The 57,671-nt window shown below is 45.3% G+C and carries 53 protein-coding genes (1 of these 53 running past the window's edge); 8 read left to right on the forward strand and 45 right to left on the reverse strand.

Annotated features, from left to right (window positions below):
• Positions 1–25: 25 nt before the first annotated feature.
• The 4 genes from EH243_RS18570 to EH243_RS16830 form a co-directional block, all read right to left on the reverse strand.
• Positions 26–283, reverse strand: coding sequence for a hypothetical protein (locus EH243_RS18570; RefSeq protein ID WP_164549149.1), 258 nt, complete (start codon positions 281–283; stop codon positions 26–28).
• A gap of 348 nt (positions 284–631) precedes the next feature.
• Positions 632–1,582 (reverse strand): hypothetical protein, encoded by a 951-nt coding sequence (locus tag EH243_RS16820; RefSeq protein WP_126159820.1) that lies wholly within the window; start codon positions 1,580–1,582, stop codon positions 632–634.
• 152 nt (positions 1,583–1,734) lie between these two features.
• Positions 1,735–2,841 carry a hypothetical protein gene (locus tag EH243_RS16825; protein ID WP_206441649.1) on the reverse strand — a complete coding sequence of 369 codons (1,107 nt, stop codon included), beginning with the start codon at positions 2,839–2,841 and terminating at the stop codon, positions 1,735–1,737.
• Between the two features lie 67 nt (positions 2,842–2,908).
• Entirely contained in the window at positions 2,909–4,201 is a 1,293-nt protein-coding gene (locus EH243_RS16830; RefSeq protein WP_126159822.1) for an AAA family ATPase, read from the reverse strand.
• Positions 4,202–4,662: 461 nt separating this feature from the next.
• Here EH243_RS16830 and EH243_RS16835 point away from each other — a divergent pair, with 461 nt between their 5' ends.
• Positions 4,663–4,866, forward strand: a complete 204-nt coding sequence (locus EH243_RS16835; protein WP_126159823.1) for a hypothetical protein — start codon at positions 4,663–4,665, stop codon at positions 4,864–4,866.
• Positions 4,867–4,951: 85 nt separating this feature from the next.
• On the opposite strand, the gene EH243_RS16840 is transcribed toward EH243_RS16835, so the two are convergent.
• The 8 genes from EH243_RS16840 to mtnK all read right to left on the reverse strand — a co-directional run bounded on the left by EH243_RS16840 (position 4,952) and on the right by mtnK (position 13,990).
• Positions 4,952–5,605, reverse strand: coding sequence for a response regulator transcription factor (locus tag EH243_RS16840; RefSeq protein ID WP_126159824.1), 654 nt, complete (start codon positions 5,603–5,605; stop codon positions 4,952–4,954).
• Positions 5,606–5,622: 17 nt separating this feature from the next.
• Positions 5,623–6,981, reverse strand: a complete 1,359-nt coding sequence (locus EH243_RS16845; RefSeq protein ID WP_126159825.1) for a cache domain-containing protein — start codon at positions 6,979–6,981, stop codon at positions 5,623–5,625.
• A gap of 63 nt (positions 6,982–7,044) precedes the next feature.
• The gene (locus tag EH243_RS16850) at positions 7,045–8,334 is read right to left on the reverse strand and encodes a TRAP transporter large permease (RefSeq protein WP_126159826.1); all 1,290 of its coding nucleotides are present in this window, start codon (positions 8,332–8,334) and stop codon (positions 7,045–7,047) included.
• Positions 8,335–8,346: 12 nt separating this feature from the next.
• On the reverse strand, positions 8,347–8,883 hold the full coding sequence (locus tag EH243_RS16855; RefSeq protein ID WP_126159827.1) for a TRAP transporter small permease subunit: 537 nt from the start codon (positions 8,881–8,883) through the stop codon (positions 8,347–8,349).
• Between the two features lie 86 nt (positions 8,884–8,969).
• Entirely contained in the window at positions 8,970–10,046 is a 1,077-nt protein-coding gene (locus EH243_RS16860; RefSeq protein WP_126159828.1) for a TRAP transporter substrate-binding protein, read from the reverse strand.
• Between the two features lie 496 nt (positions 10,047–10,542).
• Positions 10,543–11,106: a primase 1D-like protein gene (locus EH243_RS16865; RefSeq protein ID WP_206441650.1), complete on the reverse strand. Its 564-nt coding sequence runs from the start codon at positions 11,104–11,106 to the stop codon at positions 10,543–10,545.
• Positions 11,103–12,503, reverse strand: coding sequence for a dGTPase (gene dgt, locus EH243_RS16870; RefSeq protein ID WP_126159829.1), 1,401 nt, complete (start codon positions 12,501–12,503; stop codon positions 11,103–11,105). The genes EH243_RS16865 and dgt overlap by 4 nt, the downstream gene beginning before the upstream one ends.
• 281 nt (positions 12,504–12,784) lie before the next feature.
• The gene (gene mtnK, locus EH243_RS16875; protein ID WP_126159830.1) at positions 12,785–13,990 is read right to left on the reverse strand and encodes an S-methyl-5-thioribose kinase; all 1,206 of its coding nucleotides are present in this window, start codon (positions 13,988–13,990) and stop codon (positions 12,785–12,787) included.
• A 179-nt stretch (positions 13,991–14,169) separates the two neighbouring features.
• Here mtnK and mtnA point away from each other — a divergent pair, with 179 nt between their 5' ends.
• A complete protein-coding gene (gene mtnA / locus EH243_RS16880; RefSeq protein WP_126159831.1) occupies positions 14,170–15,189 on the forward strand; it encodes an S-methyl-5-thioribose-1-phosphate isomerase in 1,020 nt (339 codons plus the stop codon).
• 109 nt (positions 15,190–15,298) lie between these two features.
• Here mtnA and EH243_RS16885 read toward each other — a convergent pair whose 3' ends face one another.
• The 10 genes from EH243_RS16885 to EH243_RS16930 form a co-directional block, all read right to left on the reverse strand.
• Positions 15,299–16,597, reverse strand: a complete 1,299-nt coding sequence (locus EH243_RS16885; RefSeq protein ID WP_126159832.1) for an amidase — start codon at positions 16,595–16,597, stop codon at positions 15,299–15,301.
• 127 nt (positions 16,598–16,724) lie between these two features.
• On the reverse strand, positions 16,725–17,216 hold the full coding sequence (locus tag EH243_RS16890) for a flavin reductase family protein (protein ID WP_126159833.1): 492 nt from the start codon (positions 17,214–17,216) through the stop codon (positions 16,725–16,727).
• Positions 17,217–17,354: 138 nt separating this feature from the next.
• A complete protein-coding gene (locus tag EH243_RS16895; RefSeq protein ID WP_126159834.1) occupies positions 17,355–18,311 on the reverse strand; it encodes a PDR/VanB family oxidoreductase in 957 nt (318 codons plus the stop codon).
• Positions 18,312–18,329: 18 nt separating this feature from the next.
• On the reverse strand, positions 18,330–18,812 hold the full coding sequence (locus EH243_RS16900; protein WP_126159835.1) for an aromatic-ring-hydroxylating dioxygenase subunit beta: 483 nt from the start codon (positions 18,810–18,812) through the stop codon (positions 18,330–18,332).
• Between the two features lie 3 nt (positions 18,813–18,815).
• Positions 18,816–20,102, reverse strand: a complete 1,287-nt coding sequence (locus tag EH243_RS16905; RefSeq protein ID WP_126159836.1) for an aromatic ring-hydroxylating oxygenase subunit alpha — start codon at positions 20,100–20,102, stop codon at positions 18,816–18,818.
• 37 nt (positions 20,103–20,139) lie between these two features.
• The gene (locus tag EH243_RS16910; RefSeq protein ID WP_126159837.1) at positions 20,140–20,667 is read right to left on the reverse strand and encodes a nuclear transport factor 2 family protein; all 528 of its coding nucleotides are present in this window, start codon (positions 20,665–20,667) and stop codon (positions 20,140–20,142) included.
• Positions 20,668–20,730: 63 nt separating this feature from the next.
• Positions 20,731–22,041, reverse strand: coding sequence for a TRAP transporter large permease (locus EH243_RS16915; RefSeq protein WP_126159838.1), 1,311 nt, complete (start codon positions 22,039–22,041; stop codon positions 20,731–20,733).
• Between the two features lie 2 nt (positions 22,042–22,043).
• Positions 22,044–22,529: a TRAP transporter small permease gene (locus EH243_RS18910; protein WP_126159839.1), complete on the reverse strand. Its 486-nt coding sequence runs from the start codon at positions 22,527–22,529 to the stop codon at positions 22,044–22,046.
• A 43-nt stretch (positions 22,530–22,572) separates the two neighbouring features.
• Positions 22,573–23,535 (reverse strand): TRAP transporter substrate-binding protein DctP, encoded by a 963-nt coding sequence (gene dctP, locus EH243_RS16925; protein WP_164549151.1) that lies wholly within the window; start codon positions 23,533–23,535, stop codon positions 22,573–22,575.
• Positions 23,536–23,599: 64 nt separating this feature from the next.
• Positions 23,600–24,766: an acyl-CoA dehydrogenase family protein gene (locus EH243_RS16930; protein ID WP_126159841.1), complete on the reverse strand. Its 1,167-nt coding sequence runs from the start codon at positions 24,764–24,766 to the stop codon at positions 23,600–23,602.
• A 675-nt stretch (positions 24,767–25,441) separates the two neighbouring features.
• On the opposite strand from EH243_RS16930, the gene EH243_RS16935 reads away from it, so the two are divergent.
• On the forward strand, positions 25,442–26,353 hold the full coding sequence (locus EH243_RS16935) for a LysR family transcriptional regulator (RefSeq protein ID WP_126159842.1): 912 nt from the start codon (positions 25,442–25,444) through the stop codon (positions 26,351–26,353).
• 79 nt (positions 26,354–26,432) lie between these two features.
• Complete coding sequence (locus EH243_RS16940) at positions 26,433–27,098, forward strand: hypothetical protein (protein ID WP_126159843.1); 666 nt, start codon at positions 26,433–26,435, stop codon at positions 27,096–27,098.
• A gap of 137 nt (positions 27,099–27,235) precedes the next feature.
• Here EH243_RS16940 and EH243_RS16945 read toward each other — a convergent pair whose 3' ends face one another.
• The 18 genes from EH243_RS16945 to EH243_RS17030 all read right to left on the reverse strand — a co-directional run bounded on the left by EH243_RS16945 (position 27,236) and on the right by EH243_RS17030 (position 44,887).
• The gene (locus tag EH243_RS16945; RefSeq protein ID WP_126159844.1) at positions 27,236–27,781 is read right to left on the reverse strand and encodes a 1,2-dihydroxy-3-keto-5-methylthiopentene dioxygenase; all 546 of its coding nucleotides are present in this window, start codon (positions 27,779–27,781) and stop codon (positions 27,236–27,238) included.
• Between the two features lie 20 nt (positions 27,782–27,801).
• A complete protein-coding gene (gene mtnC / locus EH243_RS16950; RefSeq protein ID WP_126159845.1) occupies positions 27,802–28,482 on the reverse strand; it encodes an acireductone synthase in 681 nt (226 codons plus the stop codon).
• A gap of 13 nt (positions 28,483–28,495) precedes the next feature.
• Positions 28,496–29,107: a methylthioribulose 1-phosphate dehydratase gene (locus tag EH243_RS16955; protein WP_126159846.1), complete on the reverse strand. Its 612-nt coding sequence runs from the start codon at positions 29,105–29,107 to the stop codon at positions 28,496–28,498.
• Between the two features lie 246 nt (positions 29,108–29,353).
• Entirely contained in the window at positions 29,354–30,277 is a 924-nt protein-coding gene (locus EH243_RS16960; RefSeq protein WP_164549152.1) for a LysR family transcriptional regulator, read from the reverse strand.
• A gap of 196 nt (positions 30,278–30,473) precedes the next feature.
• Complete coding sequence (locus EH243_RS16965) at positions 30,474–31,964, reverse strand: CoA-acylating methylmalonate-semialdehyde dehydrogenase (protein ID WP_126159847.1); 1,491 nt, start codon at positions 31,962–31,964, stop codon at positions 30,474–30,476.
• Positions 31,965–32,049: 85 nt separating this feature from the next.
• Entirely contained in the window at positions 32,050–33,459 is a 1,410-nt protein-coding gene (locus EH243_RS16970) for an NAD(P)/FAD-dependent oxidoreductase (protein WP_126159848.1), read from the reverse strand.
• A 209-nt stretch (positions 33,460–33,668) separates the two neighbouring features.
• A complete protein-coding gene (locus tag EH243_RS16975; RefSeq protein WP_164549153.1) occupies positions 33,669–34,034 on the reverse strand; it encodes a cupin domain-containing protein in 366 nt (121 codons plus the stop codon).
• Between the two features lie 240 nt (positions 34,035–34,274).
• Positions 34,275–35,564 carry a TRAP transporter large permease gene (locus EH243_RS16980; RefSeq protein WP_126159850.1) on the reverse strand — a complete coding sequence of 430 codons (1,290 nt, stop codon included), beginning with the start codon at positions 35,562–35,564 and terminating at the stop codon, positions 34,275–34,277.
• 83 nt (positions 35,565–35,647) lie between these two features.
• Positions 35,648–36,196: a TRAP transporter small permease gene (locus EH243_RS16985; RefSeq protein ID WP_126159851.1), complete on the reverse strand. Its 549-nt coding sequence runs from the start codon at positions 36,194–36,196 to the stop codon at positions 35,648–35,650.
• A 133-nt stretch (positions 36,197–36,329) separates the two neighbouring features.
• Positions 36,330–37,358: a TRAP transporter substrate-binding protein DctP gene (gene dctP, locus EH243_RS16990; RefSeq protein ID WP_126159852.1), complete on the reverse strand. Its 1,029-nt coding sequence runs from the start codon at positions 37,356–37,358 to the stop codon at positions 36,330–36,332.
• Positions 37,359–38,234: 876 nt separating this feature from the next.
• Positions 38,235–38,780: a DUF3299 domain-containing protein gene (locus tag EH243_RS16995; RefSeq protein WP_126159853.1), complete on the reverse strand. Its 546-nt coding sequence runs from the start codon at positions 38,778–38,780 to the stop codon at positions 38,235–38,237.
• 4 nt (positions 38,781–38,784) lie between these two features.
• On the reverse strand, positions 38,785–40,044 hold the full coding sequence (locus EH243_RS17000; protein WP_126159854.1) for an ABC transporter permease: 1,260 nt from the start codon (positions 40,042–40,044) through the stop codon (positions 38,785–38,787).
• Complete coding sequence (locus EH243_RS17005; protein WP_126159855.1) at positions 40,041–40,736, reverse strand: ABC transporter ATP-binding protein; 696 nt, start codon at positions 40,734–40,736, stop codon at positions 40,041–40,043. Before EH243_RS17005 ends, EH243_RS17000 begins: the two co-directional genes overlap by 4 nt.
• 19 nt (positions 40,737–40,755) lie before the next feature.
• Positions 40,756–41,439, reverse strand: coding sequence for a DUF2796 domain-containing protein (locus tag EH243_RS17010; protein ID WP_126159856.1), 684 nt, complete (start codon positions 41,437–41,439; stop codon positions 40,756–40,758).
• A gap of 132 nt (positions 41,440–41,571) precedes the next feature.
• Positions 41,572–42,588, reverse strand: a complete 1,017-nt coding sequence (locus tag EH243_RS17015; protein ID WP_338142352.1) for a type I asparaginase — start codon at positions 42,586–42,588, stop codon at positions 41,572–41,574.
• 52 nt (positions 42,589–42,640) lie between these two features.
• Entirely contained in the window at positions 42,641–43,675 is a 1,035-nt protein-coding gene (gene pyrC, locus EH243_RS17020; RefSeq protein WP_126159857.1) for a dihydroorotase, read from the reverse strand.
• Between the two features lie 118 nt (positions 43,676–43,793).
• Positions 43,794–44,069: a GIY-YIG nuclease family protein gene (locus EH243_RS17025; RefSeq protein ID WP_126159858.1), complete on the reverse strand. Its 276-nt coding sequence runs from the start codon at positions 44,067–44,069 to the stop codon at positions 43,794–43,796.
• A complete protein-coding gene (locus tag EH243_RS17030; protein ID WP_164549154.1) occupies positions 44,069–44,887 on the reverse strand; it encodes an alpha/beta fold hydrolase in 819 nt (272 codons plus the stop codon). The genes EH243_RS17025 and EH243_RS17030 overlap by 1 nt, the downstream gene beginning before the upstream one ends.
• Before the next feature lie 460 nt (positions 44,888–45,347).
• On the opposite strand from EH243_RS17030, the gene EH243_RS17035 reads away from it, so the two are divergent.
• On the forward strand, positions 45,348–45,776 hold the full coding sequence (locus tag EH243_RS17035) for a hypothetical protein (RefSeq protein WP_126159860.1): 429 nt from the start codon (positions 45,348–45,350) through the stop codon (positions 45,774–45,776).
• 167 nt (positions 45,777–45,943) lie between these two features.
• On the opposite strand, the gene acuI is transcribed toward EH243_RS17035, so the two are convergent.
• On the reverse strand, positions 45,944–46,927 hold the full coding sequence (gene acuI, locus EH243_RS17040; protein WP_126159861.1) for an acrylyl-CoA reductase (NADPH): 984 nt from the start codon (positions 46,925–46,927) through the stop codon (positions 45,944–45,946).
• Between the two features lie 330 nt (positions 46,928–47,257).
• Here acuI and EH243_RS17045 point away from each other — a divergent pair, with 330 nt between their 5' ends.
• Positions 47,258–48,298, forward strand: a complete 1,041-nt coding sequence (locus EH243_RS17045) for an NADP-dependent oxidoreductase (RefSeq protein WP_126159862.1) — start codon at positions 47,258–47,260, stop codon at positions 48,296–48,298.
• Between the two features lie 282 nt (positions 48,299–48,580).
• On the opposite strand, the gene EH243_RS17050 is transcribed toward EH243_RS17045, so the two are convergent.
• The 4 genes from EH243_RS17050 to EH243_RS17065 form a co-directional block, all read right to left on the reverse strand.
• Entirely contained in the window at positions 48,581–50,953 is a 2,373-nt protein-coding gene (locus EH243_RS17050; RefSeq protein ID WP_478212950.1) for an efflux RND transporter permease subunit, read from the reverse strand.
• On the reverse strand, positions 50,950–52,119 hold the full coding sequence (locus EH243_RS17055) for a WD40/YVTN/BNR-like repeat-containing protein (RefSeq protein WP_126159863.1): 1,170 nt from the start codon (positions 52,117–52,119) through the stop codon (positions 50,950–50,952). The genes EH243_RS17050 and EH243_RS17055 overlap by 4 nt, the downstream gene beginning before the upstream one ends.
• A gap of 113 nt (positions 52,120–52,232) precedes the next feature.
• Positions 52,233–53,618, reverse strand: a complete 1,386-nt coding sequence (locus EH243_RS17060; RefSeq protein WP_126159864.1) for a DUF1329 domain-containing protein — start codon at positions 53,616–53,618, stop codon at positions 52,233–52,235.
• 68 nt (positions 53,619–53,686) lie between these two features.
• Complete coding sequence (locus EH243_RS17065) at positions 53,687–55,261, reverse strand: DUF1302 domain-containing protein (RefSeq protein WP_126159865.1); 1,575 nt, start codon at positions 55,259–55,261, stop codon at positions 53,687–53,689.
• Positions 55,262–55,592: 331 nt separating this feature from the next.
• Here EH243_RS17065 and EH243_RS17070 point away from each other — a divergent pair, with 331 nt between their 5' ends.
• On the forward strand, positions 55,593–56,840 hold the full coding sequence (locus EH243_RS17070) for an acyl-CoA dehydrogenase family protein (protein WP_206441651.1): 1,248 nt from the start codon (positions 55,593–55,595) through the stop codon (positions 56,838–56,840).
• Positions 56,841–56,889: 49 nt separating this feature from the next.
• A protein-coding gene (locus tag EH243_RS17075; RefSeq protein WP_126159867.1) for a thiolase family protein crosses the window boundary here: on the forward strand, positions 56,890–57,671 show its 5' portion. The gene runs 454 nt beyond the window's last position; 782 of the gene's 1,236 nt are visible here — the first part of the coding sequence; the start codon lies at positions 56,890–56,892; its stop codon lies off the right edge, out of view.

Here is a 57,671-nt window from a genome sequence, read left to right on the forward strand (position 1 = left end):
GCGACGAGCAGAGAAAAGATTGAATTTAAGACCAAGAAAGTGCCTTGGATTTAGGCAGCCAGAAGCCGTCTTTCGGGAGCTGCTTCAGGTTGCATAGTTGTGTCGCACTTCGGTGTTGAATTCGCGCCTGCTTTACCACTGTCTTTGTAACGACAACCTTCTTGGTATAAGTAACTTCATTTTGTTTTTTATGGTGGCTGTTGTTACCCGCTGTTGCCACGCCTGCAAAAGTTAAAGCCAAAACCGAAAGAGCTGTTACTAAAGTTAATTTTACGTTTTTCATTTTATTTACCCTTGATTAAATTTATTGATTTAAATTCGTTTGTTGCTTTTGTTCAAACGTTGAAAGTATTTTACACGAGATAAATGCAAACTTGGGTAAAGAGGAAGTAAAGAATTATTGAGATCAGAGTAACGTTATTTCTAATTTATTATATTTTTCAATAACTTGAAAATTTAATTTTACTCTAACCCCAATTATTATTCTAAAAAAACTCTTTTAAAACCGCTCTTTTCGTGTGCGTTAACGCCTTGCTGAGCGGATTGGATGAGCTGGCTGCTTTTTTTCGTTTTTTTTTGAAAAAAAGAAGGCTGCTTACCCAAGTCCGACTTGAGCAATTTGTTATGTGATTTATTTAACTCGATACCTTAATAAGACAAGGTTATCTAACACAACATTGTTTGACCAAATAAATGAAGCGCCAGCACCGGAGAACTGTTCTTGGAAGTTCATATAAGCTTTCTTATTATCGACTCCAATTTCAGACTCCGTAAACTCAACTGCGCTTGGCCAAGATAAGTAGCTGTCGTCTGATTTCCAATTTACCGGTATATCCCAATGTAATGAGTAGGTATCAATGTATTTATCCGCACCATTGGTATCGCATTCTGTTGTTAAACGCTGCTCTCTAACCTCTTTAGCACAATTCAGATCATAAATAGGGGAGGTGTAAAAAGTTTGAGCTGACCAACTAGAATCTGTTGTCGTACCATCAGAGAAACTTGCTATAAAACCACCGTCTCCCGGGTGAAAACGTTTACCACGATTATCTTCACTACCCAAGCCAGAATTTTCTTCCCAATCAACAACTTTGATTGCAATATCATATGGCTTTTTAACTTTAAATTTCACGACATTGGAATTAAAAGGAGTAAAAGGTATAGGATCCACGGCTATTAACTTACCGTTTATAAATAATTCAAAGTAATTATCTGCAAATATGTACCCTGTAATAACTTCTCCATCGTTATCTACTTCTATGATAGGTACGGACGACAAGTTAACCTCAGACAAAGACTTTGGGGTTACCTTCGAGCATTCATTATAAAGGTCTGTGGCAAAACTCTTTTGTTCATACTGAACCTTTGCAGGAACAATATATTCAATATTATCATATTTTTTAATGCCGACTGGAGACGGACGTGAACGCCCTTCTTTACAGGTAAATAACGTTGAAACGTTGATTTCAGCCTCACCTTTAATTACATGAGCAGTCCCAGCATAATCATTAGAACTAGCTGATGGCGAAAAACTTAACATAGTAAATAACGATAGTACCGAAAATTTAATTTTAATATTCATAAATATTCCCTTATGAAATAGTAGTTATGCATATATAAAAGAGCCAAAGCATAGGCACATAACGCCGTTTTAAGCGGCAAGTAATAGCTTGCTAAAATGTGGAACGAAGTGAAACTCAGCAAGCTGTTACGTGTCCGACTTGAAAACCCTTGTTATATGGGTGTATCACTAACTTTTTCCAAATAGGAGCATATCTCTTTTTCTATATGCTCAACGGAAGAATCAATGTTACTGAGAAGATTTTCATTGCTGTTATATCCACTATTTTTTCTGAATTTAGTTATCTGTTCAGCAAACTGATCAACGTGTTTCCAATACTTTAAATTTGATAGCTCTTCTTCTCTAGTAACAGCAAGAAGCTTCATATTTGAACCTTCATAATATACCCAGTGAATGTCATAACATATATTAAACAATTTGTGGTCATTGGTACCAACCCAATTATCAATTTTAAATTTTTTGCCAAGTACATCCAAAGTAACACCAAGATCTTCAGCAAAGTTTGAACCACTGAGCCAGTGTATATCCATCGCAGCATCAAAAGCTAACCATCGGCACTTAGCAATAGTCTTACCTGTTTTCGTAAAATTGTTTTTAATATCTCTTCTACGATTTTGAATTGGTTCAGGTAATTTGTTTATCTCATGCGCTGAAAGACCCCAAAAAGCATATTTAGCGATTTCCATATCAAACGCATTCAAAATATCAATTAGGCTAATCATACTATGGATATATATTTCAAATTGTTCTGCTGGTGACTTACCAGAGTGGTTTAATTTTATGTTTTGAATTTGTAACATAGCGACATACGACATTCCATATGTACATCTAGCTTCATCAGATAGTTCTTTAAAGTCAATTTTTCGTTCAGCAGAAAGCTCATCGAAAGATCGATGTGTAGCCTCCGAGTCATCTTTATGACCTGGCCAAAATTTATCACAAAATCTTTGATAAGCCCTCATAGAATTAGCAACGTGCTTGTCTGGCATTTCATTTACACCAATAGCAGTCAAACTAATAAGGGGAGATTTTTGCAAAATATGAACTAAAGGAAGCAGTCCAACTCTTTCTGCATCTCCTATAGATGGGTTTTCAGGCAACTGTTCCATTCTTTGTATGGAGCAATTGTCTAAATTAATTTGAACAACTTTTCCCTGTTTAAAACATTCAAAAGCGTACTCAGGAGTTAGTTCTCTATGACCTTCATCAACCCCTCTACAAGGTTTAATAAATTGTATATCTCTATTTTTAGTCATCATAAAACTCGATTATTGAAAACCACATAACGCCGCGTTCACCGGCTTGTCCGGTGCAACGCTTTGTTAACTATATGGCTCTTAGGTTTACGTAAAGCCTAAACACCGGATTGATAAATTCATAGATTCCCTGCCCCTCCGGGATTCGACGGAGTACGGGCCCGAACTTTCTATCTAATAGTCTTGGAAGGTTCTGATCAAGGTAATCAACTTCAAATTCTGCAGCGTCTTTCCGTACATTTTTGAGTAATATCCTCCCTACATCTTCATGAAATAGAGTCATCTCTTCAGGTTGCTCTGCTAGCAGATGCAATAACATTTGACGAGCCTCCGAATTTCCAATTGCTCGCTGATATGAACTTTCAAGTGTGGGGAATGCGACTCCGCTTTTTATGTCTTCAAGCACTCGATTGTATACGTGCCGATCAATAACGGTAAGCCCAAGTTGGGACGCTTTACTCACACAGGACTTACCAATCATTTGTATAAAATACGGATAACCTTGCGATGCTTTTACAATATCATTTTTAACGTCGTCATCTATCCCAAGGTCACCTTCAAATAATTCTTCAGCTTTATTTAGTACATTAACCGCTTCTTGATCCGGCATTGTTTTTACATGTATCGCACCTTGCTCTAGTAGGCGTTCTACCGATGCATGGTCTTCTATCAGATCCGTGAGATCTTGACCTATACCGCAAACACCGAATTTAATGTCTTTTGAACTTAGCGATTTAATGAGAGAGCCAAGTCCGTTTTTGTTTTGTAAGACATCAAATTCATCCAGTAGAATCAATAATCCATCACGTTTCATCTTGCCTTTGACTTGATGCTGAACGACTGAAGAAACAAAATTTCGAAATGTTTGAACCGTATCTCCCTCAACGACCCGAGCATACTTTGATGATTCAATACCCTTGGCGCCCCAGTTTATAACTTTTAAATCCGCTCCTCCAGAAACCTCTTTTGTTCTGGTAAATTCCACAATTTCTTTTCCATCTTGGGGTACAAGCCTTAACAATCCATCCTCATCATTTTGATCGTTACAAAGCCTAGATACCAAAGCCTCTCCAGATTCTATTATGGCGTCACAAGTATAAAATACGGTTAGATATGTCCTTGGTTTATCTGGAATTTCATGATGCAAACCTGCGTTTGTAGCTAGCGTATAGTCACCCAGCGCCATCTGCTGAACCTGCCTTAACAATGACGACTTACCTACACCACGCTTTCCATAAATTGCAATTAAGCTATTTGGAGAATGTAGCGCCTGCATGCAAGATCTAATCAGATCAATTCGACCAACAAATCTATTTGGGTCAGTAATAACATCGGAAGTAAAACCTTTTTCTGGATCAATCATTTTGATGCCCGACCTTGAAAATTAGAGATAGTTAACAGCTTATTCGTGTGCGTGCCTGATATACTGGCGAGAACTCACCGAGCTTCTGCTTGTAACCAACTGATTTCATTCTGAAACCTTCCATAGTTTGACTATTCCCTTCCAGAAAAGCGTGCGCGCACACTATTTCTATGACGTGTGGCATATAAACTTGCAAACCAAATCAATAACCTATTGATTTTATTGATGATTAAAATATCACCAACCGAATAAACAGGCAAGCACGAAAACTAAGTGCGTCCTCTTTTCTTGAAATGGATGTAATCATCCAAAAAGGGTAAAGTATGTATCCTAGATGTCCTGAATATCAGGCATATGTGACTAAGTATGCGAAGGCAAGGGCCGCCAGAGAGGAAAAAAGGATCTATGGTATTCATCCTGAATATCCGTCTGAATGACCAGACCTTCGTAGGCTAGTCAAAATGACGGACTACGATACGGGTACTCCTTTTACCCATTTAGTTGAACTATATCCTAGTAACCCTGTTGATTGCTACAACGTTTGGCTAAACGGCAAACGCTGGAAAACACGAATGGGTTGGAGCAACGTTCTTGAAGGTTTAAAAAAAGCTTTACCACGTCGTATCAAATCACTGATGGCATGTACGCTGCTGGCACAAAGCTGACATTTCGCTACAACAAAAAAAGAGCCGTCGACTCAACATCGACGGCTCTTTCCTAATGGCTTACCCAAGCAGCATGAAATAGCCCTCAATCGATCAACTGGTGTTCGATCGCATAACGCACCAAACCCGCTGCTGTATGTATATCGAGCTTATTCTTAATATTTTGCCGGTGGGTTTCCGCCGTTCTCACCGAGATAGCTAACTGCCGAGCCACCTCTTTATTACTCGCCCCACCGGCCAGTAAACTCAGCACTTCTGTTTCTCTGCAGGTCAGTGCATCCTGCTGCGGGGCGGTATCATTCTGTAATGTTAAATCGGGCTGACTAAACAGCGACTGAGACACACCGGCGCTGAAGTAAGTGGCGCCGCTATAAACCGTTTTAATCGCATTGACCAGTTCGCTCGCGGAAACATCCTTCAGCACATAACCGGCGGCCCCGCACTGAATCAGTTTGAGAATATATTCACGGCTTTCATGCATGGTCAAAATAAGCACCCGCACATTCGGCTGTTCAGCGCGTAACCGCTCTGTCGCCTCAAAACCATTCATCACCGGCATGGAGATATCCATCAACACCACATCCGGTTTCAATTCAGCTACAAGGGGCAACGCCTCGGCACCATTACTCGCCGCACCGACAACCTCCAATGAAGGTTCATTCTCTAATCGAGCAATGATGCCTTCCTGTACGAGTGCATGATCATCCACCAACACCACTCGAATCTTTTTTTCTGTCATCAGTTGCACCTGTTCATCTATATCAGAGAGAACCCTGCGCGGATACGTGTTCCGCCACCCAGCTTAGTTCGCACGCTAAACTGGCCACTCAACAGCTCCGAACGCTCTCGCATGTTGAGTAGACCAATCCCCTCACCGGTGTTATTGGATACATCAAACCCTTGGCCATCATCACGAATCTCAATCCAGATTAAGTTTTCCTCCTGCCAGATGCGAAAACTCACATTCGCCGCCTGCGCATGCCGATCAATATTCATCAACGCCTCCTGACCGATACGGTAGAGGGTAATCTCAATATCATCGGGTAAGCGTTGTTGCGGTAGTTCTAAACGCAGCTGTGAAGTGATCCCCGTACGTTCAGAAAACTCTTCAACCATCCCCTTAATCGCCGGTTCTAAACCAAGATCATCCAGTTGAATCGGACGCAGGTCATGGGAGATACGCCGAACCTCCTGAATCGCTTGGTTTAATACTTCACTGCCACGCTCTAATTCGGCTCGCGCCTTAACCTCGCCCGGAGGTAACTTATCGCTTGCCAGTTCCAAACGAAATTTAACCGATACCATCAACTGATTAATACCATCATGCAGTTCGCGGGCAAAATTACGCCGCTGACTCACCTGAAACTGCACATAACGATGAGCGACTTCGCGCAACCGTGCATCAGCCAATTGCGAGGTATGCACATTCAGCCCTAACGCTAATAGCGCAATAATCACCACCGTGGCTGCCAAAATGGCCACCACCGTCAAAAAGGTATTGCGAATATTATGGGTGACTTTAAGACGGGTGATCGCCACTTCTTTGGCGATATCATCAATATATAGCCCAGTGCCCATCATCCAGTTTAATTTTGGAATCTGAATCACATAACTCAGCTTATCTTCGAAATCACCTTTAGAGGGTTTACGCCAGATATAACGATGAAATCCACCGCCCTCCTGCGCGACCTTTAAGAGGTTACGAATCACGTAATCGCCGTTCGTATCCTGTAGATCGATCAGGTTTTTGCCCACCAGCTCTGACTGAATCGGATGGACCAAATTGACACCTTTGGCATCATAAACAAAGAAATAGCCATCATCGCCATAGGTCAGGCTATGTAAGATCCGCTTCACTTCAGCCTCAGCCGCTTTATCCGCAGGCCCCGCTTGCCCCACAACATGGGCGATGGAGGTCATCGCGAGCCCGACATAGTGCTGTAACTCTTGCCGCTTGGACGCCAACAAGTTCTCTTCGAAGGTTTTAATCTCCTGCTCAGACAATAACCGAGCCTGATTCAAACTTATCAGCGTAATGGCTACCGTTACCAAGATCAGAGGGATAATCGATAACAGTAGCATTTTCGCCTTAAGCGACGTCACAAGGGGTTTCATAGAGTCAGCTTTGGCCTATTTTTATCCTCAGTATATCGTTAACCGTTGCTTTAAAAAGGCCTTTTAGTTGAGACCATAGAAACTAGGGAACAACAGTATCGAAATCACCACCGCCACCTGCATCGCAATAAACGGCATAACACCGCGATAAATATCGACCGTGCGCACCTCGGGCGGCGAAACCCCTTTCAGATAGAACAGACTGAAACCAAAGGGTGGCGTCAAGAAACTGGTCTGCAGGTTCATCGCAATCAAGATAGCAAACCAAACCGGCGCAATCCCCAACGCATCCGCGACGGGCGCAAGAATCGGTACGATAATAAAGCTGATTTCGACAAAGTCGATAAAGAAGCCGAGCACCATAATCGCCAGCATAGAGAGAATCAAAAAGCCGGTCGTGCCACCCGGTAGATCAGACAGTAACTCTTCAACGATATAGTCGCCGCCGGTATAGGTAAAGGCCATCGAGAACGCGGTTGCGCCCAACAGAATCGCAAACACCATCGCCGTGACTTTTACGGTTTCAGAAGCGGAATCAAATACCATTTTCCAGCTAAACTGCCCATAAACCGCCGCCAGCAAAATAGCACCGACACCACCTAAGGCTGAAGATTCTGTCGGTGTAGCGATACCGGCAAAAATAGAGCCCAGTACAATCAGAATCAAGGCTAACGGCGGTACAATCGCCTTCATCGCTTTAACATACTGCTCGGTCTTACTATTAACATCGTCATCCATCGGCAATGCGGGAGCAGCTTCAGGCTTCCTCCATGCATAAATCAAGATGTAGACGATATAAAGACCGATCAAAATAAAGCCTGGGCCAACCGCGGCTTTAAACAGATCACCAACTGGGATACCCAGCACATCGCCGAGAATAATCAGAATAATAGAGGGCGGAATAATCTGCCCTAGGGTGCCCGACGCACAGATGGTGCCGCAGGCGAGTGATTTGTCATACTTGTATTTCAGCATGACCGGTAATGAGATCAAACCCATCGCCACCACGGAAGCCCCTACCACGCCAGTTGAGGCCGCTAACAACGCGCCTACTAATACTGTCGAAATGGCCAATCCACCACGCACACCACCAAACAGTTTCGCCATCGCTTCTAACAGCTGCTCAGCCAAACGAGTACGCTGTAACACGATCCCCATAAAGACAAATAACGGCACCGCCATCAGCACCGTATTTTCCATAATGCTTTGAATCCGGAACGGCATAAAGGCGAACAGCTCAGGCCCTTCGGCAAATAAACCAAATAGCAGTGCGACACCACCAAATGTAAACGCAACTGGGAAACCGACTAGCAGCATCAACAGCGCAACACAGAACATTACAATACCAATCATCGTCAGTGCCTCTTAATGCTGTGGGGGTTGATAATTATCCGCCTGACCGTGGCCAAGAAGGATATTAATGGATTTGAGCAGCATGCCCAGACCACTGATCACAATGGAGAAGAAGGCAAACGGAATCACCGCTTTAATAATCCAGCGATAAGGCAAGCCACCGGGGTCGCCAGAGGTTTCGCCTAGATCATAAGCTTCCATCGCAAAGCCGACGCTGTACCAACCCACCAGCGCACAAAACGGTATCAACAAGATTAAAACGCCAAACATATCGATCAGAGCCTTAGTTTTAGACGTGAGACCCTCATAGATAAGATCGACGCGCACATGACCGCCGGTTTTCAAGGTGTAAGGTACACCCAAGAGAAAAACAGACGCGTACAGATGCCACTCCAGTTCTTGCATCCCGATCGACACATCATTGAACAGATAACGCATCACAACATCGAAAAAAACATTGAACAGCATCACGATGAACAACAGTGCAGAGACTTTGCCTAATAGTTCGGAAAAACTATTGCAGACCTGCTCTAGCCTGGTTAATAACATATTCACTCCCACTCTTTAAAAACGCAGCAGCCTGCACCTGAAATCAGGTACAGGCTGCTCTGTTGTATCGCTTCAACTCAGTTGGATTAGTTACTGACGTTATCCAGATATGCTTTATCTGAAATCTCAGTCCAAACCCGAACCTTTTTCATGTATTCCGCCTGAGACTCAAGAATCCGTTTAGCTAAAGGATCAGCCGCTGCTTTCTCAGCCAGCAGTTCGTCGTTCGCCGTACGCATTGCTGCGAGTACTGCTGGTGGGAATGACTTCACTTGGATATTCGGGAACTCTTGCTTCATGGTCGCCCAGTTTTCGCTGGACAGGTGGTAAGACTGGATATACATGTCATATGCAGCTGTACGCATTGCAGTCTTCAGAATCTGTTGCAGATCAGCAGGTAAAGAATCGTACTTCTTCTTGTTGATCATGAACTGAAGTTCAGTCGCTGGCTCATGCCAGCCGGTATAGTAGAACGGTGCAATCTTGTGGAAACCCATGCGTAGATCAAGGGAAGGTCCAACCCACTCGAGTGCATCGATGGTGCGACGTTCCAGCGCGGTATATAGCTCACCCGGTGGAATGTTCGTTGGTTTAGCACCGAGCTTAGCCAGCACTTCTCCCGCGAATCCAGGGATACGCATCTTCAAGCCTTTAAGGTCATCCAGTGAGTTGATCTCTTTCTGGAACCAACCGCCCATCTGGTTACCGGTGTTACCACCTGGGAATGACATAATATTGTACTTACCGTACACCTCATCCATCAGCTCCTGTCCGCCGCCATGGTAAAACCAAGCGTACTGTTCAGGTGCTGTCATACCGAAAGGCATGGTGGTGAAGTACAGGGTGTTTGGCACCTTGCCTTTCCAGTAATAAGACGCAGAGTGGCCCATGTCATACTGACCCGAACGCACCATATCAAAGACACCGAACGGTGCTTTGTGCTTGTTTTTTGAATCGATAGTGATCTTTAATCGACCATTCGACATCTGTTCAGCCAGCGCAGCCATATTTTTAGGGGCATCGCCAAACACAGGGAAATTGGTTGGCCAGGTTTCAGCGAGCTTCAGTCGATAGACTTTTTCAGCCGCCATCAACGGGCTTGCTAGCATCGTTGCGCAAGCCGCTATCGTCACTAGCTTCTTTGCAAAATTCAGTTTTAACATTGTTATTATCATCCTCTCTTTGCAACTCCCCTTGCGGGAGAGCATCTATAAAAGCAGTGAAACCTGAAACAGCGTCGGGCTGAGATCACCACCGGATAGCGCCGTGTAAACACAACGCTAGCATCTGCATAGTGTGATGAAATAACCGAATCTTGCCTATTCGGGATACTGCGCAAGGGATGAAGAGAGACTACGTAGAGGGGCTACGTAGTTTTACCTAGAAGCTTTTCATAGAAATTTAGAACAGGGCTGCTTTACAATGAGTTAGACTGTTAGGCTTGATGCGATTCTGACATTTCGATTATCCATCTTAGTCTAAGATAAGAACTGACTAGAAATATCATCCAACCGATCCAAATGGCCTTCAGCTTCTTTGAGTAATTTCACCAATACGCTACAAATAACTAGACTAGTAAGTTCATTCAGTAACTTAGCCTAATATGATGCGCGAAATGTCGAAATTAAGCCATTTTAGGTTATGTAAATTTAGAAAATATTAAATAATTCGTGAAGGAACCTTCAGGTACATACCACTATTAGAAGACCACCTTAAAGAAGAAAACCCTCCCATTAACCTATGCCCTACCCATCTAGTGTCAACGATAGAGGGTTCATTAGGAAGGTTTGCTAATAATAACCTCCCCATGAAGTCAATCCACTGTTTGTTATTCAAACCGGTACTTCCATATGCATGTAAAGATCGCCCTGATTCATAAAAGACTAAGCCTGAATAAATATGATTTGGTAATATCTTATACAGCGTAGCCTTTGCGTATTTTAAATCTTGAACACTACAATCAAAATCTATCATTGGAAGATGGTACTTTCTCTGCCCTTTTTTATAAACAGAATGAAAAGCTAACTCTTCACCAACAGCTAAGCTCTTTAATTTATCAGTTATCCATTTTTCATTCACATCTTTAGCAAGCACATCAATAAATGCTCTATTATCAAATACATTTTGAGGCTGATACTCATAAATACTAAATTGCATTTCAATATCTTGCTTATTTTTAAAATAAGATAAAACATGTGACAAAGGGTGATTTTCAAATGTCATACTATATTGACCTCGATACCATGAAAAAGCCGATAAAGCTTGAGAGAAAAATCATCAGTCATGCCAGATATATAATCAACAATAAGTTGAAACCTAATAAACCATTCATTATCGGGATCGTTATCTACACTGTATTTATAGTGATCCACGAGACTCTTGGGAAGTTTTGAAAACATTCTTCTTTCTAGATTATTCTTACCATTACCATCGACAAGATCTTTAAAATCTTTCTGTTCCAAACTCAATAACAGTGAAAACTTATCCAAAAGCCCATGTACTATGTTATAACCTGCAATTTCAATATCTTCAGCTTCCTTTGATTCGTATAGCTTTTCACGACAGTAATTATTAATAATATTGAGAGCCTTTGAATAGTCATCATCATTACTATTATCAAAAATAGATTTTCTAGTACCAGCACAGAAATCTTCTCTATTTTTAAAAAAATATTCAGCAGCATATTTTGTAAGGAGATTAATCATATTTGTTCTAAAACCAACAAAACGTCCAACAACCTTACATTGTGCGCTATCACTCTTAGGTATACAATTTTTAATTTCATCTTGAAAAGCAGAAAATTTATCCTCTAAGAAAGCTATTACTTCACTTTCAGTGATTATTGTTTTTTCGATACCATCTTCAATATCACTCAAGCTATATGCAATATCGTCAGAAGCTTCCATTAAATAAACAAGCGGATGCCTTTGTCCCCACTTTAACCCTAATTTTTTCCAAGCTTCTATTAATATTTCTTTCTCAGAGGAGAATGCAGCAATTTTCTTATATTTTGAAGACCCCTTAGATAACTCATCTGAAAACTGAGGATATTTAATTATTGCACCAATCTGAGCAACAGTAAGATTTAGTCCTTTTTGGTCAGGAAACCCCTGTAAAGTAATAGCTATTCGCGCTCCCTGAGGATTACCATCAAAGTTTATAAAGTCGTTATAATATGAGTTCGATTTATCTATATCATTATTTTTAGACTTTTTATGGATACTATTAGAGTTGTCTCTAAACCATTCCTGAATAGCCTTCTCACCTAAATGACCAAAGGGAGGGTTCCCTATATCATGTAACAGACAGGCAGTTTCCACTATTGGTTCTATCAGAACAAATTTATCTAAAAGCTGAGAGTCTTTTTCTTTTTCAGCAACAAGGACTAATTGTTGAGCAATATAACGCCCTACATGAGCAACTTCAATTGAGTGGGTAAGTCTACTTCGAACAGCAGCATTACTTTCTAAAGAAAAAACTTGGGCTTTACTTTGCAACCGTCTTAGTGGAGATGAAAATAGAACCCTGCCTCTATCACTCTCAAACTGCTGCTTAGATGTTCTAGTGTCAGTGCTAGAGCTTTGCCTTAGACGCTCAATACTAAATAATTTATCTTCCATAAAACTGCAATCCTTTTGTATTTTCCAATATAACGAGGGATTAGTATCGTAACCTATGGGTATGTCCGTCAAGCATAAGACTAACTTTTACGAGGCATCAGATACACTGTTGAAATCATTGATTGTAACCACGTCTAAAATAGACATCACGGAAAATCTATTCCATCAAGTGGCTGATCGTAAAAAATAGCCTAACAAGTACAGTCAAGAATACTCTTTACCTTGTACAAAACAAATTAAAGCCATCATAACTATATGTATGACGGCTTTTAAAACTTACCTTAGTGACAAAAAATTTGATCCGCCAGATTGGAGGATAACGCTTCAATCGTATTAAAACTAGCACGCTGCTTAATCAGTAGCTTCCCGAGTGTCAGTGCTAAACGTTCAGATTCCGCCCGCTGTTGAGCATCTTCAATCGATTCAATATCCAGCACATGGGCCAAACCCACAGTACGGCGAATCACCTCAGTACCCGCATAGCCCAAACTATCTGCTAACAAGCTCGACAGATACCAATCGGCAAATCCTGCTTGCTGTAGACTCGGGTCTGTCGTTTCATCACGCATATGCTGTCGAACGCCTTGCGCAAAAGTGTTCCACAAGATATTAATGCCATTGAGCAGCCACTGTTGATAATCTTCACGCTCGGCCTGATCCCCCGGCAAGTTTGACTGCCCGGCAATATTCAACACATAGTTACCAATGATGGAGCCAATATCAAAGCCCGCTGGGCCGATAAAGGCAAACTCAGGGTCGATGATTTTGGTGCCTGATTCATTGGCAAAGACCGATCCCGCATGTAGATCACCGTGCAGCAATGCCTCGGCTTGGTTAAGGAACTTCAGCTTCAGCTGCGCGACTTCCAACTTCAACGCTTCATCCTGCCAAAGCTGTTCGGCATCGGCGCGTAGATACTCGTTGATACTGTTGCGCTCATGGTCACAGTAAGGGTCCCAGAAAAATAACTCTTCCGAAATTTTGCAAAGATCGGGATTGATAAACCGCTGCACCAACGCTTTTTTCGCATGGCCATCTAAATACAGATCCGATGTATAAAACAGGGTATCGGCTAAGAAGCGGCCAAGATGCTCAGCCAGCAAAGGCAGTTTCTGGCGGGCGACCATCACATTGCGAAGATTGTCATAAGCACTGATATCCTCCATAACGATGGCACACTGCTCGGCATCATAGTGATAGACCTCAGGCACGAGATCGGGGCAGTGAGAGGCCTCCAGCTGTAATGCCTCGGCTTCAATCCGTATACGATCTTGCGATAAAGGCCAACCTTCACCGATGCTGCGAATATAGGGCAACGCTTGCTTGATAATCAGACTCGTGGCGGCACCGGACACCCGATAAACAAAGTTAATATTGCCGTCACCGATTTCCTCGACCCGCAAAGGTTCATCGGCCATAAACAGATCACTATGCTGACGCGCAAATTCGATGACATCAGCATCAGATGCAAATTTTTTAAAACTCATATTCAGGCTTGGTTCCACAACGATTAAAGAAAGCAATTTAGGCGGGTATCGATAACCAACACCGCACAGATTAGATTGACTGCATTGTGGCAAATAGGTTCGCCTCTGCATACCCCTTTTCTGATTGAATGGTTCCTGATAACTTAGGCGCCCCAAACCCTTTTGTTATTGGAACCTCCATGAAAGACCTCATCGCCACCAGCATTAAATATCAACAAGGGGCGCTGTCTATTCTCGATCAGCATCAACTACCGCATCAAGAACAGTGGCTCCCCTGCGACAGCACTGAGACTATGATCGCAATGATCAAACAGCTACAGATCCGTGGTGCGCCACTCATCGGTATCGGCGCTAGCCTATTATTAGCGCATTTAGCAGAACAGGGTGTCTCCACAACCACGTTACGTACCGAAGCCGAACGTTTACGGGCAACCAGACCCACCGCGGTCAATTTAATGAACTGCCTTGACCGCATGTTAGCCACCCTCGATAACGAAGGGCCAGCAGCGCTGCCCCGTTGCGCCGAGCAACTGTTCCATGAAGACGTAACATTATGCAATCGTATCGCCACCGCGGGTGCTGCACTCATTGAAGACGGTGCGAATATTCTCACCCACTGTAATACCGGCAGCCTCGCCACTGCGGGGGTTGGCACGGCTATCGGGGTGATCGGCGCGGTGAAGCAACAAGGTAAAGCACTGCATGTTTGGGTCGATGAAACCCGTCCATTATTGCAAGGTGGCCGTTTAACCACCTGGGAGATGGATCGACTCGGCGTACCCCATACATTGATCTGCGATAATATGGCCGCCCTGCTGATGGCCCAAGGAAAGGTCGATGTAATTCTCGTGGGTGCTGATCGCATCGCCGCCAATGGCGACTTTGCCAATAAAGTGGGCACCTATTCGCTAGCGGTGGTTGCGCAATATCACAACGTGCCCTTCTATGTGGTTGCCCCCTACACCACCGTCGATGCAAACTGCCCTGATGGCAGTGCTATCCCTATCGAACAGCGCAATCCCGCCGAAGTTCAGGGTGTTAGTGGTAGTTTTGGCGAGATCAACTGGGCACCGGATAACACCCCGGTCTATAACCCGGCGTTCGATGTCACCCCCGCCAAACTGGTAAGCGGATGGATTCTCGATACGGGTGTTTATCGCCCAGAACAGATAGCTGCTGGGGCGTTGAAAAACCTGTAATGCTATCGATGTTAATCACGCTTAGATGAATTGTATCTTCAACGATAATGATTCATCTAAGCTCCTCTTTTATCTCAACTAAGTATATTCACGACACCCTAATCCATGATCAGCGTGGTAAAACACCCTCAACCCAACGAGCAAGACGCAATAATGACTGATCCTCATTTAATCGTCCGACCAGTTGTACTCCCAACGGTAGGTTCCCCTCAAAAACATGACCGGGCAGTGTAATCACGGGCAGGTTCATCGCTTGCCATGGCCGACTCATATGTGGCGCGCCGGTTTTATCAATACCTAAAGGCGCTACACCCGGCGCTGCCGGCGCTAACATAAGATCACAATCAGCATATTCTGCCCAAAGCTGCTCTCTGATTTTCTCAGCCTGTTGCCGAGCCGCGAGGTAATCATCATAAGAGATCGCGACCCCTCGATCGATTAGGTCGATTAAAGGCTCACTGAGTAATTCTGGCTGCGCGGCTTCTTGAACCAAGTTACGGCACACTTCATATGCCATGATGCATTGGTGATGATCAACTAACTCTTTCAACAAGCCACTCGACTGAGCGGACATCTCGATAATATCGACACCGTGACGGCGTAGCTCAAGTACCGTGGATTGAATCGCTGCTTGCATCGCACCATCAACATCACCAATGGCTGCCCCATCACACACAACCACTTTAGTCGGTTTCTGCGCGGCAGGCAGATCTAACGGGGATGGTTGTTTTAGTAATATCCCTCGCATCAATTCAATATCTTCCACCGACCGAGCAAGTAGGCCCAGTGAATCCAGTGACTGTGCTAGCGGCTGAATACCTCTTAGAGAGAAATCCCCCCGTGAGGCGACATAACCCACTGCGCCACAATAAGCGGCAGGACGAATAACAGAGGCGGCGGTCTGCGAGCCTAGCGCAACAGGCACCATACTATCGGCGACCGCCGCAGCAGAACCACTGGATGACCCACCAGGGGTACGCAGCAGATCTTTTGGATTACAGGTATCACCGGGTTTAAAGTACGCAAACTCAGTGGTGACCGTTTTACCTAATACAATACCCCCGGCCTGACGAATCTGACTGACACAGGCTGCATCATCAACGGGCTGACGACCCTTATGAATCGCCGATCCCATCTCCGTTGGCATGTTAGCTGTGTCAATAATATCCTTAATGCCTACCGGTAAGCCTTTTAAGATACTTTGCTCATAAAAGGATTGGTATTTTGTATATTGGGCTAAATACTCCTCTCGATTTAAACGACACTGCCACGCCTTAACCACCGGCTCACGGCGTTCTAACTGATCAAAACAAGCGTTAATAATATCGAGGGCCGTATATAAACCCTCCTCAATACCCTGTAGGGCGCGCCGTAATCCTAAAGAGCTTAGTGAATCAGTTGTTTTCATCGTCGAGCGCCTTTATCGCTTATACCTGTGGTTAATATGTTGAGTACGTTAGCAAGAACGACTCAACCTAGGTGCAGATACCCATTTAGAGGATCGGTTAAAAAAGTGTTGCCAACTTTGTCGACGATTAAAGTGATGGATGTAACTCAGGCACCGCATAACCACCGTTATGAAACACCAGTGACGAGGTATCGTCATCATAGCCATACTCATTCACCTGACCGACAATAATCAGGTGGTCACCACCTTCATAAACATTCCAGACATGGCACTCAAACCAAGCCGCCGTACCGGTAATGCGTGGAGCGCCATGAACGCTATCACTCAATTCAACACCTGAGAATTTATCTTCTCCACGACGCGCAAATTTATTTGAAATATCAACCTGATCATCACGCAACACATGGACCGTGAAAGGCTTGCCTTCAGCAAAAGCATTTAAACTCAACGCCCCCTTATCAATGCTCCAAAGAACTAACGCAGGTTCAATCGATACAGAGTTAAAACTACTGGCGGTGACACCAATTTTATTACCGCTGTCATCGACTCCGGTAATCACCGTAACACCGGTAGGAAACTTACCTAAAGCACGACGAAAATCTTTTACATCCACCAACATAGAACCTCCAAAAATATTATTTATTATTGAGACAAGAACGGACGATATAAACATGTAGAAAAAAGCCGTTAACACTGAATCATGATGGACATCATCATCGCTTTAAGGTTTTCAGTGTTAACGCTTACTTTTGGAGCTTTAAAGATCAATCACCAAACGTGGGCTCTTAGCGCGTGAGCAACATAGAGCGATCTGATCATTATCTTCTTTCTCTTCATCGGTGAGAAAGTGGTCTCGGTGATCGGGCGTACCTTCGATAACATCGCAGATACAGGTACCACAAACACCTTGTTCACAGGACACATCAACCTTAATGCCAGCGGCTTTAAGTGCATTAGCGATAGACTCATGGGCTTGAACTTGAATAACCGCCTCTTGCCCTTTTATCTGCACTTCAAAGGTTTCACCTTCGATATCGACCTCTGCATTGAAATACTCGAAATGTACTTGCTCTTCCGCAAGCCCATTTGCTTTCACTTCAGCGATCACCCAATCCATAAAGCCACCGGGACCACAAACATAAACATGTTTTGTCGCAGATAACGGCTCAACAATCGTCTTAGGGTTAAGTCGATTAGCCTCGCCTTCATCATCAAAATGCAACGTCAGTTCGTCTGCAAAAACACGCTGCAGTTCGTCCATAAAACCGGCTTTCTCGCGGCAACGGCAACAGTAATGAAATTCAAAAGAACGTCCTGCTGCTTTGAGTGCATATGCCATCGCAATCATCGGTGTGACTCCGATCCCTCCCCCAATGAGCACCGAGTGCTCTGCTTCCATATTTAAGGGGAAATGGTTACGAGGCTCACTAATACGCACCGCACTACCGACCTTCAAAAGCTCATGAACCTTTTGTGAACCGCCACGAGACTGAGGGTCTTTGAGAATACCTAATCGGTATTGGTTACTGTTATCGGGGTTATTAGACAGTGAATACTGTCTAATAAGGCCCGATTCAATTTCAAGATCAATATGTGCACCCGCCTCAAAAGGTAGCAACGCATCTCCATTCTCACTCGCTAATTCGAAAACAGCGACATCATCGGTATGATCTTCACGGGATATCACCACCGCATTAATAAGCGTTTGACTCATACAACCCCCGAAACTTTTTTAGAAGATAAAGCTCACAGTGCGTAAATAACTTTCTGTATGCAGCAACTTCACGACTTTTTGTTCAATTTTAAATCCATCAGCACTGCGGTTCAGCGTGTACTCGACCTCAGCAGGATATGTCACCAGCACACCGTGGCGCATCTCATTCAAAGTCATCGCTAAACGCACCTTCACCTGATCATCACTGCTCTCGACAATACGGATACGTGAGATCATTCGGATAGTGCCACTGACCGATGCGGCTGACACCGACTCACCATTTTCGAGTCGTTTCACCCGCAGTTGACGCATTTCATCGTCATCCATCGCCAAGTTAACGCTATTGAGATAATCGGTTTCATCCAACTCTGCAGGGACAATATAAAAGCCGGTTTTGGTCCATAGCTGAAGCCACTCCTGATAGGATTTATGATCGAGCAGATCGGCTTCGTACCAAAGAAACTCAGAGACAGAGATAAGTAGTTGAGTATCAGATTGCATCGTTTATTTATCCTCTGTTGAGCTCATCATTTTTTTATACTGTTGGTATGCCGCACGCATACCCGTTTCGGAGCAAACCTCACCCGCTGGATTATTATCTGGCGATTGATGCAGGTTCTTGATCCCGCGATTCACCATAATCCAACCATCAGGGCCCGCAATAGAACCTTTCTGTACACGTTCCCACGCTTCACCATCATCTGGCGTACCAAAACCCATAGGGCCTTGGAAATGCTCATGTAGACGAATCCGCTTACGGTTAAAGGCTTCTGGTGCGCCCTCACCTCCTAGTGCTACGTGATGGATCGCCGTTTCGGAAACGCTCACCGGTCGTAAAACCCGGAAAAAAGCCATTGAGCAGGAAACGTTCGGGAATAGGTTTAAGTTAAACCCTGTTCCGTGTGCCGCTCTGACTAAACGCTTCACTTCTGGCTCAGCAACGCCTTCCTGACGCAACTCTTCTGCCAGTTTTTGAAAACGTTCTGGAATAGGCTCATCTAAATTCTCTTCAAGGTCCGTCAGCTCAGGAATCATGACCATGACACTGTGGCCATTACCAAGATCTTCGACGAAGCCTTCGCCATCCAAAAAGTCAAAAATATCAGCCGTTTGATCATCTAATGAACTGATAAATGACTTATGAACAATCGGGAAATGATAGGCGTCAGTCGTATTTTCCAATTGAATTTTCCAGTTTCCTGGAAAGTTAAAACGATGTTCACCCAGTACTTTTAATGGATAGCCACCACCTTGCTTAACAAACAGGTCGATCCATTTTTTTGCCCCTCCAAGAAAATCTTCAAGAGGCTCAATATCTTTCTTATAGGTCGCAAAGACTAAGCCGTTATAGGTCTCATGCCGAAGGTTCACCAAGGACATATCACTCTTGGCAAAAACACCCTTGTACTCTTCCTCTTTTGGCAACCCTCTCAAGCTACCATCCAAGCCATAACCCCAACCGTGATAAGGGCAGGTAAAGCTTTTACTCTTGCCTTTACGCTTTTCGCAGACCGTTGCTCCGCGATGGCGGCAGCGGTTCTCCAATACATGAAGTTGAAGTTTACGATCTCGGCTTAAAATGACTGGTTGGCGGCCAACCCAAGCGGTCTTATAGCTACCCGCTTCTGGCACTTCACTTTCATGACCAATAAACACCCAAGTGGAATTAAAAACTTTATCTAGTTCTGCTTCAAAAATCGCTTCATCGGAATAAAGTTGTTTATGTATCCGACCCTCTTCGACCATGCTTGCGGCCCGGCAGGCTGTCGATAGATTATTTTCTTCTAACATTGAGTAACTCCTAACTCTATAAAATGAACAAAAACGGCTATTCGTCCTCTGCGGGTACAGGCAATGCTTGCGGACAATCCCAGGCGGTATCAACGGGCCGATTAAATCGGCTTTCTGTGGTGAAATGTGCAATCTTCCATTGTTCACCAACACGTTGAAATAAAACGTCTAGCAAGGCTGCACTCAGCTGTGAACGGCCATCATTAAAGCTTGAGGTTTGCAGTAACATCCAAGTCCCACGCGCTTCTGTCGGGCTCGTCACCGTAATTTTTTCAGACGTTAAAAAGTGAGCATTAAGCGCAAAATGAGCCGGCGGCTGAACATATTTATCAAACATTTGCCGGATAGCCTCCCGCCCAACCCGACGGCCAAAACTCTTTGCATATCGCCCCCCTTTACCTTCCCATACCGCATCGGTGGTAAATAAAAACATTAATGGCTCCAGATCAAAGCCAACATCTAACTGATCACAGAGACGCATATACTCATGCATACATGCACTCACTGCTGAAGCAGATTCCAATGCACTCAGACGCTCATATAAACGATCAAACTCTTCTTTCATAATAAGAAACCAATAATGTTTTAATAATTAACAGGCATATTTAAAAATATTAATAACTCATCATTATTTTATTAGATCAGGCACAAATGAAACAACGACAGGGAAAAAAAATATCAGTGCAATAACTGCAACCTCAATTAATACATAAGGTATAACCGCTCTATAGATATTCCGTATATTCTCTGTCGGCACAACCCCTTGCATAACAAATATAAGCAACCCGAAGGGAGGGGTACACAAGCCCACTTCCAAGACGATAAGTGCCATAACACCAAACCAAACCGGATCTACGCCAATCACATTAATCAATGGCATAAAGATAGGAAGGGTCAACATCATGATGCTGACTTGGTCCATGAAAAAGCCAAGAATCAGCATGACTAACAACATACAGATCAAGATATACGCATTATCCAGACCTAAATCGACGACGAGCGCAGAGAGTGTCTGTGTTGTACCAGAAAAACCAAGTATTTTAGAAAAGCTAGATGATGCACAGATAATAAAGAGGATCATTGATGAAAATATAATCGTTTCCATTAATGAATTTTTAAAGCCCTCAAGTGTAAATCGTCGATAGACTAAAACCATAAATAAACTAGCGATACAGCCTAATGATGCTGACTCTGTCGGTGTTGCAAAACCGCCAACCATACTGCCAACAACGACAAAGAATATGAGTACGAGTGGCGCAACATAGACTAAGAATGGCTTTATTCTCTCAGCAAACGGCTGAGATTCGACATCATATGCTGGTGCTAAATCTTTATTAAGCACGCATTTAAGAAATACATATAGGAAGAACATAAAGGCAATAATAAATGCTGGCACGATAGCGGCGATCAGCAAGTCATTGATTGATATTTTACCCATGCTACCTAGCAGTACAGCCAGAGCCGAGGGTGGGATCAACATCGCTATACCACCAACAGCCATGATAGGCCCCATGGAGATACTAGGCGAGTAGCCTCTCTTTTTCATTTCAGGCATTAACGTTTTGCCAAGAATAGCGGTATTAGCCATTGTTGAGCCTGATAATGATGAAAATATTGTGCCACCAATAATGGCAACAATCGATAAGCGACCTGGAGTCTTAGCCAGTAATTTATCAATCGCGTCAATCGCCTTTTTTGCCACACCGGATTGAAGTAAAATCTCGCCCATAAAGACAAATAAAACAATCGGCACTAACGAAAAGTTAGAAATAGAGCTTTGCATATTCCTAACCATCTGCAAAATACCCGCTTCGCCTCCCATAATGAAAAATGAACCCAAAATATTCATTATAAGAAAAGCAAAAACAACAGGTATTCCAGAAAGCAACAGAGCGACTACGCCCAGAAACATACCAGACAGTATAAAATACCATTCCATGACTACGACTCCGCCTTAAAAAAAGAATACAATCGATAAAGCGCTTCGGTAGAAACCAGCAGCATAGATACAGGGATAATCCAGTTTATATACCACTCAGGGAAAACTAACATTTTGTAAACATATGTATCTCTTTCTATAGATTCAAAGAAAGAGTAGGCGCCGTAATAGAATACAAAAAGGCATGTAAACAATATGACAACATCAACCAAAACAGCATGATATTTCTTGAAATTATCGCTCTTATTAGCAATAAGTATGTCAACTTTAAGATTACTTCCCCTTTTGTAAACCCAAGGAGCACATAATAATCCGATAGCTAACAATGCATATTCAGACAGTTCTACTGTACCTGAAAACAATCGAACACCGAAAGAACGAAAGATGACATCCGCCGATATAAAAAAGGTCAAGTAAAGCATACAAAGACATGAGAAGTAGAAGCAAATATCTACAATCTTTGTCTGTATTTTATATAAATAGAGCATAAAACACCTATGTAAAAAATGGACATCCCTGTCCTACTTAAGATTACTTATTCATTAATGCCTTAAGCTCTACAGCAAAATCAGACTTTTTAGTCAGCTCATCCCAGTAAACCTGGCGGGCCATTTCTGGAAACGCTTCGCCGAGGTCAATCGATTTGATACCGATAGATTCCTGACGTTTATATTCAGCACTAACCATCTCTTTCAGCTCAATCTGAATATTTTCTTCGAAGACCTTAGCCGCTTCTCGAAGATACTCGAGTTCCTGGTCCGTCATCTTAGATTTAGACTTATTTGACAGCATGATATTAAAGACAGTGGAGTAGAAGCCTGGATCTACACGGTAATGAGTCATACCTTCCCAGCCCATGTCATCTATTCCTAGAATATTAAAGGCATAACCATCAACCATTTTACGTTCTAGGGCTGTAAACACTTCAGGAATCGGCACATCAATCTGCTGTGCTTTTACTTTACGTAGCAAAGCCTGGCTTAACTCAGAACTTCTTAAGCGAATCCCTTCAAGATCACTTTGAGTTTTAATCTCTTTGTTAAGATAAATATGAAAAGGTACCCCTAGGGCATAAGTCGATAAGACTTCAGCATCAAAACGTTTGTTGATAACGGCTTTCAATTTGTCGTAAGAACCGTTTTCTTTTTGTTCATCAAGGCTGATATTAGAGATTTCTTGAACATTTGCTTCAGGGAAAGCGCTTCGGTAAGCACCAGGGAACGTTGACAGAATATCAATGATACCGGAACGTACTGAGTTAATTTGCTCTCGAGCAGGCAGTGATTCTGGCCCAATAACCCGAATTTTAAGTTCACCACCGCTCACATTATCAACAGTTTCTACATATCGGGAGAACACTTTACCCCAAACCGAATCGGCAGGCACTGGCACCGCTGCGGTCAAGGTTTTTTCAGCTTGAGCTAAAGGTGATAACACCGTGGTTAACACGAATAAGCTGCTCGCTAATAAATGCTTTATAGACATATTACTCATAGAACTCACCATTTTTATGTTTGTAAAGTTAGTAATCTTTTGAAGCGTTTAAATTTTGATGTCTTTAAATATAACCATAGAAAGGCTCAACATCGGTCATTACCGCACCTGCACCATCAAAAACAGACTCATTGATATGTGCATGCTGATTGATAACCATGGCATCTCTTAAGATTTTTTGCAGGCGCGAACGTAAGAAGATTGAATTAATTCCCGATAAGCTGTAACTCTTTTCTACAACTTCAGCGCATATCTGTGCGGTGTAGGTTGCAGAAAGACGCATCTCATTAGTCAGATCGACTGAAATCTCATTACCTTGCTCAATCTCATGCCAGACTTTTTCACAAACAGCGTAAAAATAAGACCGTACGCTTAAAAAGCTAGCCGTGGCTCGAGAAAGCCCCATTCTAAAATAGGCTCTATCGGCTAAGCTTGGCGCTCCCGTTGTCGTTTGTCCTTTACATATCAACAACAACTCACTAATAGCCGCCGCCGCCAATCCCAAAATAACAGCCGTATGAACCTGGCCAGAAAAAGCCACTGTCGGAATATTATAAATAGGCTCTTTAACGATCGCTTGAGCGCCCCGTATAAAGGTCCAATCTTCTGTTACATGCTTATCCGTCACGCTAAGGTCATGGCTACCGGTACCTTCCATGCCAAAAACGTTCCAGTTATCGACAATGTCGACTTGGTCAGCGGGAAAAATAGCTGTTCGAGGTCGATCTTGGAAACCACTCCCCGTTTGCTCACTAATACCAACGCCGATCCAATCAGCGGTTTTACAGCCGCTCGAAAATTTCCATTGGCCATTCACCAGCCAACCGTCGCCTTCTTTAACTGCAGGCTGGACTGGGAAAAGGCCTCCTGCAAACATCTGATCAGGGCCATTTTTATAGATGATCTTCTGTACTTCTAAAGGCAAGGCAGCAAGGTAATAGTTAGATGATCCAAAGCTTGCAACCCACGCCGCGGATCCATCTACCGATGCTAAACGCTCAATAGATTGTAAAAAGGGTAATGGATTGCCGGCATTGCCGCCAAAAATACGTGGAACCAGTGCCCGAAAAAAACCAGCCTTTTTCATTAACTGAACAATTTCGTCTGGCACATAGGCTTGTTCTGAATAAGCTTCGCGTCCCTTCTCTACTTCAAGTAATAACTGCTCAAAGTCATCCTTACCTTTTTCATCAAGATAAACTGACTTATAAAGATCATCTATTGCTTTCAACGGTTCACCTGCTTGTACGATACATTTTGTTCTTTTATTTATAATACTAATCAAACATGCAAACAAATAAGCAGTATTGATAGTAGGAATTAGCACAAATAATAGTCAATTAAATGATGCAACGCACAATGAAGAACAGCTAGAGATTAGTCTTTTTGATTCACATCAATGCTTACTGAAAAACGGTGTTTTCAATACAAAATCTACGCTATTTACCTGAAATATTGCACTAAATTAGTGCGCTAAGATAAAGTGCGTAAATAAAGCGCACTGAAAAATATCATCTTTGAAAAGCCGATAAATGCATATTTTCTTAGTTAAATATCATTTCCGATCACCTTCGCTGCAAAAAGAACGAAAGAACGATAGAAAAAAAACGGGTATAAAATTACGTTAAAATACAAAATAGCGACTGTGAGTCGATAATCCATCAGGCTAACCGTGGCATTAACGAAGCGACATAGACGATCAAATCACCGGATTAGCCTGTTCAACCCCTCGGCGGAGCCAATAGAAAATTCACTGTTTCAGCCGCCTGGTATGACCCTGTTCTCATTCAGATGGGGAAGGAGCTCTTACCAAAGCGACAGACCACTCCTTGTTAAAAATATATTATATTTATAGAACTTCGATTAGAATAAGTTGTATTTATAGAATAAAAACGAGAGGTGTCGTATGAACAACAGACAATTTGATCTGAACCTGATAAGAGTCTTTTGTACCGTCTACGACACTGGAAGCTTGACCCTCACCGCTGAAATTTTAGAAATCACACAACCTGCGATTAGCCACGCCCTAAAAAAACTAAGACTTTTCTACGATGACCCGCTTTTTGTAAGATCAGAAGGGAAGATGCTGCCAACACAGAGAGCAAAAAACATCATCCCAAACTTCAAGAAATCGATAGAACTTATTAATATTTCATTACAAGCAACGACGCTTTTTTCACCCGCAGAATCAAAAAAGAAGTTCCATTTTTCGATGTCTGACATGTCTCAAATATACTTTCTCCCGCCCCTTTGCTTAATCCTTGAAGAAATAATAGATAAAGTAAGCATAGACATCATGCAGGTAACACAAGAAAAAATAGAAAGGATCATGCGTGTCGGCGATCTGGACTTTGCTTTAGGCAACCTGCCTGATCTAATAAAACCAGATGGCAAGATAATTTCTGAAACATTATTCACCGACAAATTCATATGTATGATTCGAGATGGTCATCCATTAACGACTAAAAACAACAAAACCATTAACTTTAAGAAATTAAATATAATGGAGTTAAAAAACAAAAAAACTGGCCACCACAAATTAATTGAAAGTATCAGCAAGGATTTCTTTAACCATGTAGCTTTATCAATATCTAGTTACACCGTGGCACCTGAAATAGTCAAGAATACAGATTTAGGTGTTATCATTCCTAAATCGGTCGCAAAACGTTATAACAGTGAAAATCAATTTAGGTTTTATGAAATCGATATGCCTAACAACAATATCGATGTTAACTTGTATTACCATCAACTATACGAAAATGATCCTTCAATCATTTGGATGAAAAATATCATCATACAAAACTTTAGAGAAAATTAGCCTTACTTATATCGACTATAAGCAGTATGAATTTTTAAAATAGCTTCTTGTATCGTATTCTTAAAAAAACGGAGGCTATATGAACACACATTTCAGTTGCATCATAAAAATACCATCTACCGGAAGCGATATAGACAATATCAAATCATACTTAATCAATCGCTTTTCAAATAAGTCTATATTTTCTGAAATACTTATTCATACACCTTCACACACTAATGATAAATATTTAGCAAGTGAATCTAATCCCTTCATCATTATCGAGTTAAATTCAATAACTATAGAGAATATTGAAAATAACCTCTACAGCATTTCAACGGATATCGCAGAACTATCCTCAGCAAAAAAACCTCAATGCCAAGTGATGTTATCGAGATCATTTCTACCCGAGAGTGTTAATTCAAATGACTTAACGCTCACTAGCTACTTTGTAGAATATGAGGGCATCGTTAACAGCCCTGCTGATTGGTCAAGCCACTATATCAAGCATCATGTTTCATTGATGAAAGAACTCCCTAAAATCCGTCATTTACTCGTTTACTCCCCTGTACCTTGGGACCAACAAGAAGCAGTAGAAACGTTCTCAAGCATTCTTTGCAACAGAGTTTCTTTCCTCAATCATCAGCAACTTGATGAAGCATTAAACTCCCCTATACGCGATAAAATGCGCCTTGACTACAATAGCCTGCCAGCCTATCAAGGCACCTGTACCCACTACCCTATGGACACATATGTTCTTGTCTAACCGAAGCTAAATTGGCAACCCTCAGCGCCGATAGGGGCAAAAACCCCTTGCTCCTATCGGCACCGAGAAGCCAGCACTTCTCAAAAAGCCTTTATTCCCTCTAAGCATAACAACCTAACAGGCTGTACAGACCCGCGCTAATCCTCAAACTTAGGAAACTGATCGGCAATCGCACTACCGGAATAGTTAGCCACCCACCCTTCGGGATTATTAAATAACCGGATCGCGGTGAAATCAGGCTCAGGCCCCATATCAAACCAGTGAGTCGTATTGGCGGGCACAGAGATCAGATCATCTTTGCAGCATAGTGCTCTATACACCTTATCAGCGATATGTAGGTAAAAGATTCCCTCGCCCCGGACAAAGAAGCGTACTTCATCTTCGCTGTGGGTGTGTTCACTGAGAAACTTTTGCCGCAATTCATCCTTAGCTGGATGGTCACTCGCCAAGCTCATGGTATCCACCGTGACATAACCCTGTTCATCTTTCAGTCGCTGAATCTCAGCCGCATAGGCAGCTAAAATCTCGTCAGCTTGACTCTCAGCACTGATCGGCTGAGCGGCTTGCCAACGCTCGAACCGTACACCGACATCCGCCAATTGTTGGCTAATCTCAGCAGCATCACAGGTAACCGTTAAAGGTTGTTCCGGCTTGTCATCCTGATATACACGTAATTCACTCACGTCTTAATCCTCTTGTTTAACTATGCGTTCAGCGCTATCTGCTGAAAATTTTCGACCACTAGATGATCACTGGCAACCGGTTCATCCCGCGCCAACAGAACCGTTGCCATCCCGGCTTCACGGGCCGCATTCAACTCTTCGACAATATCCGATAAAAATAGTATTTCAGTGGCTGGCAAACCGATATCCTCGGCTATCTTGCGATAAGCAGAAGCTTCCCGTTTATGGCCAATATGGGTGTCGTAATAGCCACTGAATAGAGGCGTCAGATCACCGAAATCACTATGGCCAAACAGCAGTTTTTGCGCCTTAACTGAGCCCGACGAGAACACATATAAATCGATCCCCTGCTGCTGCCAATGCTGTAAATATTCGTAGGCATCATCATATAGGTGACCGGTAAAATCCTGATTTTCATAGCCGCTGACCCAAATCAGCCCTTGTAAGTTTTTCAGCGCGGTGACTTTTTTATCCTGCTCGATCCAGTTCAAAAAGGCACTGATCAACGTCTCTAAATCGGCCTCCGGTTGCCCTAATACCTCACGGGCCTCCGTTAAGATAGATTGCACGGCCTCATCATCAGCGTGGCTGCGTAGATAACCGGGCAGATGCTCATAGGCATAAGGAAACAACACCTTATGTACAAAATTGATATCGGTGGTGGTGCCTTCAATATCGGTTAAGATCGCTTTGATCGTCATACTCTATCCATCCTTATTTCACACCTAGGCGGCGCATCTCTAACTCACAGGCAAACAGAAACTCTAACCCTTCAAGATGACGACGGGCTTCAGCGATATCTTTACCCCAGGCATAAAGACCATGACCGCTCACCAGGAATCCCCAATTCAGCGGTGTTTGCTGCCAGCGCATCGCCAACTGTTCAGCCAGCTCAGGCATATCTTGAGTATTATCAAACACCGCTAACTGAAGCGTCTCATCATGACGGGTATTCCCCGCTAGGGATTTTTGCATCTCATAACCAGAAATCGTCAACCACTCGCCCGTTACCATACGGGACAACACCGTCGAGGCGACCGAATGGGTATGCAACACCGCACCGATCTGCTTATCCAATTGATATAGTCGCGTATGCAGCAAGGTTTCAGCTGACGGTTTAAGATCAGAATCAACAGGGTTGCCTTGCAGATCAACCGTTAACAGATCCTCGGTTGTTAACCGCCCCTTATGGCGTCCGGAAGCGGTGACTAGCGCCAGATTTTCACCCAAGCGTGCGGAGAAATTACCACCGGTGGCTGGACACCAACCCTGACTATCGATCCAACGTCCTGCGTCAATGAGTTCCGATGAAAGAAGTGCCTGCATGCCTCAATACTCAGTCTAAAAATGGTGGCCTAGTGTACTCGATTTTTGCGCCTCAACAAATCTAAGGCGAGATGAAAAGTACCGATATTAATCGATCAGATGAGATCTTAAAGGGGATTGGGATCTTACAGATGTTTGTTGAGCTGTTAATGGTCAAACGACGTCATAATACAAAACCAACGACTAGCTTGAGGACTGAAAGCCCTATAAATATCCGCATTGAACAGTACGAGGGGAAATACAATATTACTCGTTAGTGCTTTGCAAACTTTGCATATAACTATTGAGTACCAAATTATCCTTTTTCCCGCTTTTAGTAATCGCCATATATTGCACGGAATAACTAAAAGTTTCGGGCCGTAAGCTACGAAACGAACTCGCTTGCTCCCAGTTGATCGCATAGTGCGTCGGTAAAAAGCCGATAAAGCAGCCGGTCATTAATAGGAAGGCGACCCCTTCTCGATCACTGACCGTCGCAGTAATTTTGTGCTGATCATATATTTTTTGAATATAGTCAGGTAACGCATGTGCTGGCGCAACCGTGTCGTGTTCCAATATCAACTCGGGGGTCAGTTGTTCTTCCGGGATTGTGAAAAGCGGATGGTGCTCACCACAGTAGAGGCTGGCATGCTCTTCATACAAGGGCTGATAATCGAGGCCGGGACAGTCTCGAATAATGGGCACCATGCCTATATGTAGTTGGCCATTGAGGACGCCTTTTTCAATCTCATTGGGAGGCATCATAGTCACATTAATAGTCACATCTGGCGCCGCTTCTTTAAGACGTCGTAAAGAGTGTACGATGCGCATATGTTGCATGGTAATCAGATTATCGGTAATACCAATGTTTAACTCCCCTGTTAATGAGGAATGTATCGCATTCACCTGACTGCGAAACATCTCCATTGAATCAAAAAGCTGCAACACATGTTGATAGATCTGTTTGCCTGGGTCCGTCAGCGAAAAACCGGAACGCCCGCGCTCACAGAGCTTTAGGCCTAATCGAGTTTCTAAATCCAGCATACTTGAACTAATTGCGGAACGGCTGACATTCAGTTCAATTTCGGCCGCAGTAAAGCCTTTCGATTCGACTACCGCCTTAAATACCCTAAGCAAACGTAAATCCATATCTTGGATCTGTCGTGTGAAGTGCATTTTAGAAGTCGCCATCGGTTTACCATCTCAATAATATTTAAACTCACTGCCGGAAACGATGTGACAGTGAACGCATTTACAGTGCTAGCGTTAAGATATCACGCTGATCAATAAAATCATGCCTCTTGTTCAAACGCGATATCCTTTCCTAAGAACTAACCCAGAGAATTTAACCAGAGGCACGCAAACAGCGTCTCTGAAAAACTCCCGCTTAGCTTGGAAACGCGAAAGTAGCCCCTTCCCGCACACCTGCTGATGGCCAACGCTGAGTAATCGTTTTACGTTTGGTATAGAAACGCACCGCATCGGGACCATAGGCGTGCAGATCACCAAACAATGAACGCTTCCAACCACCAAAACTATGATAAGCCACCGGCACCGGCAACGGCACGTTGATACCCACCATACCCACCTGAATATTATCAGAGAAATAGCGTGCAGCTTCACCATCGCGGGTGAAAATACAGGTGCCATTGCCATACTCATGATCATTGATCAATTGCATCGCCTCTTCCATGGCCTGCACCCGCACAACCTGCAACACTGGACCGAAGATCTCTTCACGATAGCTGTCCATTTCAGGGGTAACGTTATCGATCAAGGTGCCGCCAACAAAAAAGCCATTTTCGTAGCCTTCGACCTGTACCTGCCGACCATCGACGACAACTAGTGCGCCATCCGCTTCGGCACTATCGATAAAGCCGCATACCTTATTGCGGTGTTCTGCGGTAATAACCGGACCGAAGTCATTACTCTTATCACTAAAGGCGCCAACGTTCAGCCCCTTCATCGCTTGCTGCATTTTAGCTACTAACGCATCGGCGGCGACATCACCCACCGCAACCGCTACAGACAGTGCCATACACCGCTCGCCTGACGAACCAAAGGCTGCTCCCAGCAGCTGATTAACCGCATTATCCATATCCGCATCGGGCATCACAATCGCGTGGTTTTTCGCCCCACCCAATGCCTGACAACGCTTTCCGTTAGCATTGGCAGTACTGTAGATGTATTCAGCAATAGGTGTCGAGCCAACAAAACTCACCGCTTTGACCCGTACATCATTCAACAGGGTATCAACCGCTTCTTTATTACCATTAACAACGTTCAACACACCATCGGGCAAGCCCGCTTCCTTAGCCAAATGGGCGATATACAGTGTTGAACTTGGATCGCGTTCAGACGGCTTAAGGATGAAAGTATTACCGCACGCAATCGCCATAGGATACATCCAGAGTGGCACCATGGCCGGAAAGTTAAACGGTGTAATACCCGCCACCACGCCCAATGGCTGAAACTCACTCCAAGAATCAATATTCGGGCCAACGTTACAGCTATGCTCGCCTTTGAGCAGCTCCGGTACGCCACACGCATACTCAATATTTTCAATACCCCGAGCTAATTCGCCCGCCGCATCATGGCTGATCTTACCGTGCTCTTCACCAATCAACTCACAAATATGCTCAGCATGTTGTTCCAACAACTGCTTAAATTTAAACATGATACGAGCCCGTTTAATGGGGGTGGTATCACGCCACGCAGGAAAAGCAGCCTGTGCACAGGCGATCGCTTCTTCGACCGTGGCGACAGATGCCAAGGCGACCTGCTTAGTCACCTCACCGGTTGATGGGTTATATACCGCTTGAGTGCTTGCTGCATCGCAACGGATCTCACCGTTAATTAAATGTCCAACAATGTTCATGGATTGTGCCTTTTATTTTTAGTGGATAGCGCTAATGAATGAATACCCCGTTAGCTAGCGGGGCGATCTCTGGTCACCGAATGAGTTACCGCATTAGTAGCGATAAGGTATCACTGACTTTATTCGCAACAGATTTACCCAGAGATGGGCCCGGTTTATCTTGATACAGATTTTCTTCCCAGGTGAACGCCTTCACAATTGTTTTTGATGTTATCCAGCGAAACGGTTCCGGCTCCCATCGACGCAAGACCCGTTTGTGTGGCGCATGATTAAACGCCCAAGGCATTTGGGTATAAACGGTATCGCGATTCAAAATCAAATCGGCCAACGTGCGGCCAAACAGATGTGACGGCGCAACGCCCTGACCACCATAACCACCAGCCGTGGCAATGCCTGATTCTGCGTCATAAATAGCATGAGGTGCAAAGTTTCGAGGCATCCCCAGCGAACCGCCCCAACCATGGGTAATATTGACATCTTTTAACATCGGAAATAGGTCAAACATCAACTCTTCCCTAATCCGAAAATCTTCGTCTTTAAGTGAGAAATCGCTGCGCGGTTTACCGCCGTAAACGTAGCCACCACGGGCGCCAAAAATCATTCGACCATCCGCAGATTTTTGACCATAGCTGACCATACGGCTGCCATCGCAAAAAGCTTCACGATTATTTAAGCCGATCTCATCCCAAAGGCTATCGCTCAACGGTTCTGTAGCAATAATTAAGCTCTGAACCGGAATAACATAACGGCCAAAGCCTGACACCGTTGATGAGTATCCCTCAAGTGCGGGTACAACTGTGGTCGCACTCACCGTGCCTGATGCTGTAGTCACCTTTCTCGGTTTAACAGCCGACACTCGAGTTTTTTCGTATATTTTAACGCCCATGGCTTCGACAGCATCCGCTAGGCCTCTGACCATTCGCGCGGGATTCACCGTGGCACAATGGGGTTTGAATATAGCACCGAGTCCATTTCTTAGACGCACTTTATCCTCAAGTTGCTGAGCATCAAGCCAGTAACAATCCTCTTCGGTATGACCCGTTTCATAGAGCTGTTTCAGCAGCTTACGTTGCAACCGCTCTTGCTCGGGGTAGCGGGCCGCCGCATACAAAACGCCACCTTTATTAAAGTCGGCATTGATACTCTCTTCTTGCAGCCTAGCCCCGATTTCGTCGACATTATCGAACAGCACCCGGCAGCACTCTCGACGAGCATCCATCGGCATAGGCGCGACATACTTATCTAAACCCGTAATAAAACCAGCGACCCATCCACCGTTACGTCCCGATGCCCCATAACCCGCAATATCGGCCTCGAGAATGACGATATTTAGTTCCGGCTTCAGACTTTTTAGGTAATAGGCCGTCCATAAACCGGTATAACCCGCACCAATGATCGCTACATCAGCGTCAATATCACTGGTTAATGGATTGCGTACTGTAGGCTCTTGATCCATGGTATTGAACCAGAGACTCGTATTTTTGTAATTATTCATCGTCGCAGCCTTATGTTGCAATTTATTAGCTGTATCCATTTTTAGTACAACGCCTGTGCGGCGATGCTGGCTAGACATTCAAGCGATCAATCAAAGATTATAGATGCGTGGGTCTATCCATACTCAATGGGAAAAGAGTGATGACGATTTAAGCAATGCACTATTTATATTTAATAAATAACGCAGCCATCACTCTCGTTAGGTTTAAATTATTGACACTTTGCAATCACAAAGTATTTTTTAACGGCTGTTTTAGATTCCCAAACACCATCAAAACCAGGCTCAACGACAAAAGCATCGCCCGCGCTAAATTCGCTAGCGTTGCCCTCTGTATCCGAGATTTTCACGTCCCCTTCAATCAGATAGCAAAATTCCATATCGTTAGGATGAAATTTCTTTTTACTAAAAGCCTCGGATGACCAAATACCTGAAATAACAGTACCATCAGTCGATGAGAAAGGAATATACGCCTCAGTATCACCATTACCGCTAATCAGAATATCAGCAGGGGTTGGCATCGGTGTACGTGCTAAACCTTCAGTCACAACCATTGGTTTAATAAATTTTGCAGCCATCATTTTTCTCCGTTAACACACTATTTGATTGTTTTTATTTAAGCCCTTTCATTATTTTAAATAATGCCTTTGGCCCGAAAACTCTTAAATATAAACATCTTTCTGCTTACGTTAGGTTTTGCTGACTTATCGCAGAGTAATAAAAAATAGAGCAAAAAAAGACCGATTATTTTCAAGCAATACACTTAAAAAACCGGTCAAACCTTTAACAGAAGGTAAAAAACAAGGTCAACCCATTCGTTAGCCCAAAAATAGCTCAGGCAGGAACAGTGATACCTGTGGGATATAGGTAGTGACCAACAGGGTTGGAATCCAGGCAAACAGAATCATAATCAAGGTGGGATACAACATCGCCTTGACCGGTACCTGCGTCACCCGTGAACCCAGATAGAGTAACGGTGCTGTCGGCGGGGTAATATTGCCCATACCTAGATTGACACCTACTATCGCGGCAAACTGGATCGGATCGACCCCCAGCTCAAGCACGATAGGAAACAGTAACGGGGAAGCTAGCAGCACACCACTGACATCATCCATCAACATGCCCACCAGAATCATCACCACATTAATCATAATTAAGATAATGATCGGATTCTCAGAGACAGAAAAGATCAACTCTTTAGCCAGTTCAGGGATATCTTCAAAGATAAATAGGCGACTCACAATCATCACCATAAAGAACATCACCATCACCACACCCGTGGTTGTCGCTGACTGCACTAAGGCTTCTTTAAAGTTACGGATATTCAGACCTTTATAAATAAAGAAACCGACCGGAATAGCATAGATAACAGCCACGCCCGCCGCCTCTGTCGGCGTCATAATACCACCATAAATCCCCCCCAAAATCATAAAGGGCATCAGTAATGCAGGCAGTGCAAAACGAGACTTTCTCGCCACATCACCGACAAAGTCATCGGAAGGCGGCAACACTTTAATATTCTTGTATTTTCGCAACATCACATAGTTAACAAGACAGAGTAATACCACCAAGATAAGCCCTGGGACGATGGTGGCCAAAAAGCATTTCAGTACCGATTGACGGGTAACCCAAGCATAAATAATTTGGATCGCACTCGGAGGAATCAGTAACCCAAGAGGGGCTGCATTGGTAATTAACGCCGCCGACAAGCCTTCCGGATAGTTCGCTTTGCGCAGTTGCGGCATCATAATACTGCCGATACAGGTAAGCGTGGCGGTGGCACTACCCGCAATAGAGCCAAATACGGCACTAGCACCCACGGCAGTGTAGGCCATTCCTCCTTTAAATCGGCCAACAAACAGGTCAGCCAGTTCAACTAAAGGTTGGGCAATTTTACCCCGTTCCATAATAGTACCCGCCATAATAAACAGCGGGATAGCCAAGAGCACTAGCACGTTCATGCGCCAATGGCCCGACGTTAGAAAACCAGCCGGATCATGATCACCGGTCAACGACATATAGATCATCGCCAAGCCAAAAGCGAATGGCACTGGGATACCGGCGACAAGAGCCAAACAGATCACCAGAAGTGTCAACAGAATAAGCATATTATTGTTCCATTCATGCAGTAAAGCGCGGCTGAATGTTCATCAGAAAAACAGCCGAACTGAAGAGGTCTACTTGATAAGCGTTAGATATGAGGAGGGGCTTCATCCTCTTCCCATGCTTGACTAGGCCCATCTCGTAAACCGCTATAAAGATGTAATGCGGTGTAGAAGGCCATCAAGACAAAGCCAAGAAAAATACCTAGTTTTGGAATAGCAAAGGGCAGCCCGAGTCCAGTCGTGGTTTGCCAATTAGGATAGGCACTCACCTCCTCCATCAGCATTAACCAACCCCAGTAGACCATAACAAGACCGATCAACACTTCGATAAATAAAGTGATATTGATCACGATCCACTTAGTACGCACATTATCGATAAGGGATAAGAGAAAATCGGCTTTAACATGGGTGTTTTGATAACTACCCATTGCGGCTCCCATAAAATAGAGCCAGAAAGCGATCATCAACACCCACTCTTCATAGGCGAAAAGATCGGCATCAAATAGATAGCGCAGTATCACCACTAAGAAAAAAACAGACGCCATCACTAGACTGGCCACTGCTAAAAAATATTCTTTTATACTTAAAAGAATATTAACCAGCCCTGAGATTGGCTTAGGAATATTTAAATGCATACAATTCCCCTTTTATTATTAATATCTATAGGGATAACCCATTACCGCGAGAATAGAGCTGTGGTAATCAGTCAAAGGAATATAAAAAAGGAGCCTCTAAAAAAACCTCTGAGGCTCCAATGGGTATCAAGCATTAAAAATCGGCAACGATCTCGGCTAATACATCTTTGCCCAACCGTTCTTCCAACTTTGGCCAAGTAACGGCACGGATCTTTTCAGCAATGACCCGTCGTTCAGCATCGGTCATTGGCAAGATTTCAACCCCGAAAGCTGCCAATTTTTCCAAGTTGGCAGCATCATTTTCACGGCTCCATTCAACAAAGGTCGCGGCCGCCTTAGCGAAGACATCAGCAACAACTTTACGCTGTTCGGCATTCAGCTTCTTTTCCCAGGTTTTTTTACTGGCGTAGTAAGTCGTGCTTTCAACAAAGGCGTTGTATGGAATGTAATAATTAATAGCTTCTTTAAACGTGGCATAGGTTGCTTCAGGCGTTGCGCCGATCATGCCATCCACGACCCCTTGCTGCAGTGCCGGAAAAGCATCGCCCCAGTCGATGGTGGTGGTGTTGTAACCCATATCCTGAGTCGCCAGCTTAGCGGCCTGAGAGCTCCAAACACGAATATTCTGCCCCTTATCGTCAGTATTGCGATAGTTATCAGGCACCGCTGAAGTCATCACGCCAACAAACCCTTCACCGGTCATCCCCAGAAGTTTCAAGCCTAGTCGATCCATACGCTGGTCGAACAACTTATAAAAGTTTGAACCTGGGCTGTAAAGCTTCTCCATCTCGTCGTAATTAGACACAAGATAAGGCAAGGAATTGATTTCAAGAATCGGGTCCTTATGGCTATAAACAAAGGCATGTACGATATCAACACTGCCGCGCACCGCTTCACCCATTAACTGCTCGCCGGACCCCAGTTGACTCGCCATATGGAGTTTCACTTTGAGATCTACCCCCGCGCCTTCCAGATCTTTTTTGATCTGCTGCATCACTTCTGATGCATATTGGTCTGGCGCATGCGTGGTGGCTATACGAAGTGTTGTTGCGTGGGTTAACGGAGCCAATGTTGCGCCAAACACCACGATACCCGTCGCTAGCGCTTTCATGTTAGACATAAAACACGATTTAAACTGAAAGCGGTTATGGATTTTATTCATATTATTCTCCACGACCTTCTTTTGAAGGTTATTGTTATTTATCTGCAGCCATAGACGATTGCGCCAAAAAATTATTCGTTCATCGGTCACAAGAGAACGAGAACGAACGCCTGTTTTCGATGATGCAAACCATCCTAGACACGGAAGAGGTATGTTTAAAACCAAAGTTGCTAATGTTTAAGTTATCAAGAGGTGACCTATTGAAGCACAGGAAAAAAATTCATTACCAAGGGATGATAATCATCATTCACAGACAAGATGATATGGAGAGCTAACCAAGTAAGCTTCAGAGTCAACGAACTGCCATGTGTTCTGCAGCTTTCGCTTTTCAGGTCAAACACCGGACAGGCTTCTACGGACGTCTATAACCACCATCCAACATGCAAAGACGGTTCATCTCTCATTTGCCAAGAGATATTGTGATTCAGATAAGTAGAACGAAAAAACTTAGATCGATAACAGACAACGCGATTTTATTAAAGTGATGGATATAATGATGCTTGTGCCGCACAGTAAGTTGATTGAGGATATAGTAATCCTCCCGAAGAATAACGGCATCAAGACTACGTCTTTCTTCAACCGGATCTGAGCAAAAAGAAATTAATCGTTAAAAAGTTCAATACATTACACAAAAGCCGTTATTGGACCTCTTACTCTTAATGACAAAAACAACCGTCTCGATAGTTTCGACCTTAATGGCCTTACCGCCACCAAACCTGACGGTAATATGTGTAAGCGCTCACAGCACCAACGCTTTTAATCATCAGAGCTGTGAACCAATAAAGTATCACCAATAGGCCTGTCACACACAATAATAACGACATTCAAAAGTAGGCAGTAAAATAAGATACAGCACTCGTCCCAGTCGTTTGCTAGTTACTCTTCAGTATAAGGCTCTATTTTGTAGGCTTCCATCGTATAGCCCGATGTACCCAGTTCATGGGCAACGGTAGCGACTTTGATTTCACCGCTTACCCAAATCGCATCATAGAGGTTTTCGACATCGGTACCCGGCTCGAAGGTCACATGAATCATCTGATTCGACGGTGGTGGCGGGACATGAATACAGGCGCCAAAATATGGTACGAGAAAGAACTCGGTCACCGCCATCCCCTCTTCCACCAGCGGCACGACAAACCCAGGAATACGGATCATTTTGCCATCCACTTCGGGCACCACCGGCGCAGAACTGAGTGCTTCCATCATCGCTTTTAACTTGATTTCAGCCAGCGGATCATAGTCATCCAAGCTGCCAAACTGAGTGGTATCAAAAATAGCCTCGAAAGAGTAGTCCGCCGGCATCAGGCTATCCCACTCCATATTCTCCACCGTTTTGCCATTGATCGTCGCCGCTTGTAACACGCCAACGGATAGCATAAGGGTGAAGGTCAGGCGGGTAACAAAAAACATAAATCGTTTCATTAAGTCATATCCGTACAGTCATACCATCGGCCAGCGAATAACGATAGGCGCGATAGCCAGGGATCAACCCAGTAAGGGTGCCAGCCACTAAGACCAGTAGTAATAACTTAAGTTCAGCTAACTCAGGCAAACTCAGCGATAACTGTAGGCCATACCACTGCTCTAATAGCGGCAGTCCAAGTGCCAAACCACTATAAAGTAGCAACATGCCCAATGCTATCCCTAGCAACGTCAATAAGCCCGTTTCGATTACTAGTAGCATCACTATCTGTAATGGCCGACAACCGACCGACCGCAGAATAGCTAACTCACGACGACGTTCGTTTAAGCCGGTTAATAGCACCGTCAACATCGTAAATAAACCGGATAAAACCACAAAGCCTGAAATCAACAGCAGTGCATTTTCTGCAATACCGATCATCCCCCAAAGCTCTTGTAAAGCGACGCCCGGCAAGACCGCTTGAAGCGGTTCTGCACGATAGTTACTGATATAGCGCTGCAACTGAAAAGTCGCTATCTTCGACTTCAGCCCCAAGAGAAACGCAGTAATTTGATGCGGTTGTAGGTCTCTCTCCTCCAGTGGCATAGTTCCACCGGAACCTGGAATATACGCACCACTTTGCCAATCCACATGGATCGCCTCGATCGCTTGAAGGCTCACGTGCAGTGTCCGGTCGACGGGGGTTCCCGTCGCTGCGAGAATACCCGATACGGTAAAGGGCTGATCTTTATGCTTACTAAAACTGGTACTCCCTACCCCATGAGCAATCACGACCTGATCGCCTAACTGGTAGTTGAGTTTTTTAGCCACCTCAGCCCCTAGCACCACATCATGTAATTGCTTAAACGGTACTCCTTGAGAAAAAGTCAAAGGCCGTTTTTTACCATAACGATAGTGTTGAAAATAAGCATCGGTAGTGCCCAACACCCGATAGCCTCGATGGGAATCCCCTAGCGAAAAGGGAATGGACCAAGCCACCTTAGAGTTGCTGGCAATATCCTGATAACTCTCCCAACTAACATTGTTGGTGGCATTACCAATGCGAAAGACGGAATACAGCAACAGCTGAACCGACCCCGACCGTGCACCGACAATCAGATCGGTGCCCGCGATGGTCGAGCTAAAACTCTGCTTTGCGCCATGGCGTACCTTTTCAACCCCCAATAGCAGCGCCACGCTCACCGCAATTGAACAGATGATCATTAAGGCCGTCATCCGACGGTTCAACAAACTTTTATACACCAAATTCAGAATGAGTTTCATCCACGGCCTCCCGCACGATTTAACTGCTGCAGATCGACCACGCGGGTGAAGTGCTTGGTTAACGCCCGATCATGACTGACAAATAGCAAGGTAATGCCATGCTGGTCACACTCCTCGATTAACAACTTAATAAAACCCGCCCTATTGTCACTATCCAAAGAGGAGGTCGGCTCATCGGCAATAATAATACGGGGATTGCCGATCAGAGCACGAGCCGCGGCCACCCGCTGTTGCTGCCCGATACTGAGATCCGTCACCGGTTTATCAATCAACGCCGCTAATCCTAACGATGCTAACAACGCCGATGCAGCAGCCTCCGCCGTGCCGTAGTGAAGACAGGCTTGCTCTCGCCGTAGTGCCGAAAAGTGACAGGGTAATAACACGTTTTCCTGCACCGATAGGTAGGGCAATAAATTAAATTGTTGGAAAATGAGTCCAATATGATCCGCACGGAAACGATCCCGTGCAGCAGCAGACAGCTCACTGAGATCACAGCCATCCACAACAATGCGCCCTGTCACTGGCTGATGGATACCCGCCATCAGGTTCAGTAAGGTTGACTTACCACAGCCTGATGGACCATGCAGAAACAGCTTTTCTCCAGCTTCAATCTGCAGTTGATCAATATCCAGCACCGGCGTGTCAGGACGCCAGTAAAATTTAAGCTGCTGCAGCTCAATCAATGAACTCATTCGGACAGGTTTCCTGTAACTAGAATTTAAATAGCGGCTCGGCAGCGGTAAGGTGCTTCACACCTTGGTCAAAACCAGCTTCCACAGGGACAATGTATTGCACTTCAAGTTCCTTCAGTAGCGGGAAATGGCTAAAGAGTTTAACGTCGACTTGTTGCAATGCTTGGATGTTGCCACATTTAAACTGATAATCCAGATCATAATCACTATGGCCGGCTTCATCATGGTGAGCGTGTTCTTCACCATCATGATCGTCGTGGTGCTCTTCGTCATGATCGTGACCTTCTTCGTCATGATCGTGATGCTCTTCATCATGATCCGCTTCATCATGATCGTGATGGTCTTCGTCATGATCATCAGCTTTATCGTGCTCATGCTCATCATCCTGTTCTGATAACGAGCTTTCGATCGACGCCAGTGTCATTTTACATTGCGCCGCGGCGGGCAATGACACCACATTCTCTGGGTTGTTAAGTAATGCTGTCGCCTGCTCAACGATGCTGCGCTGCTCTGCTGTATGGGGTGCGTGCTCAAACCCCAGAATATTCATCGCGGGCGTTTCTATCTGTAATTGCAGAACATCATCTTCAATGACAAGCTGCATCGTCGCGGCACCATGTTCATGACTTCCGTGCTGTCTCTCATAACCCACCGCAGGCACCGCGAGGGTTGTTGCCATCAATGCCAAGCAATACTTATTCATAAATACAAACTCTCTCAGATGATTCTAAAAAAGTTATGTTATAACAAAAGACAGCTATAAAGAATGGTTGCGACATAAAAAAACCCCGACCGTCAAACGATCAGGGTTTTATTGAGCCCGTCAAAATCTGCCTTACGACATCTCGCCGCACAGTGGCTTAATCATCAACGCCCCGACCTGCTCTTGGGGTTGAGTGGCGATGAGATAGTGCAGCTTAGTAAAGGCCGCTTCCAATGTCAGATCGCTACCGGGAATAACACCAATACGATTCAGGGTGGCGCCGGTCGCATAAGCTCCCTGACTCACTCCACCCTGTAGACACTGGGTCACATTCACGATGCTAACGCCCCGCTTAATGGCCGCTTCGAGAACCATCATTAATTCGCTGTTCGCATCTGGCGGATTACCCGCACCATAGGTCTGCAAGACACAGCCTTTAACCGCGTTATCATTGAGTATTGCGTCAGCCACTCTAGCAGATATACCGGGATAAACCGGCAAGACCACCACCGCATTCGGATCAAACACCGGAAAGCTCAAGGTGGGCTCGCCAGCGGGCAGTAAGCGCTCGGAGAAAAGCTTAAGATGAATACCCGCCTGGCCTAAGAGTTCACAATTCGGTGAAGCAAACGCATCTAACGCTGAACTCTTTAGTTTACGAGAGCGATTACCCCGAAGCAGATAACCATTAAAGCAGAGACAGACTTCAGGAATATCATAGCGACCAGCAAACATCAGCGATGTTAACAGGTTATCGAGCGCATCATTGCGTAACTCGGCCAACGGAATCTGCGAGCCCGTCACAATCACCGGCTTATTCAGTCGCTGAAACAGATACGACAACATGGAGGCGGTATAAGCCATCGTATCGGTGCCATGTAGCAGCACAAAACCATCATACTGCTGCCAGTGAGCGCCGATAATACCGGCCAGCTCACACCAGTGATGGGGTTGCAGATTGGAACTGTCGATCAAGTGATCCAGTTCCAGCAGATCGAATGTCGGTAATTGATCTGCTTGATCACTTCCCAACTGCTCACGCACCTTTTTCTCAAAACCGGCCACTGGCACATAACCCTGTGCCGAGGCTTGCATACCGATAGTACCACCGGCATAAATGATCAAGATATGTCGCTTCAGAGGCATCATTACACTCAACATCAATAGGTCAAATAACTAGAAAATCACTAGCCTAAAGGCATTAGTTCTGTAATTTCCAGCTAACCTTCTGTCCAGCAAAGAATGGCACAATGGGACGACCATCCGGCAGAATGATCTCCTCAGGCAGGGTCCACTCTTGGCGCACTAAGGTGATCGTGCCCTTATTACGCGGCAGGCCATAAAAATCAGCGCCAAAATGGCTAGCAAACCCTTCCAACTTATCCAACACCCCCAGCTCTTCAAATACATGGGCATACAGCTCTATTGCGCTCCAAGCGCTGTAACAACCGGCACAACCGCAGGCATTTTCTTTTGCCTCTTTCGCGTGAGGGGCCGAATCGGTACCCAAAAAGAATTTAGGCGAACCCGACTGTACCATCTGTCGCAACACCGCCTGATGGGTATTTCGTTTCAATACGGGTAAACAGAAGTTATGTGGCCGCACTCCGCCCACCAGCAGATCATTACGGTTAAGCAGTAGATGTTGTGGGGTAATCGTCGCGGCAACATTATCGGATGCTTCATCGACAAAGTGTGCGGCATCGCTGGTGGTGATATGCTCAAAAACCACTTTAAGCTGCGGAAAGGCCGCCACAATCTTACTCATTTTCTGATCGATAAAAACTTTTTCACGATCGAAGATATCAACATGATGGTCGGTCACTTCACCATGAACCAAGAGTAACATCCCCTGTTCGGCCATGACCTCAAAGATAGGATACATCGCTTCTAGATCGGTCACCGCCGCTGAGGAGTTGGTGGTTGCTCCAGCCGGATAAAGTTTGGCCGCTACCACGCCTACCGCTTTAGCATCAATAATATCCTGCCCCGTGGTGGCATTGGTGAGATACAGTGTCATCAATGGTTCAAAGGTTGAGCCCGGCTGCCGCGCCGCTAGAATCCGTTCTTTATAGGCCATCGCCAGCGTTGCATTAACCACCGGTGGTGCCAAATTCGGCATCACGATAGCTCGCTGAAAGCAACGCGCCGTCGCCGGAACCGTTTCTGTCAGCATATCCCCGTCACGAAAATGTAAGTGCCAGTCATCAGGGGTACAGATGGTCAAAGTTGTCATAGAGTTGGAATCCTAAACGCAGAAAGGGATATCGGAAGAATAAATATCATTATACAGACGCACCCCTAGAGCGGGAAGCTAAGGCAGATAACAGTGGGAGTGCACTGGGTAAAAAAGATTATTGCGCGTCGCCACGCTGAAGAAGTTTTAATTTAGCCGGGCGCGACATTTTTTTGATTTCAGCCTCTCGTTTACACGCGGCTGAACGGTTGGCACAAGCCTGTTGATAAACCAAACTCACCGGCCGTCGAGGACGGGTATATTTGGCCCCTAAACGATCATCGAAGTTATGTTCGTTCAAGCGCCGCACGGTATCGGTCGTTACACCGGTATAAAGGGAGTCATCAGCACAGCGTAAAATATACACATACCATGATGTTAACTCGCCAGACATTAGATCAAGTCCATCTGGCTCAGATCAATATCAACACCATCGGTCGATGCCAAAAAGTTAATCAGCACAGGGTTAACCTGCTCTGGTTGCTCTAATGTCACCATATGACCGGCCTGTCGTATAATGGCTAACTGGCTGCCGGGCATCAAACGGTGCATCTCTTCGATCTCTGACTGAGGGCGAGGAATATCATGTTCGCCGGACAGCATTAAGGTTGGGCAGCGAATATCAGACAACTGATCCAACATCGACTCCCGTTGAAATACCTGCTTCCCCATCGCCGTAATACCGCTCAGCTGCTCTGGCTCAAGAAACATTAGATCAAAACGGAAAGTTTCAGACAAAGCGGGATTCGCCAGCTGCGTCTCTGGGCTAAAAAGAATATCCACGATAGAATCAACGACTCGAGTCGGCAGGCTTTTTAGTTGCTCAACGACATTTAATAGGGTCAGGTAATCTTCTTCGCCCTCTTCCGTCTCACTGCCTAAATAACAGGAGATCAGCGCTAAGCTGGCGACTTCGTCAGGGTATAACATCGCTAACTTAGCCCCCCACAACCCACCGGTCGACATACCCAAGACACTATAACGGTCGATGCCGAGTTGCTGCATCAACAGATGATGATCTTCTGCCAGCCGCTCGACACTCAGATCACCATCCGCTATCGGCTGCGAGCGACCATGCGACCATAAATCGGGAACAATACAACGAAAGTGTTGCGATAAAAATCTTAGCTGAGTATCCCATACTCGACAGTCCCACAAGAAACTGTGCCCCAATAGAAGCGGAAATCCTTCCCCCTGATCTAGATAATGCATCTCGCGCTCATTTATCATACAGCTGGGCATGGTATTCCTCTTGACAGCGACTGTCGGTTTAAATGAAATATATAGATACCTAAAAGCTCACAGACCACTCCAAAGCAAGTACATACACAACATAAAGCCTATTTACATTAGCCGCCCAATATAGAGAAGCGCCTCCTATAACAACAGCGTTACTCTGCATAAAAAACATACACACTACCCAAATTGGGTAATATAAAAACCCCTAACCAACGTAACCCTATTGCAATGTACCGACAACCATGAAAATCAACTATTTTCACTGAATAAAACATTGAAAACCTAACCACAACCCAACAATAACGGGTATGACCGATCGCTCAATATGACTTATCAACTCAAAGATAATAACTCATTGCCTTCAGGGTTGATCTCGATAAACTATCATTAAGTTTTACATTACCTATCACTATAGCAGGCCTTTGGGGCTCCCATGAGAAGAATCACCCTACTTAGTTATTGTTTAGCGGCCGCGCTACTCAGCGGTTGTGCCACGAACACAGTTCAACTACCCGAGTACCAAGGGGTCGGTGGTATGACGCAATGGGACATACAACCTGAAGCCTACCTTTATCACTATGAACATGGTTTCAGTGGCGTTGATGCATTGGGTTATGATGAGCAATTACAACAGGTCTGGTCACGCTTAGGGGCGGCGATCACCTGTCGTATCGATTATGACAAACCTCATATGATTCAATTATTGATGCAACGATTTGGCGAAAAAGCCATTACCCACGAACTCAATGGTATCGGTTTCCATAACGTCCAGAGTCGAAAAGTCCCGCAGTTCTGTAGTGAAGCGAGAATCAACGAGATCACTGTAGTGCTACAACGATATAAGCAAGCTAGGTTTAATTAGCGATAAAGCTAGCTAATCGCTTCCATATAACCTCGGCCGAAAGGCGGATCAACAAGACAAAAAAAGAGAGGCTTTCGCCCCCCAAAAAGTCGCAATATCTCAAGCGGACTAACGATGAAAAAATCGATGGGGGCTGATGACGTCCCCCTATCTATAGACAAAAACAGTTACAGGTTAGGATCGACCAATGTCCGTCCCCGAATCTTACCGGCCAGAATATCCGCCGCCGTCTGAGGCACCTCAGATAAACCAATCACATGGGTTACATCACCCAATGCTGCCGGTGGTAGATCACTCAATAGGCGAGTCCACGCTTCCATCCGCACGGAGACTGGGCACATAACCGAATCAATTCCCTGCAGTCGCACATTGCGTAGAATAAACGGCATCACCGTCGAAGGTAGATCTAAACCACCGGCTAAACCACAGGCCGCGACCACCCCTCGATAATCTGTTTCAGCCAGCACCCGCGATAACATCGTACTACCCACCGTATCAATGGCACCGGCCCATCGTGGACTCTCTAATGGATTAGGCGCTTGTGCCATCGTTTCACGGGATAACAGTTCATTCGCACCTAGCTCTTCCAAATACGCGTGGCTAGATTCACGACCGGTCACAGCAGCCACTTGGTAACCAAGTTTATGCAAGATAGAAACGGCCAGACTGCCGACACCTCCCGATGCACCGGTCACCAAGATAGTACCTTTATCTGGGGTAATGCCACCTTCTTCCAGTGCCATCACACAGAGCATTGAGGTCAACCCGGCGGTTCCAATGGACATCGCCATTTTGGCATCCATACCCGTAGGCATTTTCACCAGCCACTCGGGCTTAACACGAGCGTATTGACTGTATCCACCCCAATGGTTTTCACCAACTCCCCAGCCCGTAAGGATAACCTGGTCACCTGGGCTAAACTTTTCACTGGCACTCTCTTTAACCACACCCGCTAAATCAATACCCGGCACCATCGGAAACGTACTCACCAGCCCCAGAGTACCGGTCACGGTTAAGCCATCCTTATAGTTCAATGACGAGTAGGTCACCTCAACCAACACATCCTCTTCTGGTAGATCTGTCAGATTCAGTGACTGAACAGCTGCAATGGTTTTACCTTCTTCTTGCTCAAGCACTAACGCATTAAACATATATAACCTCACCTACCCGTTGGGTAATTCTTTTTATTGTTCTCTGTTTTATTGCCCACCGTAAAGTGTGACGTAAACGGAAATAATCAGGCTATGGAGCGTTGTAACCCCATCCCTTCTAACGTTAAAACTAATGCCTATCGCCCCCCTACACACCACTCGAAAGGATGGTTATCGACTCCCCTCCTACCGTTAAAATAGTGATCATTGCCATGGAACCTCTAATAGAAAAATACGGTTCTGTGGCACAGGGCAGCCAGCCTCATCTGGTTTCAACCATGGAGTCGCTGGTCAGTTGCAGGATAAACCGATCAACATAATGAGTATCGAATGATGACCAAACATCAGCAATGCTGGATGATCAAACATTACGCGAGCGGTGACCTTAAAGGCACCGAATTAGAGCTGGTTGAACGGCCGATTCCAGCCCTGACTAAAGGCGAGGTTTTAATCAAGACCATCATCCTCAGCTTAGATCCATCTAATCGAATATGGCTCAGTGAAACAGCAGATTACCTGCCTCAATTAGCCATAGGTGATGTCATGCGCGGATTAGTGATCGGGCAGGTAACTGAGTCTCGCCATCCCCATTTTCAAACGGGAGATTACCTCCATACCCTGCAGGGGTGGCAGGAATATGCGGTAGTGGATGGCGATGATCTGACGCCGGAACAGGGCACTATTCGCTTTACACCACATCCAGATATCCCGCTGGATGCCTATGCTTCCGCGTTAGGACTAACCGGCTGGACCGCTTTTGTCGGGCTCAAGAAAATTGCGCAACTAGGTGCCAATGACAACCTTCTCGTATCGGGAGCCGCCGGTGCTACCGGATTATTGGCTTGTCAGCTCGGCAAAGCGATGCACGCCAATGTGGTCGGTCTCGCGGGAGGTGCACAGAAATGCCATTTATTGGAAACTCAATTTCAACTCGATGGCAGCATCGATTACAAAGCAACAGATAACCTATCGGAAGCTATGGCACAGCAGTTTCCAAACGGCATCAATGTGTTCTTCGATAATGTCGGCGGGCCGATGCTCGATGCCGCATTAGAAAACATGGCTATCGGCGGCACCATCGTAGTCTCGGGAAGCATCTCACAATATCAAAAACTAGGAGACAAAACTCAACTATACGGCGTACAAAACACCCCCATGCTGGTCACCAAACGTCTGAAGATGCAAGGCTACCTGATTCTTGATCACCTTGATGAAATCGATCACATACTACCCGAACTTGAACGCTGGTTACTGGAAGAGAAAATACAGTATCGCAACACCGAAGTGATTGGGTTGGAAAATGCTCAACTAGCCCTGCCGCAGCTCTTTTCTGGGCGTAATACCGGCAAACTGGTGGTGCGCGTAAGCTAACCAATAAACCACTGTTTGTTACCCTTAAGGCGTAACAAACAGTCAGTCAAACCTGAGTTACTTCACTCAGTCCTCTTTCAATACTGTCAGTCGATCCCTTCCCCTGCATGTCTATCGGATATCGCTGCTTCCCTAAACTTGTATGTCTCCTATCTCCGCTCGCTGATTCACAATAGATCGCAATCGCTAACAAGACTCCAAATAATAAAATTCGTTAATCAAAAAATCCCCGGTTGCGATCAACAACCGAAGATTCTTTAATCTACTCTCGCTATGAAATAATTAAGCGGTCTTTGGCCGACGGTGTAAAAAAGCGGCTAACGCGGGCAGTAACGTCAGTGCACCCACCATATTCCAGATAAACATAAAGGTCAGCAATATACCCATATCCGCCTGAAATTTTATCGGTGAGAAAGTCCAGGTGCCAACGCCAATCGCCAGAGTAATACCGGTAAAGCCAACCGCCTTACCCGTTGTTTTCAACGTATTAAAATAGGCTTCTTCAAGCCCTAACCCCTGATCAAGGTAACCCTGCATCTTCGAATAGATATAGATACCATAATCCACGCCGATACCCACGCCCAGTGCAATCACCGGTAAAGTGGCCACTTTCACCCCAATACCGATCTGCGCCATCAACGTCTGACAAAGCAACGAGGTAAGACTCAGTGGTAACAGAATACAGATCACGGTTCGCAGTGAGCGGAAACTCAACCAACACAGGATAAAGACCACACCATAAACCCACGCCAGCATTTTATACTGGGCGGTTTCGATTACTTTATTGGTGGCCGCCTCAATACCCGCACTACCGGCAGCTAATAAAAACTGTAACTCGTCAGTACCATTTTCAGCTGCAAAACGTTCAATTTCACCGGTTACTTCGGTTAACGTGCTCGCTTTGTGATCATTAAGAAACACAATCAATGGCGCCAAACTACAATTACTATTAAAGCTACCGGGGGGTGCCTGAACAGAGGCCGCATTCAACAACTGCTGATTACGGTTAAGTGCATTCCACTTAAGGCTGCCTTCGTTCATCCCAGATAAGGCAATCTTAGTAAAGTTCACCAGCGAGTAAGTCGACTGCACCCCAGGAACTCCTTCAAGCTGCCACTGCAAACTGTCGAGTGTATCTAAGGTCTCATAGGCCGAACATTGATCAGCGGTGGTCTTCACCATCACCACCAGAATATCGGTACTGGTCGAGTAATTTTCGGTAATAAACTGATTATCTAAATTATAGCGAGAGTCCGGCCGAAGCTCTGGCGCCCCCGGATCGAGATCACCAATTTTCAAATCACCACTTTGAGTAAAACCGACCACAAACAAACCGGCTCCCACCAGCAGCACAATGGCAGCTCGACGACGCTGGGTGAAGTTAGCCATAAAGTGCCAGAAGGGATGACTATGACCCTCTTCTTCGTCCACCAGCTTTTTAATCGCCCGCGGACTCACACCGCTATATGAGATCAAAATAGGTAGGAGAATCAGGTTCGTCAGAATAATCACCGCGACACCGATACTGGCTGTCAGAGCGAGCTCTTGAATCACGCCAATCTCAATCACCATAAGGGTGGCAAAGCCGATTCCATCGCTAATCAATGCTGTTAGGCCAGGTACGTAGAGGGTCCTAAACGCATTGCGAGAGGCGGTTAAACCATCGGCACCTTTAGCCACTTCATGCACAATGCCGTTAAATATCTGGACGCTATGACTCACACCAATCGCAAAGACCAAAAAAGGCACCAGCATAGAATAAGGATCTAAACCTAAGCCCATGCTATGCAAAATACCCAGCTGCCAAACCACAGCCATGATAGAACAGGACAGAATAATCAAAGTACTGCGTAAGCAGCGCGTATAAAACACCAGCATTAACAGTGAAAAGACGACGGCAATGGCGAAAAACAGAGCAACCTGAGTCACACCATCAATCAGATCACCCACCACCTTAGCAAAGCCCGTGATATGAATAATGACCTTATCGGATTGATACTTATCCCGTATCCGCTTTTCCAGGCGGTCAGAAAACAACTTATAATCCAGTGCCTCTCCCGTGTCCGGATCAAACTCCATTAAGGGAGCATATATAATGGCCGATTTAAAGTTGTTGGCTACCAGTGTCCCTACCTTGCCAGATTTCAACACATTGGCGCGTAACTGTTCGATACTAACGGCTGAACCATCATAGGTATCGGGAATCACCGGCCCACCGGCAAAACCATCTTCAGTTACTTCGGTCCAGCGAACACTGGCGGACCAGATAGATAACATGGCGGTTCGATCTACACCCGGAATATAAAAAACTTCCTCATGGATCTGTTTTAATGTGTCTAAAAAATCAGTGGTGTAAATTTCACCATTCGGATTTTCAACCACCACCCTAACCGCATTCCCCAACCCTTTAAGCTCGTCTTTATGCGCTAAAAAGTTTTCGATATAGGGATGAAACGTCGGGATCATCTTTTCAAAACTAGCGTCGGGTTTAATCTGTACCGCCTGAAATCCCAACCACAGCGTGGTCAGTAAAAACAAGCTGACAATAATAGCTCGCCGACCAAACAATGTTTTTTCAATGAATGCCTCACCTAACCGGCTAACTAAGCGACGTGGCTTTGTCTCCATTGGCGTATCTTTCTTAGAAAAAGTCATCGAACCTCCCACTGCATCTGTGGCAAATTAATGTGAGTCATGCCATTAACACCGACCAACAACAGATCATCAGAGGTGGCCATCAAACCGCTGCTCAACGCACTTCGATCCTGTGTCAGGCCACGGCCTTTCAACTCACCATCATCACTAAACTGATAAAGCTCGCCACCATTGGTCAGTAAAACGATACGATTACCATTGATCTGACTAACGCCCAGCACCGCGGCATCACTATCGACATCAAGCTCCGACCAGTGATCTCCTCTATCGCTGGAGATAAACGCATGCCCACGGAGACCATAAACGACAACACTTTCCTCTCCTGAAGGCGTCTGAGTGACGGCCACACCAAAGAACGGGCCATCGTAGGGAGAGGTTAAGGTCGACCAACTGAGACCCTGATCATCGGAGCGATAAATTGAACCGGCTTCACCGGCCATATAGAGTTCATCGCGCCCCTGAGTCAGAGCGTTAATATGAAAGTTATCCGGGTTGGCTAGATTAGCCACCCACGGTTGCCAGTGTTCGCCACCGTCTACCGTCCTAAAAATCAGACCATAGGCACCCACAGCAAAACCCTGTCGCTCATCCAAGAACTGCACATCTAAAAAGGGACGACTAGCACCCTCTTCGCTGAACAACTGAGCATCTTCTAATAGATATTCCAATTCTTCGGTTTGGTACTGCACACCCTGTTCGAGACGTTCGTTATCGGACAAGGCTAATAATCGTTTAAGTTCATCTTCGATCGCTTGGTTAGCCTGATAGCCATCCAGCTGTTTTTGCCAACTCACACCACCATCTTGAGTCGCCAAAATGACTCCGTCATGCCCCACAACCCAACCCAACTGAGCGGTAGCAAAATCGACCGCCGTCAACGTTACCCTGACGGGAACTTGCGCTTGTTGCCAGTGTTGTCCTTGATCGTCAGAGTAGAGGATATGCCCCCGCTCTCCGACGGTTACCAGCCGCTCCGCCGCTTGGGTAATATCAAGCAATAACCCCTGTTGAGCCCGCTCACTTTGCGGAGCTCTATCCTGAAGGGGATCAATGACAGCCCATACCTGCGAACTGATCAGCAGCAAACTCAAACAGATCATCAGGCGGTGTATCATCTGGCCCGTTAGATCATAAAGCGGGCGATAAAAGTAATTGATTTTACGCATACTGAAAACTCAACAAAAAACAGGTCTGACATATCATTTAGAAGGGGGAAGTGAACAACATCCCAGACCTGAAGGGTGAGAGGGGTAACAACGCTACCCCTGAGGACGTAAACTTATCGACGACTCAACTTACGTACGTTACTCGGTGTGTAGAAACCATGCTCTTCACCCTTGTAAAGCTTAATAGGCTTGGTATCGATCTCGTTAAAGGCATAAGCACCATTTTGCAAATCAGTATGCCAGTTGCCCCGTATCAACGTACCCGGTAGATCATAAGCGTTTAACATGCTGGCAAAACCAACACGCCATAGGTTACCGCGACCATCGTAGATATCCGTAGCAACGATCGCCCAGCTATCTTCATCAAGGTAGAAACGACGTTTAGCATATACGTGACGTTTGCCCTCTTTTAGCGTCGCATCCAATACCCAAACACGATGCTTTTCCCAACGTTCGTAATCAGGGTTAGGGTGATGCGGTGTGGCTATCTCACGGATTTTGCTATCACCTTCACTAAAAGCCTGAATCAGATGGTTGTTGTTATACGGGATATACATCTCTTTCTTACCGGCCAGCGTCCAGTCATAACGTTCGGGCGAACCATTAAACATAAACGCATTGTCATAGGTTGCCTGACCGTTAAACTGTGCATTCGGTGTATCAAAGGCAATCGTTGGAGCGCGACGCACCCGACGCTGTCCAGGGATATACTGCCATGCCTGACGAGGGGTAGATGCCTGATCCATCGGGTCTTGCAACAAAATAACCTCACCCTTACGGCGTGTCGGTTTATTGTAGATCAGCAACAACTCAAGCAGATTGCCATTAAAGGTTTCAATACTGCCATCCTTAGCGTAATAGGGATAAGTTTCCCAAAGATCGCCACCGCCATGACCCAGTGCGCCATTATCTTGTACTGTCACGGACACATACTCTTTAAAAGCGCCCTCACCTACCCAGCGTAAGAGGTGGTTCCAAACCACTTCACTACCATTTTGAGGTACCGGAAAAGGAATACCACCATAAGCATTATCGACACTATTACCGGTGGCATCTAATTGAGCACGGGTCGCATTTTTGAAGGTATTGTCATACACATACTGAGGTGCTGCATGGGTACGATGGGTAGGATAAACATCCATACGAAACGTGTCAGGATACTTTTCAAACAGAGCTACCTGGCCCTCGGTCAACTGCTCTTTATATTGCTGATAATTCGCCGCGGTAATCTGAACCTGCGGTTTTTCGCCGGCAAACGGATCAATACGGCCGCCGTTTTCAGCCAACTCAGCATTAACAACTTCACCAGTCCACGCAGGGATAGAACCGTCCGCATTGGCCGCACGAATGGCACCTAAAGGCGTGAGGTCACCGTTTAAACGGGCTGCTGTATCGGCATCCACCGCAGCGAAAGCCAAGCTACTGCAGCATAAACCCGCTGTTAGTCCGGAAACCAATAGCCATGTTTTAGTAAAAGGGGGTGTATTTGTTTTTATCATTGTCATATACCTTTATGTATCAAAAGACAGCAGCCGCTAGTAGCACAGGCACCGGCTGCCGTGCTCAATCAGAAACTGTATTTCGCGCTAATAGAGACAAAATCTCGGTCAGCTTGTGGGTCTTCGTCAGCACTCCCAAGGTAAGTAGTGTATTTAATATCGGTTTTGAAGTTATTCAGGTAGGTGAATTCTGCCCCCACACTGACGACATCCTTACCCTTATCAAACGTGGCTAGCACCGCCGAATCGCCGCCGAGATTACCCGCCAAGTCATGGTTCCAGATAATCGGGATATTCATATCAATACCGGGCATCACCTGCTGGTATGCCAAGTCAAACTTGGCAGCAAAACCCCAACCATCGGTATCATTTGACAGTAGCTCGCTGGCTTTAACACCATGTACCTTGTTGTAACCCAACTCACCCACAAAGGTGGTATCGTCCGCCAAGAAACTTGGGCCAAAAACATGAATCGCGGAAAGTTGAACCGTACTCAAATCGCCTTTGATCGGCATCGTCGTACCCGGAGTGGAATCTAAGAACAGCATTCCATCACGGTAGCTGTACTCACCGCTGACGTTCGTATCACCAATAACGGTACCGAAACTAGCGCCATAAAGTTTGATATCCTCGGCATAGCGTAAAGCATAGGTGCCGTTGCTAAGCGCCTTACTCCAATCAAACACCGGCAATTTATCGTGATAGTTAAGGTAGTAGAAACCAAATTCAGTATTGTTAAGATCTTCGGCTAGATAACGAAATGCCACACCATACTGGCCACTATTATCCGCAGCGGTATCATCGCCTCGGGTCAGCGTTCCCAACCCAGTAAATAGCTGTTCACCACCTTCATCGAAATAATCATCGGCGCTGAAGTAACTACCGGCAGCGACTAAGCGTGTTTTATCCCATTCAAATTGATAATAACTCTCGACCGACATCGCCTCGTTCAAATCCAACTGCATATACAGCTGCTTTTGCGGTAAAAAGATATCTTTCAGTTCAACCCCTGGCACACCTAACTGGGTGGCATCCAGAGGACTCTGTGCCGTGGAGATACCACCGACAACGAATACACTTTCACCCCAACTAACCACCTGACTACCGAGACGCACATTAAGGTTCTTACCAGACAGATCGAAGTTGCCGTAGACAAAATAATCCAGCATCTCCATTTCGTCGCCATGACGTTTCTTGGTCTCCTCATTAAACTCGTTGTAGTTGTGCGAAGCGCCATTAAATGTGCCCGGAGAGTCGTTATCCGTATCCTGGTGATAGACATCATCATAGTAAGCACGGCCACGGAGAAACATACCGTAATCATTACGGTAATTAATATCCATTTCAGTGGTCACACTGACCCTATTGGAGATCAGCCCTTTATCAAAGTTGCGATCACCATCATCTTTATTGACATTAACACCCCCATTAATAGTTGGATCAACTAACCGCTCATCTCTGTCTTCTACTCGCCAGCTGGCACCGTAATTCAGCGTGGTATCCCAATCAATATGTAATTCTTCTGTCGGTTCGAAACTCAATGCATACGCACCTTGAGAAAAACATATAGACACCGCGGTGGCCGTCATAGCTTGTTTTAACAGCCGGTAAGACTGCTTTCTCCTGCTAGGGAAGTTCATCATATCGCCTCTTTTTTATGTTTATTATTAAGCACTGCCAGATCTATCCTTCATCAACTTGTTAATGCCTTATCACCCTGATCTGATCCAGTAGGTTTATTCAAACTATCAAAAGGCCACCCATCAAAAACCATCCCAAAGGATGGAAAAACCACCCACCCACTCAAACAATCAGTTCTATCCTTTCGGGTGGTTACCCCCTCATTTTTCATAGCTAACCTGCAAGACATAAACCCGAAAAACAGTGATAGGTCTCTGCTTTTGCTGCTAAGAAATCACCAAGCAAACAGAGCAACAAACGTTAGCTATAACAACAATAATGAGGTTCTTAGTAATGCCATTACATCATCAAAATATTCACGGCCCTCAACTTTCCCCAACTGGTTTGGAATCCGGTTTAACCGAAGAAGAATTAGCCGTTCAAGAAGGCGTTCGACGATTCGCCAAAGAAGTACTCCGCCCTATCGGTATGGAACTAGACAAAGTGACACCGGAAGAGATGATCGCGGAAGGGTCAAAGCTCTGGAGCGTACTAGAACAAGCAAAAGAACTAGGCCTTTCCGTCACCGCGATGATGGACATGGCACCGGTAGAGCGGGCTAGACTCATGGCCATTGCCTCGGAAGAACTCTCTTGGGGTGACGCTGGCCTAGCCGGAGCGATTCTAGTGAATCAGTTTCCCGTACTCTACGCAGCCATAGCGGGTAATCACGAGATGGTCGCATTTTGTGATGGTAAACGCGGCTGCTGGGGTATTACCGAGCCGGATCATGGTAGCGATATGCTCGATACCGATGGCACGATGCAAGACTCCGCAGGACAGTATGGCCGACCAAACTGCACCGCCCGTATTGAAGGCGATAAGATCATTATTAATGGTCAGAAATCCGCTTGGGTTTCCGGTGCGATGACAGCTGAGGTCTGTGCCCTGTATTGCCATTACGATGATAACGGCACCACCCGCCCAGGCATTTCTATGATTGTGCCGCTAGATGCTAAAGGCGTTACTCGAGGCAAACCCTTAGATAAAGCAGGCGTTCGTGCGCTCAATCAGGGCGAGCTCTATTTCGACAATGTTGAGGTTCCCCTAAGCCACCTACTAGCAGGGCCTGATACTTACGCTAAGTTTCTCTATAGCACGCTTGCCGAGGCCAATGCCCACGTTGCCAATATGTATATTGGTGTGGCCCGTGCCGCCTATGAACATGCCTTAACCTATGCCCATGAGCGCAAACAGGGCAGCCTGCCACTCATGCGCCATCAAAGTGTTAAAAGCCGGATGTTTCATATGTTCCGCAAGATAGAAGCCGCCCGCGCGCTACTCCGACGTACCGTGGAATACAATGCCTCGGCATCAGATCACGCTTTGCAAGGCTCTATTGCCGCCAAGATTACCTGCACAGAAACCGCCTTTGAAGTGGCCAGTGATGCCCTACAGATTTTCGGTGGTAACGGCATGACCAAAGAATATCCCATGGAAAAGCTACTACGCGATGCTCGTTCAGGCCTGATTGCCGACGGCTGTAACGAGGTGCTCGCTATCAAAGGTGGCAACCTGTTGATCAATCCGGAACTGCTCTAAAACCGCCGGTTCCTGACTGATAGCCCAGAGATAACGCAAGGATAATAAGATGAAACAGAATGCATATATTGCAGGCGTAGGTATGACACGGTTTGGTAAACACCTAGACCGAGGCCTGAAATCACTCACTATCGAAGCCGTAAACCAAGCATTAACTGACGCAGGATTAGACGCCAAAGACCTGCAAGCCGCCTATATGGGTAATGCGGCTGCGGGCGTCATCGTAGGACAGGTCTGTGTGCCCGGTCAGATGGCCCTACGGGAGATCGGCATTGGCCAGATTCCCGTCATTAATGTCGAAAACGCCTGCGCTTCGGCCTCAACGGCCTTTAATCAGGCCTGCACTATGATTACCAGCGGTCTCTATGATGTTGTGTTGGCCACCGGTGCGGAAAAACTATTTCACTCCGATAAGCTAAAAACCTTCTCGGTTTTCAGCGGCGCGGTTGATGTCGAAAACTATGATGCGGTTGAGCAACAGATCGTGGCTCGCGCTGAAGCTGCGGGTATGAAGGTAGACATGGATGGCGCCGGTACTAAGCGTTCGGTTTTCATGGATATCTACGCTTCAATGGCGCTGGAGCACATGAAAAAGTATGGTACTACTCAGGCTCAATTTGCCGCTGTTTCAGCCAAAAACTCCTTCCATGGCAGCCTAAACCCCCGCGCTCAATATCAAGAACTGTTAACCGTCGAACAAGTATTGTCCGCACCGGAAATTGCATATCCGCTGACCTTACCTATGTGCTCCCCCATCGGTGACGGTGCCGCCGCGGTGGTACTGGTGAGCGAACGAAAGGCCCGTGAAATGGGTTTAAGTGACCCTGTTAA

The sequence above is a fragment of the Amphritea opalescens genome (genome assembly GCF_003957515.1).
Taxonomy (GTDB): Bacteria; Pseudomonadota; Gammaproteobacteria; order Pseudomonadales; family Balneatricaceae; genus Amphritea; species Amphritea opalescens.

Excerpts from the sequence above, each read along its gene's own strand:
- EH243_RS16835 (WP_126159823.1), top strand. The coding sequence starts at position 4,663 with ATGACGGACTACGATACGGGTACTCCTTTTACCCATTTAGTTGAACTA.
- EH243_RS17060 (WP_126159864.1), bottom strand. The coding sequence starts at position 53,618 with ATGATAAAAACAAATACACCCCCTTTTACTAAAACATGGCTATTGGTT.
- EH243_RS16980 (WP_126159850.1), bottom strand. The coding sequence starts at position 35,564 with ATGCTTATTCTGTTGACACTTCTGGTGATCTGTTTGGCTCTTGTCGCC.
- EH243_RS16820 (WP_126159820.1), bottom strand. The coding sequence starts at position 1,582 with ATGAATATTAAAATTAAATTTTCGGTACTATCGTTATTTACTATGTTA.
- EH243_RS16960 (WP_164549152.1), bottom strand. The coding sequence starts at position 30,277 with ATGGCGACTTCTAAAATGCACTTCACACGACAGATCCAAGATATGGAT.
- EH243_RS17015 (WP_338142352.1), bottom strand. The coding sequence starts at position 42,588 with ATGATGCCTCTGAAGCGACATATCTTGATCATTTATGCCGGTGGTACT.
- EH243_RS17055 (WP_126159863.1), bottom strand. The coding sequence starts at position 52,119 with ATGCGTAAAATCAATTACTTTTATCGCCCGCTTTATGATCTAACGGGC.
- dctP (WP_164549151.1), bottom strand. The coding sequence starts at position 23,535 with ATGAGTAATATGTCTATAAAGCATTTATTAGCGAGCAGCTTATTCGTG.
- EH243_RS16840 (WP_126159824.1), bottom strand. The coding sequence starts at position 5,605 with ATGACAGAAAAAAAGATTCGAGTGGTGTTGGTGGATGATCATGCACTC.
- dgt (WP_126159829.1), bottom strand. The coding sequence starts at position 12,503 with ATGGAAGATAAATTATTTAGTATTGAGCGTCTAAGGCAAAGCTCTAGC.
- EH243_RS16995 (WP_126159853.1), bottom strand. The coding sequence starts at position 38,780 with ATGAAACGATTTATGTTTTTTGTTACCCGCCTGACCTTCACCCTTATG.
- EH243_RS16985 (WP_126159851.1), bottom strand. The coding sequence starts at position 36,196 with ATGCATTTAAATATTCCTAAGCCAATCTCAGGGCTGGTTAATATTCTT.
- EH243_RS17070 (WP_206441651.1), top strand. The coding sequence starts at position 55,593 with ATGCCATTACATCATCAAAATATTCACGGCCCTCAACTTTCCCCAACT.
- EH243_RS16850 (WP_126159826.1), bottom strand. The coding sequence starts at position 8,334 with ATGATTGGTATTGTAATGTTCTGTGTTGCGCTGTTGATGCTGCTAGTC.
- EH243_RS17000 (WP_126159854.1), bottom strand. The coding sequence starts at position 40,044 with ATGAAACTCATTCTGAATTTGGTGTATAAAAGTTTGTTGAACCGTCGG.
- EH243_RS16905 (WP_126159836.1), bottom strand. The coding sequence starts at position 20,102 with ATGTTAGAAGAAAATAATCTATCGACAGCCTGCCGGGCCGCAAGCATG.
- EH243_RS16865 (WP_206441650.1), bottom strand. The coding sequence starts at position 11,106 with ATGACATTTGAAAATCACCCTTTGTCACATGTTTTATCTTATTTTAAA.
- EH243_RS16855 (WP_126159827.1), bottom strand. The coding sequence starts at position 8,883 with ATGTTATTAACCAGGCTAGAGCAGGTCTGCAATAGTTTTTCCGAACTA.
- EH243_RS17010 (WP_126159856.1), bottom strand. The coding sequence starts at position 41,439 with ATGAATAAGTATTGCTTGGCATTGATGGCAACAACCCTCGCGGTGCCT.
- pyrC (WP_126159857.1), bottom strand. The coding sequence starts at position 43,675 with ATGACAACTTTGACCATCTGTACCCCTGATGACTGGCACTTACATTTT.
- EH243_RS16915 (WP_126159838.1), bottom strand. The coding sequence starts at position 22,041 with ATGGAATGGTATTTTATACTGTCTGGTATGTTTCTGGGCGTAGTCGCT.
- mtnA (WP_126159831.1), top strand. The coding sequence starts at position 14,170 with ATGAAAGACCTCATCGCCACCAGCATTAAATATCAACAAGGGGCGCTG.
- mtnK (WP_126159830.1), bottom strand. The coding sequence starts at position 13,990 with ATGAGTTTTAAAAAATTTGCATCTGATGCTGATGTCATCGAATTTGCG.
- EH243_RS16895 (WP_126159834.1), bottom strand. The coding sequence starts at position 18,311 with ATGAGTCAAACGCTTATTAATGCGGTGGTGATATCCCGTGAAGATCAT.
- acuI (WP_126159861.1), bottom strand. The coding sequence starts at position 46,927 with ATGTTTAATGCGTTAGTGCTTGAGCAAGAAGAAGGTAAAACCATTGCA.
- EH243_RS16970 (WP_126159848.1), bottom strand. The coding sequence starts at position 33,459 with ATGAATAATTACAAAAATACGAGTCTCTGGTTCAATACCATGGATCAA.
- EH243_RS16975 (WP_164549153.1), bottom strand. The coding sequence starts at position 34,034 with ATGGCTGCAAAATTTATTAAACCAATGGTTGTGACTGAAGGTTTAGCA.
- EH243_RS18910 (WP_126159839.1), bottom strand. The coding sequence starts at position 22,529 with ATGCTCTATTTATATAAAATACAGACAAAGATTGTAGATATTTGCTTC.
- EH243_RS17050 (WP_478212950.1), bottom strand. The coding sequence starts at position 50,953 with ATGACTTTTTCTAAGAAAGATACGCCAATGGAGACAAAGCCACGTCGC.
- EH243_RS17005 (WP_126159855.1), bottom strand. The coding sequence starts at position 40,736 with ATGAGTTCATTGATTGAGCTGCAGCAGCTTAAATTTTACTGGCGTCCT.
- mtnC (WP_126159845.1), bottom strand. The coding sequence starts at position 28,482 with ATGACGATCAAAGCGATCTTAACCGATATTGAAGGCACCACCACCGAT.
- EH243_RS16955 (WP_126159846.1), bottom strand. The coding sequence starts at position 29,107 with ATGCAGGCACTTCTTTCATCGGAACTCATTGACGCAGGACGTTGGATC.
- EH243_RS16940 (WP_126159843.1), top strand. The coding sequence starts at position 26,433 with ATGAACACACATTTCAGTTGCATCATAAAAATACCATCTACCGGAAGC.
- EH243_RS17030 (WP_164549154.1), bottom strand. The coding sequence starts at position 44,887 with ATGCATTATCTAGATCAGGGGGAAGGATTTCCGCTTCTATTGGGGCAC.
- EH243_RS17045 (WP_126159862.1), top strand. The coding sequence starts at position 47,258 with ATGATGACCAAACATCAGCAATGCTGGATGATCAAACATTACGCGAGC.
- EH243_RS16965 (WP_126159847.1), bottom strand. The coding sequence starts at position 31,964 with ATGAACATTGTTGGACATTTAATTAACGGTGAGATCCGTTGCGATGCA.
- EH243_RS16830 (WP_126159822.1), bottom strand. The coding sequence starts at position 4,201 with ATGATTGATCCAGAAAAAGGTTTTACTTCCGATGTTATTACTGACCCA.
- EH243_RS17035 (WP_126159860.1), top strand. The coding sequence starts at position 45,348 with ATGAGAAGAATCACCCTACTTAGTTATTGTTTAGCGGCCGCGCTACTC.
- EH243_RS16900 (WP_126159835.1), bottom strand. The coding sequence starts at position 18,812 with ATGCAATCTGATACTCAACTACTTATCTCTGTCTCTGAGTTTCTTTGG.
- EH243_RS16845 (WP_126159825.1), bottom strand. The coding sequence starts at position 6,981 with ATGAAACCCCTTGTGACGTCGCTTAAGGCGAAAATGCTACTGTTATCG.
- EH243_RS18570 (WP_164549149.1), bottom strand. The coding sequence starts at position 283 with ATGAAAAACGTAAAATTAACTTTAGTAACAGCTCTTTCGGTTTTGGCT.
- EH243_RS16885 (WP_126159832.1), bottom strand. The coding sequence starts at position 16,597 with ATGAAAACAACTGATTCACTAAGCTCTTTAGGATTACGGCGCGCCCTA.
- EH243_RS17065 (WP_126159865.1), bottom strand. The coding sequence starts at position 55,261 with ATGATGAACTTCCCTAGCAGGAGAAAGCAGTCTTACCGGCTGTTAAAA.
- EH243_RS17025 (WP_126159858.1), bottom strand. The coding sequence starts at position 44,069 with ATGTCTGGCGAGTTAACATCATGGTATGTGTATATTTTACGCTGTGCT.
- EH243_RS16890 (WP_126159833.1), bottom strand. The coding sequence starts at position 17,216 with ATGTTGGTGGATGTAAAAGATTTTCGTCGTGCTTTAGGTAAGTTTCCT.
- EH243_RS16910 (WP_126159837.1), bottom strand. The coding sequence starts at position 20,667 with ATGAAAGAAGAGTTTGATCGTTTATATGAGCGTCTGAGTGCATTGGAA.
- EH243_RS16860 (WP_126159828.1), bottom strand. The coding sequence starts at position 10,046 with ATGTTAAAACTGAATTTTGCAAAGAAGCTAGTGACGATAGCGGCTTGC.
- EH243_RS16935 (WP_126159842.1), top strand. The coding sequence starts at position 25,442 with ATGAACAACAGACAATTTGATCTGAACCTGATAAGAGTCTTTTGTACC.
- dctP (WP_126159852.1), bottom strand. The coding sequence starts at position 37,358 with ATGAATAAAATCCATAACCGCTTTCAGTTTAAATCGTGTTTTATGTCT.
- EH243_RS16825 (WP_206441649.1), bottom strand. The coding sequence starts at position 2,841 with ATGATGACTAAAAATAGAGATATACAATTTATTAAACCTTGTAGAGGG.